The 50,503-nt window shown below is 38.2% G+C and carries 42 protein-coding genes and 3 pseudogenes (1 of these 45 running past the window's edge); 19 read left to right on the top strand and 26 right to left on the bottom strand.

The window, feature by feature from the left end; translation table 11 throughout:
• From ASU03_RS08265 to ASU03_RS08315, 11 genes are all read right to left on the bottom strand, one after another.
• A protein-coding gene (locus tag ASU03_RS08265; RefSeq protein ID WP_057831394.1) for an alkaline phosphatase family protein crosses the window boundary here: on the bottom strand, positions 1-637 show its 5' portion. The gene continues 221 nt to the left of window position 1, outside the view; 637 of the gene's 858 nt are visible here — the first part of the coding sequence; the start codon lies at positions 635-637; its stop codon lies beyond the left edge, outside the window.
• Positions 638-844: 207 nt separating this feature from the next.
• Complete coding sequence (locus ASU03_RS08270; RefSeq protein ID WP_057831395.1) at positions 845-1,063, bottom strand: DUF6500 family protein; 219 nt, start codon at positions 1,061-1,063, stop codon at positions 845-847.
• Between the two features lie 153 nt (positions 1,064-1,216).
• A complete protein-coding gene (locus tag ASU03_RS08275; protein WP_057831432.1) occupies positions 1,217-4,504 on the bottom strand; it encodes an amidohydrolase family protein in 3,288 nt (1,095 codons plus the stop codon).
• Between the two features lie 268 nt (positions 4,505-4,772).
• The gene (locus ASU03_RS08280) at positions 4,773-5,261 is read right to left on the bottom strand and encodes a GNAT family N-acetyltransferase (RefSeq protein WP_057831396.1); all 489 of its coding nucleotides are present in this window, start codon (positions 5,259-5,261) and stop codon (positions 4,773-4,775) included.
• A gap of 53 nt (positions 5,262-5,314) precedes the next feature.
• Complete coding sequence (locus tag ASU03_RS08285) at positions 5,315-5,497, bottom strand: hypothetical protein (RefSeq protein WP_057181025.1); 183 nt, start codon at positions 5,495-5,497, stop codon at positions 5,315-5,317.
• A gap of 378 nt (positions 5,498-5,875) precedes the next feature.
• On the bottom strand, positions 5,876-8,776 hold the full coding sequence (locus ASU03_RS08290; RefSeq protein WP_057831397.1) for a DUF349 domain-containing protein: 2,901 nt from the start codon (positions 8,774-8,776) through the stop codon (positions 5,876-5,878).
• A gap of 53 nt (positions 8,777-8,829) precedes the next feature.
• Positions 8,830-9,153, bottom strand: coding sequence for a YeaC family protein (locus ASU03_RS08295; protein ID WP_057831398.1), 324 nt, complete (start codon positions 9,151-9,153; stop codon positions 8,830-8,832).
• 77 nt (positions 9,154-9,230) lie between these two features.
• The gene (locus ASU03_RS08300; protein ID WP_057831399.1) at positions 9,231-9,560 is read right to left on the bottom strand and encodes a hypothetical protein; all 330 of its coding nucleotides are present in this window, start codon (positions 9,558-9,560) and stop codon (positions 9,231-9,233) included.
• A 539-nt stretch (positions 9,561-10,099) separates the two neighbouring features.
• The gene (locus tag ASU03_RS08305; RefSeq protein ID WP_057831400.1) at positions 10,100-11,659 is read right to left on the bottom strand and encodes an alanine/glycine:cation symporter family protein; all 1,560 of its coding nucleotides are present in this window, start codon (positions 11,657-11,659) and stop codon (positions 10,100-10,102) included.
• Between the two features lie 180 nt (positions 11,660-11,839).
• Positions 11,840-12,982 (bottom strand): M14 family metallopeptidase, encoded by a 1,143-nt coding sequence (locus tag ASU03_RS08310; protein WP_057831401.1) that lies wholly within the window; start codon positions 12,980-12,982, stop codon positions 11,840-11,842.
• 118 nt (positions 12,983-13,100) lie between these two features.
• Entirely contained in the window at positions 13,101-13,610 is a 510-nt protein-coding gene (locus ASU03_RS08315) for a TlpA family protein disulfide reductase (protein ID WP_057831402.1), read from the bottom strand.
• Between the two features lie 323 nt (positions 13,611-13,933).
• Between ASU03_RS08315 and ASU03_RS08320 the strand changes: the two genes are divergently transcribed.
• Positions 13,934-14,284 carry a hypothetical protein gene (locus ASU03_RS08320; RefSeq protein WP_057831403.1) on the top strand — a complete coding sequence of 117 codons (351 nt, stop codon included), beginning with the start codon at positions 13,934-13,936 and terminating at the stop codon, positions 14,282-14,284.
• 437 nt (positions 14,285-14,721) lie between these two features.
• On the top strand, positions 14,722-16,950 hold the full coding sequence (locus tag ASU03_RS08325; RefSeq protein WP_057831404.1) for a M4 family metallopeptidase: 2,229 nt from the start codon (positions 14,722-14,724) through the stop codon (positions 16,948-16,950).
• A gap of 181 nt (positions 16,951-17,131) precedes the next feature.
• Here ASU03_RS08325 and ASU03_RS08330 read toward each other — a convergent pair whose 3' ends face one another.
• From ASU03_RS08330 to ASU03_RS08360, 7 genes are all read right to left on the bottom strand, one after another.
• The gene (locus ASU03_RS08330; RefSeq protein WP_057831405.1) at positions 17,132-17,404 is read right to left on the bottom strand and encodes a hypothetical protein; all 273 of its coding nucleotides are present in this window, start codon (positions 17,402-17,404) and stop codon (positions 17,132-17,134) included.
• A gap of 238 nt (positions 17,405-17,642) precedes the next feature.
• Positions 17,643-17,942, bottom strand: a complete 300-nt coding sequence (locus ASU03_RS08335) for a DUF1330 domain-containing protein (RefSeq protein ID WP_057831406.1) — start codon at positions 17,940-17,942, stop codon at positions 17,643-17,645.
• A 93-nt stretch (positions 17,943-18,035) separates the two neighbouring features.
• On the bottom strand, positions 18,036-18,443 hold the full coding sequence (locus tag ASU03_RS08340; RefSeq protein ID WP_231731534.1) for a VOC family protein: 408 nt from the start codon (positions 18,441-18,443) through the stop codon (positions 18,036-18,038).
• 278 nt (positions 18,444-18,721) lie between these two features.
• Entirely contained in the window at positions 18,722-20,131 is a 1,410-nt protein-coding gene (locus ASU03_RS08345; RefSeq protein WP_057831407.1) for a M20/M25/M40 family metallo-hydrolase, read from the bottom strand.
• 87 nt (positions 20,132-20,218) lie between these two features.
• Entirely contained in the window at positions 20,219-20,533 is a 315-nt protein-coding gene (locus tag ASU03_RS08350; protein WP_057831408.1) for a hypothetical protein, read from the bottom strand.
• Between the two features lie 218 nt (positions 20,534-20,751).
• Positions 20,752-21,084 (bottom strand): hypothetical protein, encoded by a 333-nt coding sequence (locus ASU03_RS08355; protein WP_231731535.1) that lies wholly within the window; start codon positions 21,082-21,084, stop codon positions 20,752-20,754.
• 213 nt (positions 21,085-21,297) lie between these two features.
• On the bottom strand, positions 21,298-21,867 hold the full coding sequence (locus ASU03_RS08360; RefSeq protein WP_231731536.1) for a hypothetical protein: 570 nt from the start codon (positions 21,865-21,867) through the stop codon (positions 21,298-21,300).
• 472 nt (positions 21,868-22,339) lie between these two features.
• On the opposite strand from ASU03_RS08360, the gene ASU03_RS08365 reads away from it, so the two are divergent.
• The gene (locus tag ASU03_RS08365) at positions 22,340-24,202 is read left to right on the top strand and encodes a DEAD/DEAH box helicase (RefSeq protein WP_057831410.1); all 1,863 of its coding nucleotides are present in this window, start codon (positions 22,340-22,342) and stop codon (positions 24,200-24,202) included.
• A gap of 210 nt (positions 24,203-24,412) precedes the next feature.
• The gene (locus tag ASU03_RS08370; RefSeq protein WP_057831433.1) at positions 24,413-26,491 is read left to right on the top strand and encodes a S9 family peptidase; all 2,079 of its coding nucleotides are present in this window, start codon (positions 24,413-24,415) and stop codon (positions 26,489-26,491) included.
• 126 nt (positions 26,492-26,617) lie between these two features.
• On the opposite strand, the gene ASU03_RS08375 is transcribed toward ASU03_RS08370, so the two are convergent.
• Both ASU03_RS08375 and ASU03_RS08380 read right to left on the bottom strand, forming a co-directional pair.
• Positions 26,618-27,790, bottom strand: coding sequence for a vWA domain-containing protein (locus ASU03_RS08375; protein ID WP_057831411.1), 1,173 nt, complete (start codon positions 27,788-27,790; stop codon positions 26,618-26,620).
• Positions 27,791-27,796: 6 nt separating this feature from the next.
• Positions 27,797-28,630 carry an AAA family ATPase gene (locus ASU03_RS08380; protein ID WP_057831412.1) on the bottom strand — a complete coding sequence of 278 codons (834 nt, stop codon included), beginning with the start codon at positions 28,628-28,630 and terminating at the stop codon, positions 27,797-27,799.
• 435 nt (positions 28,631-29,065) lie between these two features.
• Between ASU03_RS08380 and ASU03_RS08385 the strand changes: the two genes are divergently transcribed.
• The 14 genes from ASU03_RS08385 (at position 29,066) to ASU03_RS08450 (ending at position 43,872) form a co-directional block, all read left to right on the top strand.
• A complete protein-coding gene (locus ASU03_RS08385) occupies positions 29,066-29,509 on the top strand; it encodes a hypothetical protein (protein ID WP_057831413.1) in 444 nt (147 codons plus the stop codon).
• The gene (locus ASU03_RS08390) at positions 29,506-30,312 is read left to right on the top strand and encodes a lytic transglycosylase domain-containing protein (protein ID WP_057831414.1); all 807 of its coding nucleotides are present in this window, start codon (positions 29,506-29,508) and stop codon (positions 30,310-30,312) included. Before ASU03_RS08385 ends, ASU03_RS08390 begins: the two co-directional genes overlap by 4 nt.
• A gap of 117 nt (positions 30,313-30,429) precedes the next feature.
• Positions 30,430-31,332 (top strand): hypothetical protein, encoded by a 903-nt coding sequence (locus ASU03_RS08395; protein ID WP_157465861.1) that lies wholly within the window; start codon positions 30,430-30,432, stop codon positions 31,330-31,332.
• 73 nt (positions 31,333-31,405) lie between these two features.
• Complete coding sequence (locus ASU03_RS08400; RefSeq protein WP_057831416.1) at positions 31,406-34,180, top strand: bifunctional serine/threonine-protein kinase/formylglycine-generating enzyme family protein; 2,775 nt, start codon at positions 31,406-31,408, stop codon at positions 34,178-34,180.
• A 147-nt stretch (positions 34,181-34,327) separates the two neighbouring features.
• On the top strand, positions 34,328-34,924 hold the full coding sequence (locus tag ASU03_RS08405; RefSeq protein ID WP_057831417.1) for a hypothetical protein: 597 nt from the start codon (positions 34,328-34,330) through the stop codon (positions 34,922-34,924).
• A 10-nt stretch (positions 34,925-34,934) separates the two neighbouring features.
• Positions 34,935-35,867, top strand: coding sequence for a hypothetical protein (locus tag ASU03_RS08410; RefSeq protein WP_197411224.1), 933 nt, complete (start codon positions 34,935-34,937; stop codon positions 35,865-35,867).
• A 3-nt stretch (positions 35,868-35,870) separates the two neighbouring features.
• On the top strand, positions 35,871-36,272 hold the full coding sequence (locus ASU03_RS08415) for a hypothetical protein (protein WP_057831418.1): 402 nt from the start codon (positions 35,871-35,873) through the stop codon (positions 36,270-36,272).
• A complete protein-coding gene (locus ASU03_RS08420; protein WP_057831419.1) occupies positions 36,272-36,814 on the top strand; it encodes a hypothetical protein in 543 nt (180 codons plus the stop codon). Before ASU03_RS08415 ends, ASU03_RS08420 begins: the two co-directional genes overlap by 1 nt.
• A gap of 224 nt (positions 36,815-37,038) precedes the next feature.
• Entirely contained in the window at positions 37,039-37,548 is a 510-nt protein-coding gene (locus tag ASU03_RS08425; RefSeq protein WP_057831420.1) for a hypothetical protein, read from the top strand.
• A 49-nt stretch (positions 37,549-37,597) separates the two neighbouring features.
• Positions 37,598-38,452, top strand: a complete 855-nt coding sequence (locus ASU03_RS08430; RefSeq protein WP_157465862.1) for a hypothetical protein — start codon at positions 37,598-37,600, stop codon at positions 38,450-38,452.
• 123 nt (positions 38,453-38,575) lie between these two features.
• A complete protein-coding gene (locus ASU03_RS08435; RefSeq protein WP_057831422.1) occupies positions 38,576-40,264 on the top strand; it encodes a hypothetical protein in 1,689 nt (562 codons plus the stop codon).
• Positions 40,254-40,829, top strand: a complete 576-nt coding sequence (locus ASU03_RS08440) for a hypothetical protein (RefSeq protein ID WP_057831423.1) — start codon at positions 40,254-40,256, stop codon at positions 40,827-40,829. Before ASU03_RS08435 ends, ASU03_RS08440 begins: the two co-directional genes overlap by 11 nt.
• Positions 40,830-40,942: 113 nt before the next feature.
• The gene (locus ASU03_RS08445; protein WP_057831424.1) at positions 40,943-43,348 is read left to right on the top strand and encodes an FHA domain-containing protein; all 2,406 of its coding nucleotides are present in this window, start codon (positions 40,943-40,945) and stop codon (positions 43,346-43,348) included.
• Positions 43,349-43,623: 275 nt separating this feature from the next.
• Positions 43,624-43,872 (top strand): DUF3297 family protein, encoded by a 249-nt coding sequence (locus ASU03_RS08450; protein ID WP_057181036.1) that lies wholly within the window; start codon positions 43,624-43,626, stop codon positions 43,870-43,872.
• Positions 43,873-44,028: 156 nt separating this feature from the next.
• Here the strand turns inward: ASU03_RS08450 and hflX are convergent, their stop codons facing one another.
• The 5 genes and pseudogenes from hflX to ASU03_RS21445 all read right to left on the bottom strand — a co-directional run.
• Entirely contained in the window at positions 44,029-45,384 is a 1,356-nt protein-coding gene (gene hflX, locus ASU03_RS08455) for a GTPase HflX (protein WP_057831425.1), read from the bottom strand.
• Positions 45,385-45,645: 261 nt separating this feature from the next.
• Positions 45,646-45,936 (bottom strand): hypothetical protein, encoded by a 291-nt coding sequence (locus tag ASU03_RS08460; RefSeq protein WP_057831426.1) that lies wholly within the window; start codon positions 45,934-45,936, stop codon positions 45,646-45,648.
• 597 nt (positions 45,937-46,533) lie between these two features.
• Positions 46,534-46,845, bottom strand: a complete 312-nt coding sequence (locus ASU03_RS08465) for a hypothetical protein (RefSeq protein WP_157465863.1) — start codon at positions 46,843-46,845, stop codon at positions 46,534-46,536.
• 356 nt (positions 46,846-47,201) lie between these two features.
• A pseudogene (locus ASU03_RS08470) lies at positions 47,202-47,595 on the bottom strand (VOC family protein); the annotation flags it as partial.
• Positions 47,596-47,786: 191 nt separating this feature from the next.
• A pseudogene (locus ASU03_RS21445) lies at positions 47,787-48,230 on the bottom strand (integrase core domain-containing protein); the annotation flags it as partial.
• On the opposite strand from ASU03_RS21445, the pseudogene ASU03_RS08475 reads away from it, so the two are divergent.
• Positions 48,223-48,957: pseudogene (locus ASU03_RS08475) on the top strand (IS30 family transposase); the annotation flags it as partial. The pseudogenes ASU03_RS21445 and ASU03_RS08475 sit on opposite strands and share 8 nt — an antisense overlap.
• Before the next feature lie 28 nt (positions 48,958-48,985).
• Here the strand turns inward: ASU03_RS08475 and ASU03_RS08480 are convergent.
• Positions 48,986-50,254, bottom strand: a complete 1,269-nt coding sequence (locus ASU03_RS08480) for an alpha/beta fold hydrolase (RefSeq protein ID WP_057831429.1) — start codon at positions 50,252-50,254, stop codon at positions 48,986-48,988.
• Positions 50,255-50,503 lie beyond the last annotated feature (249 nt).

The raw sequence follows: 50,503 nt of genomic DNA on the forward strand, positions 1-50,503 counted from the left end.
TTTTATCATTATTCATACCATGATCTGCGGTAATTATAATTTGGTAACCGGCTTCAATCCAAATTGGCAGGTATTCGGATAGCTCTTTGTCTGATTTGCGGGTGGTGTTGCGGTAATGAGAACTATCAAGTCCAGACCGATGACCCGCTTCATCAATACTCATCGGATGAATCAAGAGAAAGTCAGGGTTATAGCGGCGGCGTAATAATTCAGCATCCAGGTACAAGTGACCATCAGGGTATTGCCCATCATGATAAAAAGAACCATATTGAATGAGTTGTTCGGTATCTACGGTATGGCGGTCGCGTATCGCATTGTAAGGGCTTTGATTATACAGTTCGCTAAACCAATGAAAGGCAGCAGCAGCAGTTGACAACCCCGCTGCGCGAGCCAAGCTAAAAACACTTTTTTGGTTGGAATTCCGTATCACTTGGTTGTGCACTATGCCGCTAATTGCGGGTGTCACCCCCGTTAGGATAGTCTCGTATAGTGGACGAGACATTGAGGGTAATTCACATTGTACCTTGTAAAGTGTAGCCCGTTTTTGCTCCTTTAATGCCTGAATAAATCCCATGCATTGCTCGGCAACTTTAAACGCTAAACCATCAAGAACAATAAGTATCACTTTGTTTGTCATTATATATACTCCGAACACAGCGTTGAATTAAGACGTCATTTTTTCATGACTAACTGTGTAAAAAGAATACGCACGTTTTATGACGATAATATGACGCTAAAAGGGTATTTTGATGACAAGACTCATTTTAAGGTAATTGCTGCACTACTCTTTGCTAAAATGTCCCGTGACACGCAATTAAACCTAAGCCATGATTAGCAGCCTCAGCTAGCGCTCAGACATTACTAACGCTTTAATTTTTAATGCTTTTTCAAAGTGATCAAGCTTATGGGTGATAATCCACCAGGTTGCCGCTTCCATCAATAACTCAGCATCATCATTTTTGTTAGCAAAGAAGGCATAAAATGATAAACCGACATTAGTGCCTTTCTGGGCGATTTTTTTATCACATACGGCGATAATTTTTTCTTGTAAAGTATCTTTCACCCGTTAATTTCCTTTTAATGAGGGTAATGGTTAACTCTTTATGTTGATTAAAATAAAAAGCCAGCACATCTGTTTGCTGACTTTATTATTTTATCCCCAAGCTAGTTGAAGGTGCAGGTTTAAGTGTTAAATTCTACCAAATAAACAATCTCACTACTTATCTTCAAAATAGAATTTTTCACGCTTATTATCATAGTTACCTATTTCATTCATGGTTTCAGCGTTATATAAACGACCATTAATCATGGTATGGGTAACCTTATCACTTAAGCGAATGTCATTCCTGACATCGCCATCAATAACAATCATATCGGCAAGTTTACCCACGGTGAGTGAGCCTAAGTCTTTATCCAAACCAAGCGATTTTGCCGGTGAAATAGTTGCGGTACGAATGGCTTGCAGTGGGGTCATACCACCCTGTACCATCATCCACATTTCCCAGTGCATGGCTAAACCTTCACGTTGGCCGTGACCACCAGCGTTAACTTCAATGCCTAAGTCTTGCATTTCTTTCGCCACTTTAGCGACATTGAAATGATTATAATGATGAAGCGGCGCTTTTGGTCGACGCATAGCGCGTGGATCTAAAACTTCACTCGGCACATATTTACTTAAACGCGGATGCTGCCAAACATTGGTGGTATCGTACCAATAATGTTCACCGGAAATACCACCATAAGCAACCCCCATGGTTGGTGTATAAGCCATGTTTGATTGTGACCATAACTGCTTGATATCATCATAAATTTTAGCCGTAGCAATTGAATGTTCTAACGTAGTATGGCCATCAACTACCATGGTTAAGTTATGTTGTAATAATGAGCCACCTTCTGGCACAACCATCATTTCTAATTCACGTGCGGCTTGAATAAATTGTTGGCGTTGGTCACGGCGTGGTTGATTATAACTTTTGACACTAAAAGCCCCGGCCGCTTTTAACCGTTCAACGTGAAATTTAGCATCGTCAAGACTGTCCACATGGGAAGTATAGCCAGGAATAGTAGCTCCATATAAAATAGCGCCAGTAGAGAATAAACGTGGGGCGACTATCTTACCGGCTTTTTGCATTTCACTAGCGGCAAAGAACTCTGTGGTGTCGTTTGAAGGATCATGAATACTGGTTACCCCTAGCGCTAATCCGGCATAGTTTTTCCAGTTTTGCTGGGGAATAATTTCATTACTGCCTTGTGAGCCATGGGCATGGGCGTCGATTAACCCAGGCATAATCGTCTTGCCCGTTATATCAATGATATAAGCATCAGTGGGGATGTTAACTTGTGCTTTTGTACCCACCGCTTTAATTTTGTTGCCCTCGACCAGAACAACGCCATTTTCAATCACTTGCTCTCCGTCCATAGTGATAACAGTACCACCAACAAAGGCAACGCGACCTGATGGAATATCTACTTTTTGCTGATAACTTAAATGAGTGACTTTAACTTTGTTTTTAACTTGGCTAGCGGTCTTATCCGCCTGTTGATCTTTTTCTTGCTCACTAACCTTAGCACTGATATCAAATAAACCTTGCACTGAGCTTTGGTATAAATCAGCACCTAGACTCCAATAAATCTCGTTAGATTTACCATTCCAATTAATACCTTCACCAGCACGAATTGATAACTGCTCTACCGGTAAGTTTTTTGCTTTAGGACCAATATCTATAACATCACCAAGCTCTACCAAGGGGGTAACAAATACTTTAAAGCGCTCGGCAAAAGCAAGGTATTTACCGTCGGGTGAGACCCGGTATTCTGAAGAAAACTCACCTTGATATAACTTGGTATCATGCTGACCATCTAAATCAATACGAGCAATATGGGGTTTTTCTCCGTTACGCGTTACATAGATACGATCATTTCGTGCGCCAAAGTGTGGTTGTAAACCGCTTTCGGTGACAAGTTTAGCCTTACCACCCTTGGCTGATACTGCATAAATACCAGGGTTTAAGCCCCAAGTAGGATCGATAATATTGCCACCACTCACTTTACGATAAACAATGGTTTTACCGTCGGGTGAAAAGCTTGGCTCAACGTATTTTCCTGGCTCACGCGTAATGATTTTACCTTTACCACCCCGACTAGACACCACGCGTACTTGGCCAAGTTTTTTATCATCCCAACTGACATAAACAATTTTTCTGCCGTCACGTGAAAAACTTGGATTTAATTCAAACTGACTTTTTTGTTTAGTTAAACGCTTAGGTTTACCGTTTGGTAGGGTTTTTATATAAATATGCCCCATGGATTCAAAAACAACCTTTTTACCATTTGGCGATATTTTTACATCACGTAACATCTTGGTATCAAATATCTTTTTATCTAAGTCTTGAGTAAAACGTAGTGCTATTTGGATTTTCTTTTCTGTTTTTACATGAAATTCAATCACTTTAGCTTTTTTGCTCGCAAGTGATAGTTTATTTATTTTACCACCCGCCCAGAAAATTAAGGCATCACTTTCTGGGGTCCAAGCCATCGTTGGATAAACACCATGAATAGCCCATGTTTCTTGCATATCACGGTCTAAACCATCATAAATTTTAGTGTGTGCGCCACTTTTAAGATCATATAGGTATAAGTTTGATTGAAAATCATCACGACTAATAAAGGCTAGGTACTTACCATCCGGTGACAGCGTTGGTCTGATCGCGCCGCCTTTACCTGAAACGATGACTTTTATGTCACCGGTTTCAAGCTCTAGACGTTTAATTTTATAAATGCCCTTTTCCGAGTCTTTAGAATAATGGAAGGTTTTACCCGGGGTAGCATCTTGGGAGAAATAGACATATTTACCATCATGAGAGAACGCTGGCTCACCTAAATCTTTTTGCTCATTGGGGCGTTTGGTTAACATAACGCCATTACCACCCGACTTATGGTACATCCACACTTCACCTGCGCCCAAGGAACGTGTTCCGGTATAATGTTTACGGCCAACCAGGTAATTACCATCGGGTGACCATGCTGGACTGTTTAATAAACGAAATTTTTCTGTGCTTACCGCTTTAGCATTACTGCCATCGGCTTGCATTATCCATAAATTATCGCCACCATCTTCATCAGAAGTAAAGGCTATATATTTACCATCTGGGCTAAAGCGTGGTTGCATTTGCCAAGCAATATCAGTCATTAATGCTTTCGCTTCACCACCTGAGGCAGGCATAGTATAAATATCACCAAGTAAATCAAAAACTATGGTTTTGCCATCAGGGCTTAAATCAACATTCATCCAAGTCCCTGAGCGAACGTCGATTTTGGCGGTGGTAAACTCACCTTGTGGCTCATTAACAGACCATTTTTCTGGCGCTTCTTTGGCGCTAACGTCGGTAGTGCTCTGGTCGTTAATTTTAACCTCTGCTTGAGCAAAGACATTTGGCAGTGCTAATAATACACTGAGAGCGACGCCTGAGAGCAGTAGTTTTTTTGACGGTATGGTTTTCAACATCATGAGAAGTACCTTATACATTTTTATTGCTTGATTAGCTGAATTATCGATTAATTACCTGTACTTAATCGGTTCTTTTGTAGTTTAGTGTGGGTGAGTAAACAAGCGAGACGCATAAACCCATCCATGGGGCTCTGCACAAGCATCCATGCTTGTGAAGCTCGATTTTATCACATCACCAACACTCACTGTAAAATCAATAGGTTACGATGTTGGCAACAGCTAAATAAAACACAGCCACTTAATCACAGGTCACTAAAAGTGAAGACTAGAGTGTGCCCTGCCAATAACCAACATCTAACCACTGATTGAATTTAAAACCCTCGTCTTTAAAGTGAGCAACTTTTTTCATGGCAAACTTTTCATGCACAGCAACACTAACCGCATTGGGTAAAGTGATCCCCCCGATAACACTGTGGATGTTTTTGTCTTTTAGCTCATTAAATAAGGCTTGATACAATTGGCTACCCAAGCCTTTGCCCGCATGCTCTGGCGATAAATAGACAGTGACTTCAACTGAAAATCGATAGGAGTAACGATCCCGCCATTTACTGGCATAAGCATAACCCAAGACTTGCCCTGATTTATCTAGGCTAACAAGCCAAGGTAAATCAGCGGACTCAATTGTCCTCATACGGTTACTGATATCTTGTGAGCTAAGCGGCTCTTCTTCAAAGGTGATCACAGTATTTGTAATATAATGATTATAAATATCGCTAATGACTTGAGCATCTTGCTCTTGTACAGCCCTTATCATATAAACCCCTGGTAAATATTTTAAAACAATGTTTTTTATTATGTTATTAATGACTACTTAACTGTCTTAGCTATTTCACTATTAACCGCTTTTAATTCTGCTTTACATTGTGCATTTTGTTTACTTGAACCATTAGTACACGGTGCCGATGGGTCGCCACCAAAGTCTCGCTGCACGCCATAATAAACACAGGACGATAGTAAAAATAGGCAAAGTAAAGGATAGATTATTTTCATAAAACTTCCTTAAACAGTAGTTATGTCAAGTCGATTAAATTAGTGCGGACAAGGAACTGGCTTTATAAACAAATTTAATTTAGCACGGTATTTATCTTTTAAGAAGCTCGAAAACAACTTTATATTGGGGTACCTAGCTGTTTCTCCTACTATTATGATTAAAGTCAATAAATAGCTAGCCTAGGTGTTAGTCACAAAGACGGAAATGAATAACATTGATTTTACTGGGGATTATAACAAGTGAAGTTACTGCTATATCCTATCGGGATATAAATTGACTGTTAAAAAAACAGTGTTCCTCATTAATGAGTAACACTGATTTTTAATTTTATGCTTTGGCTTTCCCTTAGTTCAGCAACTTTCTGGGTTTATTGCCCATTATCCCAATTGGCAATAAATGGCTTTTAATCGTGCAATTAACGGTAAATCACCTTCCGTAAGGATACCCAACATCAACCAATCGACCAGTAATTTACTGAGGTCAATATCGCTACCAGAAAGCATTTGCTCTTGCATTAATTGTACTTGAACTTTCATACGCTGTTCGCTAAGTGCTGCTGGCGATTCACTTTTGCCAAGTATTTCAATTTCTAAAGTCTTATCAAAGCGATGACCACCTTTAACTTGCTCTGATAACTTAACATGCTCTTGCCAACGTTTTTGCCAAAAGCTACTTAGTTTATTAACCATAGCCGACGCAGTTAAAGCCTCAACATCTTGATTGCTTTGAGCCTGTAAAGACATTAACTCAAACAAGTTTAACCAACCTTGTTGTTTATTAACTTGTCTATTACTTTTAATTAATTGCGCAACTTGTTTGATGATTTTTTCAAGACGAGCCACCACGACTTTAATAACGGGTTTATTAGCTATAACTTCGGTAAGTAGCGCTTCGGCCTGTTGCTCAATGTCTTGTAGGCTTTGCTTATTGTCTGGCTCTACTTCTTTATTAGCTGCTTGATCAGTGAATGAAATAAGTGACTCTGCTATTGTTGACACTTTTTCATCATATGCTTGCTGTTGATTAGATAACACCGCTTGTTGCTCTGATTTTAATGCTTTTCTTTTAGCAAATAACTCATCGTTAACGTGACGGAATTGTTGCCACAGTTGACTCTCTTGGTGATTGCCAGCAAAGCCAACACAACGCCACTTTTGTTGTAGTTTTTTAGCCGATTCAATGGCAACAAGCACATCTTCACTAACCAGTAGCGTTTGCGCTGTAACGATCAGTGCTTTTTTTTCTGTAGCGTTAGCGGCATGAAAGTCACTTATCGCCGCTTTTATCGGTGATATCGCATCTTTAAATTGCTGTTGTAATTTTTTATACTGGTTACGGTCAACATCACCCGCGTTATTCCATAACTGTTGTAAGGAATTCAACTTACCGTCTACTTTCTTAAAATCGACAGTTTGGCTCGCTTGTGTTTCACTTAATTCAACGACGAGAAGATCTGCTTTTTTCAATATTTGTTGGCGTTGTGCTAAATGCTGCTGACGTATTTTATCTTGCTCAGCATAGAATAATCGACAAGGGGCAAAAGCTTGTTCACAATGTTGGTTAAACTGCTCATTCAATTGTTTATCAATATCTTCATCGGCATGACCCAACGAATTCCATGTGCTGCGGTAGGCTTTAACTTTTTTGGCTTGTTCATTTGGATTATCAAGCGGTGTATCAACCAGTGCTTGCACTGCTAGTAATAATTCTTGCTTACGTGGCGTGGCGATATAGTGTTCCCAATCGCTAAGCTCAGTCATTTTTTCGCTAACTTGGTCAAAATCACGTTGCAGTTGTTGCTTTTGCTGTGCGGTTAACTGGTCAATATTCTCTTTTACGCCCTTAAATAAACCAAAGCAAACCTTAAATTTACCATTGTTAAGTAGACGTTTTATATCTTGTAGTTTTTTCTTATGCACAAAAAACAATTCTTTTTGCTGACTTTGTAAGGGTTTTAACCCCCCTTGCCAAGTACTGACTATTTGTTTTTGCGCTTGCACAATAGACTCAGGCAAAATGCCCGCCGTTTTTTGTTCGATTAAACGCCATGTTTTTAGCCAGTCATGATAGGTTTCTTGACGAGAATTTAACTCTTGCAATGATGTCGGCAAAGTAAGTTGCGATATTTTAGAGATTAAATTCGTCGCTTGGCTAACCGACTCGGCAATCTCAGGTATTTGACCTAAACGTTTAGTTAATTGCTTAACTTGTAAGATAAAGACTTGTTGCTCGTCTTTATTCAGAGCCGAGGCTTCAATAGCTGTATTTATCTGACCGAGCGAGCCTAAAAATTGTTCTTCATCCAGATTATCACTTGAAAATACTGCCGTTGTTATCGCTTGGCTAATGTGATTAAGCTGTTGGGTAAAAGCTTTTTTGTCTCGCTGTTTATCATGGGCTAGTTTATCGATAATAATTTTTTGCTGATAACTTTCAGCTTTGGTGATAAACAATTTTTCCAGATGGCTTATTATACCTTGGTACTTATCATTAAAAATGGTGCGTTCTTCGGCACTAAAAACTTCATGTTCAGGCTCAAGTACTTGCCATTCATCGATTAACCGTGACTTACGCTTTTTATATTCACCATAGTCTGCAACATCTTTTAGCGCTTGTAATTTCGCTAACACAAGTTGTATTTGTTTGGATAACTTTTGTGGTTTTTCAACAGCAGTTTGGATAGCGGTTAGCTTATCTTGAATCTGTTGAGCTAAAAGCTCATTACAAGCTTTTTTACTCAGTTTCTCTAATACTTTGCTGTCATCAACTTGGCTAAGTAAGTAAGTTTGAAACTCAGGATTTTGTTTTTGACTAAAGCTATGACTTAATAAATGCGTAGATGTTTTACGGGCACTAATTTGTTGATAAAGCGTAATCATAATTGCACTGTCTTGTTCGTGGGCTAGCCATGCTTCTAATAGAGCGGTGCCAAGTATAGGACTTTGCGCTTGTTTAGCTAATATATTCTGTTTCATCTCAGCGCAAAGCACAATCTTGTGATCGCTCGCTAAAATATCATGAACTTGTTTACCGGCAAATTGTTTTACTTTCGCTTGAGAGTTATGATGGCTCGCTTCTAGGTAACAGTCAAAAGAAGCCACTTTAATCAAGGCTGCACGGCGCACTAAATCACTGATATCTTGTTGAATGAGATCGGTTAAAATAGCCAGTTGTTCGCTGTTTTCCACGGATAACTCACTATTAATGGCCGTGATACGTACCGCTGCATCTTTATGTTGCCAATTGGCTTTTGTTTTAAAAAAGGAGGAGAAAATCATAGTTTATTTGGTTTCATTTCGTTGGAGAATAACAATGAAATTTAAGTACATACTTAAAGCTCATGGTTACTGAAATAAGCGATGTCCGCTTGGGTTGGTTTACTACAGCTTTTAACTTTTTCTTCTGGCTTATAACCAGAGAATTCGGCTTTTAACTGGCGTTTGTTTTTTTCAACTATATGACCATCAGGACCTATGGTAAGCATTTGATCACTTTCTAGGTGCCTAGCTTGATAGGCCATACTTAATTGTAAAGCCGTAGCGCGCTGGGCTTTGTCAACCACAGTACCCTCAGGCCACTTGCCCGTTTCCGCAGCACATTTTAAGCGTAAATACATGTCATTTGACATAGCGTCTATGGTGTTAAGTAAGTCCATCAGAATTCCGAAATCTAAGTAGTATTAATAGATAATTATTTAGTTATTGTGCTTTATTCGTTCTGCCTTAGCACAGCCTAGTTTGTTTTATGCTTGGTGAAGAGCAACATACAGCGGATGATTATGTAGAGAACAAAACCGAGCATGGTACTGGCAATAGCTAAGTCATGTTGCCAGCTACCTAATTCAACACTTTCCCAAAACATAAATAAGAAACCACCACAAAATAACAGCATGGCGATAAATGAGTAGTTCATTAAGCGTTGGGTTTTATTAATCAAGTCAACTCGATTAAGATTGGCAATTTTACCGGCATCAAGACCGGATAAATCCATGTTACAGTGATTACAGGCTTTTGCTTTATCAGATATTTTTTTCGAACAACCCGGACAATTAATAACGGCCATTTAACTACTCATGCAATGTATATATCGATGACTGGCAAGTGCCTTTAGAAAAGGCCTTTACCAGAAATTCGCTGGAATGTTGCTTAGTATACCTGACCTGTTGTGCTATTTCACTACGCAGAGAACAAAAGGCTTGATGTAGAATAACTTATAACTACGCCTATTTTAATTGTTCTAATGTCGCCCATGCCGTCTTATACCCGTTACCATTCAAGAGGCATGTTTCAGAGTGCTTGAGCAATTTCAATTCAAGGCGCTGTGATGAAATAATGGTTGTTCAGGAGAATATGCTCAGGATAATTGCTCCTGCATTATCTAATCAGGGACTCCTGTACCGTCTGCATTCTCTAATCACTTCTTTATGCTAAATGGTATTATTAATTAAAATATGAGCGTGTACGCGTCTCGCTTGTTTACTCAGCAATACTAGACTACAACAGAGCCAAATCATCACACATAAAAAAGCCGCTCAATAAGGAGCGGCTTTTCTTTATTAATGAGTTGAGTTCGTCCAGTTCAGATGAGTCAACTCAGAGCAGTTAACTTTCACTTTCTTTACTTGAGACTTGCGCCTTGCTTTCACTTTGCGCTTTAGCAAAACGCTCTTCCCAAAAAGTAGCATTGGTAATGCCTAACTTTTTCGGATCGAAGGTAAAGTTTTTAACTCCTGCTTTTTGTTGTGCTTCATAATCCTTTAACGCCTTTATCGCCGGTTTTGCCATAAAGAAGATAATAAGAATACCAATAATATTAAGCCAAGCCATCAAACCAACACCAATATCACCCATGCCCCAAGCCGCACTTGGCTGAGCTACTGTGCCATAAAATACCGCCGACATAAGAATGACTTTTAATACAAACCGTAAGGCTGGGATTTTAATGGTTCTGTTGATATAAGAAACATTGTTTTCGGCAATAAAGTAATAAGCAAGTATGGTGGTAAAAGCAAAGAAAAATAACGCAATGGCAATAAAAGGTTTACCGAAACCGGTTAACACACTATCCACTGCAATCTGAGTAAATGCTGGGCCGCTAATCACTATATCGGCGGCAAGATGTTGCACGATAAAAGGACTACTACCTTCAGGCATCAGATTGTATATTTCTCCAGGGATCATTACATTATAAGACTGAGTAATTAAAATCATAAAAGCGGTTGCCGAACAAACAAATAAGGTGTCAATATAAACCGAAAATGCTTGTACTAAACCTTGTTGTGCCGGATGTTCAACTTCGGCAGCAGCGGCAGCATGTGGACCTGTGCCCTGACCTGCTTCATTTGAATAAACACCACGTTTAACGCCCCAACCAATTGCAGCACCAAAACCCGCCATAGGTGTGAAAGCATCAGTGATGATTGACATAAAAATACTCGGTAAAATATCAATGTGCATACCAATAACAACACAAGCAATAATGATATAAGCTAACGCCATAAATGGCACAACAATTTGAGTAAAGTTGGCGATGCGTTTAACACCACCAAAAATGATAAAACCTAGGATTAACACAATAAAGGTCGCGGCATAAACTTTAGTTAAGGCAATATCACCTAAAAATGAAGGTACTGTGCCGCCGGTACCAAAGACATTAACCAAGGCATCACCAATACCGTTAGATTGAACTACGGGTAATAACACCCCACACGCAACGATAGTTGAAATAGCAAATATCCACGCATACCATTTTTGTCCCATGGCTTTTTCAATATAATACGCTGGACCACCACGGTAGACCCCGTCTTCTTCTTCTTTATAAATTTGTGCGTTAGTTGATTCAATGTAAGCGGTGGCGGCGCCAAAAAAAGCTACTACCCACATCCAAAAAACGGCCCCCGGGCCACCAAAACCAATGGCAGCAGCAACACCGGCAATATTACCGGTACCAACACGACCCGATAACGATACGGCTAGCGCTTGAAATGATGAAATGCCCTTCTCTGAGCTTTTACCCGAAAGCAATAAGCGAATCATTTCTTTAAATTGACGTACTTGGACAAAACGGGTGATTATTGAGAAAAATAAACCTGTACCTAAACACAAGTATATAAGCGCTGGGCTCCAAATGATGGCATTGATACTATTGACAAGATCTTGCACAGTTAACTCCTTTGATTGTTATTATTTTATTTAGCGATTTCTTCATATTGTATATTATTATTTTTTTATTTATGACTAAACCCCTTAGTCATAAACTATTCCCTTGAATAAAGAAAAGGCGAAGACCTTAATAAACGTGGTATTAAGAAATTCGCCTATGGCTTTATCAGTTATTACAGATTAACGTAAGTCGTCTACCATGTGGTACACGCCTGTTAAGAAGTCTCGTCCTAACAAACTACTGCGTTCATCAGACCAACCGACGCTGTAATCAGGTAACAGGTCATTATCTTTAAATGGCATTTCAATGGTATAAGCTAAACACTTAAATTGATTACCAACCCAGTTAGTGCCTACCGTTGGTAATGCTTTACCTGGTTCATCTTTATCATAACCGCGCTCATCTTGGAACTCTGGCGTGAGAGCTACCATGAATTTTTTAAATTTATCTTCAAGTGCTTTATGGCGGGCATCGTAATTAACAACACCTTCACAGCCAGCAACAAAGTTTACTGGTAGGGCTTCATCACCATGAACGTCTAAGAACATATCAACACCGACTTCAAGCATCTTTTTACGAACGAGGAAAACTTCTGGGCTGCGTTCCATGGTTGGCTCTAACCATTCACGGTTAAGATTGGCGCCACAAGCATTGGTACGTAAATTACCACGGACACTGCCATCTGGATTCATATTAGGCACAATATAGAATACGGTTTTGTTTAATAAAGCACGACCAACACCGTCATCTTCATCAAGTAATCGCTCTAACATGCCTTCGACAAACCATTCAGCCATGGTTTCACCCGGATGTTGACGAGCAGTGATCCAAATCTTACGTTTGCCCTCACCCTCTTCACCGATTTTTAATAAGGTCATGTCACGACCATCAAGGGTTTGTCCGAGCACTTGTAACTGACAATCAAGGTGCATTTGCGCGTTATGAACCAAGTCTTGGTGGCGTTCATAACTATAGGGGGCAAAATAGGCGAAATATACTGAGTCATATTCAGGCGTTAAGGTGATAGTAAGTTTTTCACCATCATATTGCGTTGGTACACGAAACCAATGTTCACGGTCATAAGAGGCAACCGCTTGATAATCTTCCCAGCCTTCTGTATAAGCTGATTTACCGGCATTATTTAAATGCATAACATGCTCTAGACGTTCGCCATTAGCGTTTAAGTCGGTTTGCAGTTTAAAGTGAAACCATTGGTAAAAATCAGACTGGTTGTCTTTTTTTATTTCTAGTTGAATATTGCTCGCATCAGATGCATCAATAACACGGATGTTACCGCTGTCGAAATTGTCTGTAATTTGCATAATAATTATTTCTTAATTTGCTTGGCTTAATTTACACGGTCTAGCGCCAATGAATAATTGAATAAGACAGTGTACACAAACGGCTAGCAGATCACTATATAGATTCCGCCAAAATATTTTACAATGAACGTAAATAAAGCCCTAACTCTGAAGAATATCCCATAGATTTACCAATAATCACATTTTCTTCACTTAAAACGTAATAACTGGGATATCCGCTGATTTCAAAAATTTGTTTTATCGCTTCATTACCCAAAGCAATAGGGAAAGTTAAGTGATGTTTGCTCGTAAACGCCATAACCTCTTTATTACTGGTAAAGTCCATGGCAATGGCGATAACCTCAAGCTGCTCATTCTTTTCATACAAGGCTTGCAAATTACCTATGCTGGCATGGCAGACCTGACACCAAGGCGCAAAGAAATACAAAATGGTGGTCTTGCCTTGGGCATTTAATGACACTGTCTCGCCCATCAAAGTCGGTACCTTATCAATATTGATACTTTGATTAGAGCTGACCACTTCGCTTAGCGGCGTATCTGTCGCCAACATACTGGTTTCTCGTAAAAAAGAAATGAGTTGAAAGGCCACTAAAAAAATAATGGCTTGAATAGCAAAACTGCGTAGCAAGGGGCATTCCTGAACTAAATAAAAGGGTATAGCTTAATAGACCCGACAAACATTCATTTTCTTTTGTAAAAGTTGGCTGACTTGGTAATTAAAGGACCTGTTAGCCGCTAGCATGAGTTTATTGAATGATTCATTATCCTAAGATATATAATGCTTACTTATTAGCAAACTTGGCCGTGTTTTAAGCTAAAAATCATCGGCTAATTACCAACGGAGGTAAGTTTAATTAGACTGATAACCTTTTAATAAGCTATTAAAAGTAGATTTGTTAATTAAATGTTTCTATTGTGTATCATGTGGGAAACAAAGCGGCTGGAGCCATTATGAAACCTTTTATCATGTTATTACTGTTATTTTCTAATACCTTATTTGCTGAAGACATTGCGATTAATGCCGTCAAGATGCACCCTAGAATAATTGAATTTTTATCAAATAAACCTTTATCGCAAAACTGGGTGAAATACAACCAGATGGACTTGGGTGGTGTATGTGGCTTCGCCGGCTGTCAATGGCGAAAACTGGTCTCATTAATCGTGACTTCAAAAAATGCTAACGCTTCATCTATTACCATCATTGCTTTGGTGAGTGGACAAAACCCAAGTAATATCAGTAGCACTACCGTTGAATTTGTTGAATTGACAAAACTAGCTAAAAACACCTTACATAAATATTAATCAATAAAAGTGCAAAATATTTAGCCTTAAAAAGTAATATTTCAGCACTATTATTAATTATCCCATCAATTTATCTTCAATAAATCTTAATAGTTTTGGTCTAAAACCAGTTTAAATTAGTTTGTAAATTTATTTTTTATTTGTTATTTATGCATAAGCAGTCAATATGCAACATTATTTCCGCAGCACCATGTGATTGATTAATAATCACTTTATCTATGTATACAATAGTCAATACATTATCGTACATATTTATTTACAACAACGAAGAAGATCAAAAATTAACCATTAATTAACACTTTGTTAACTTGTGCCAATTGATGCTACTTTGAAATAGTCAGCAAAAACTGATGATTAAAAATTAAAGGAAATAACTATTTAAAAAAACTCGTTGAAATACATGACTTTCAATGAACAATAAACTTATGGAGTATCAAATGTATAAAAATAATAAAGTTACTAAGTTATCCATAATGGTCGGCGCAGCACTTATTGCCTCAACCATGAATGTCTCAGCAACGACAGTAACGTCGATGAATATCAAAAACCAAACAGCAAATGGCGTACCTTCATTTGTTACTGGTGATCTTGGTAACATGACCGCCAGCTCTGCAGTACAGGCATTAAAAGACATTATTACTAGCCAAAGTGTATTTGGCGCGCAAGGAAATGAGAATTTTAAAATACATAGGCAATGGATTGATGAACTTGGCACAAGTCACACTCATTTTGATCAGACCATTAATGGGCTTAAGGTTTATGGCACCAGTATGATTATTCATGCAACCCCGAATGTCAGTGCTTTTAGCAACGGTAATGCTAGCAGTACGATTTATGGCTTAACTGGGCGTTTAGCACATAATAGTGATAATAACACCATGTCTATAATGAGTAGCAATAGTAACAATACCGGTGCTAAAAAAGCCCTCGCGGCAGCAAAAATCATTGGTAATACCTCTGACACTGCAGAGTTAGCTTATATATATTTACCTTTAACGGAAGAAACCAAATTAGCTTATCGATTAGAAGTATCTTGGGATTATGGTAATGATGACTTTGGTCGTGACTTTATCTATTTTGATGCCAATTCATTTGAAGTGTTAACTCGTGAACCACAGATACATTCAGCAAAGAATTGGCGCACTTATACCCTTAATGGCGGCTCAGCGAATTCGGCACCTGGAACTTTGTTATGCACAAATAATCAAAGTTGTGGCGGTAATGCTGCAGCGCAACGAGCACATGATGGCGCGGCAATAGTTTATGATTACTACCAGAGTAAATTTGGCAGAGACTCATTAGATAATAACGGCATGACCATGATTTCGAGTGTTGATATGGGCGTTGCTAATGCCTATTGGACCGGTACTCAAATGATGTATGGCCAAGCATCAAATGGTATGAACGACTTTACCGCTGATTTTGACATTATCGGTCATGAATTAACGCATGGTGTGACAGGTAATACTGCTAGATTAGTTTACGCAAACGCCTCAGGTGCACTTAATGAAGCATGGTCTGATATTTTAGGTCTTTCCGCTGAAGCGTATAAAAATGGCATTACCACTTCTACTTGGTTGTTAGGTGATGACCTTTATAATAACCAACCGGGGAAGGCTTTTCGCTATATGAATAACCCGACAAAAGATGGCTATTCAAAAGATTGGTGGCCTGAGCGTATCCCCTATGTAAGTAACCCAAACAATGGTAATGACCAAGGTGGTGTCCATGGTAATTCTGGTATAGCTAACTTAGCATATGTACTCTTAGTCGATGGTGGTACTCATCCTCGTAATAAATCAACAGCGCAAGTTCCTAGTATAGGTATGGCTAAATCGGAAAATATTTTCTATCGCGCATTAACTACGTACATGAACCAAAATACTAACTTTTCTGGAGCAAGAACTGCAACTGCACAGGCAGCACAAGATCTTTACGGCGCAACGGAAAAAGCAGCGGTAGAATGTGCTTGGGGCGCTGTAGGTGTGGGCAATACGGATGCCTGTTCAGGTGATACGACAAAGCCAGCGTATGAGTTACAAAATGGAGTTGCTAAAACAGGTATAGTTGGTACCGCCAAACAACAAATATTTTATACACTAGAAGTACCAGCCGGAGCAACAGAACTTAGCTTTAACACTTCAGGCGGTACCGGTGATGCGGATTTATTTGTTAAATTCGAGGCAAAACCTAGCTTATCAGTACAAGATTGTAAGAGTACTTCCAGCGGTAATACTGAAACGTGTACCATTACTAATGTGCAAACGGGCACTTACCATGTCATGGTTGAAGCATGGAGTGCTATTAGTGGCGTTAGTTTAACCGGCAGTTATACCAATGGTGACACAACAGGTGGTAATGAGCCTATCAATGATATACACCATAATATCTCGCTATCTCAGGGGCAATGGCAACATTATACCCAAGTATTACCTGCAGGTTATGCAAATATGACCATTAACATTTCTGGCGGTACTGGTGATGCAGATTTGTACATTCGACATGGCGCGCAATCAACGTCGACTCTTCATGATTGTCGTCCTTATCTAGATGGTAATACTGAAAGTTGTAGTTTCACCGCTCCAGCAGCAGGGACTTGGTATCTTGATGTTTATGGTTACCAAGCAGTTTCTGCTTTAACGCTAACATTACAAGCTAACCCATAACTGAACCCTTCCCTAAAACAATAACAGCAGCAATAAAACCGAGGGCCAATAATCGCTCTCGGTTTTTATATATTTTTAAGGTACTGCTCTACTTGTTGTTGAAAAAGTCGACTTACCACTACAACTAGCTCCAATAACGACGATACGTTGCATCTAGTTGCCTTAATAATATTCCATTTCACTATGATTTAGCTTTGATTTTAAAAACCTTTCTTATTAAGTTTGAAACTAAGAATGACACGACAAAGCCAACAACAAAATAAAGTACAACGGCTATAGTTGCGAGAGTTGATTCAACTGTTTGACCATTTTCAAGTAAACATTTAGCGGTAGCGTAATCAAACGAGCCGCCATTATCTAAACAATCGTCAACGATTAAAAAAGTATGTAACGCCCAAATGGCAAATAAACTGGTGAAAACCCCGACAAGTGTCGGCAGAACATTTCGATTCATATAGGTATAAAGACCTTAGCAAGGATTAAAAGACAATAAAGATGAACTGCGCATAGAATAACAGATAAAACTTAGCGGAGCCGTACTCGCGTGACATGTTACTCGTTATTTCATGTTGCGATTAGGTTTATAAAAGCTATTTATTTATCGCCAAATAGCCAAGGTAACGATGATTCTAATAATTGAGCGCTGTGTTTTATGCCCTTCACTTCACTGCCAAACTGCATTGTCTTCAGCACTATTTTTCATAGCTAGAGATTATAGTTGCGCTACCGACGGACTTTATAAAGAACTTTTCTTTAACGAGTAGATATTGAGGATCAGAGAAAAATCCGTCCATTTTTTCTTTGTTAGTAAAGTTTAGGGTAAAAACTCTGTTGATATCTGTATTTCCTTCTGAAATCAATACTTGAGAAACTTTAAAGTCATAACCGAAACGACCTTGATAATCTGCAAGCATAGGCTTCATTGCGGTTCGATAATCTTCATAGATAAGATCATCGAGAACATTCAAGCCGACTAAAATCTCATGTGACATATAAACTCCAAAAGTAGCAGTTAAGTGCTTATTCAAAACGGCTTTAACAATAATCCACTTTGTTTATGCAAGTAATATTTAAATTGATTACCCTTAGTGTTCCATATTTACTTTGTGTGCTGTATGCCATTCTTCAGCAGCCAAGAAACCAGCCATGTTTTTTATTTTGTCTAGGGTATATTGCATTAAAGCTTCATCCGTTTGCTCAAGATTAATGTCGAATTTACAAGGCTGATTAACATACCAAGGAGTATCAGTGAATATTTCAAAACGATTTCCTTCAGGATCTCTAAAATAAATTGACCATGCAGAGTCATGAGAAACCGTTTGAATACTAATATTTGTTGCTTGATTTAACGCAGAATTAAAGCCTATTAAAGCTGAAATAGACTCAACTCTAAAAGGTATATGATCTATAGGACTCTCAATGGAACGATGAGACTGTCTTGGATTTAAAACAATTTGATGATGTTCTTTAGGGCTGCGGCTTAAAAAGACCATAGCTTTTGCTCCAATACCTCTGTCAGTGACAACAAACCCTAAATGTTCAGTATAAAATTTTCCATCAAGTTAATCTCTTTTACATACAATTCCACATGACTTAAAAGCATATTTGAGAACTTTGTTTCATCTGCTGTTAACATAAATACCTTAATTTCCTAAGGCCTTAACAAAGGCTTTACCGGGGATGAATTAATATTAAGCGTAGTGAGACTCTGCCACGTTATTCACTGTCAATAGTCTAAGTGATTTCGTGGCATACTTTTTATTAAGCCTAACTACTTACCAAGAATACGCGTTTTAGCGTTAGCTGCCATATAGGCAAATACCGCATAAACTGCCACATTTTGACGTAACTTTTTCGGATCTATTTTATCCAGCGTATCATCAGCGGTGTGATGATAATCAAAATAGTCGCTACCATCTTGCGATAAACTAAAGGCTGGAATGTTAAACGGGCGAAATGGGATTAAATCTGGACCGCCACGTGCTGAGTTTTTAGCGAGGTACTCAACATCAAGAGATTTCATCATAGCGGCAATATCACTAACCAAGGGCAAGACACTGACGTGAACATTGGCATCAAATGCCCATATTTTACCGGCACCAAAGTCTGACTCTGCTGCCGCAACTATATTGGCTAGGCTTGCTTTATTCGCTTTAACATAAGCTTTCGCGCCCCATAAGCCAAATTCTTCTGCGGCAAACAATACCACACGAATACTGCGTTTAGGTTTACCTTTTGATACGGCTAGTTTTGCCGCAGCCATAGTTATAGCAACACCGGCGCCATCATCTAATGCGCCTGTGCCGAGATCCCAAGAGTCTAAGTGACCACCAATAAGTACATGCTGTTCAGGGTATTCACTGCCAGTAAATTCAGCAATAACATTATAAGATGTGCCCTCACCCATCGATTTTGCTTGTACCTTAATATTGATAATAACGGGTTTATCTAAAGCAATTAAACGATGTAATTGATCCGCATCGGCATTTGAAATGGCAGTAGTAACAATTTTGGTAACGCCTGCTTTATAATGACTGCCACCCGTATGAGCAAAGCGGTGATTAGCCGTGCTTACTGAGCGCATGACATAACCGACAGCACCTTTTTGTGCTGCGACAACAGCGCCATCTCTACGTGCCTGTACCGCTGGGCCGTAACCATTGCCATCGCGATTACGGTTCATGCGATAATTTATAAAAACAATTTTACCTTTTGCCGCATTGTCCGGCGCATTTTCTAATTCGGCTAAGGATTGAAATTCAATGACTTGTGCTTGAATACCGGCTTTAGGTGTACTTATACTATTACCTAGCGCTGTTATATGAAGCGCTTGCGGTGCTGGGCTAACAATAGCGGCTGACTCTGAGTAGCGAAGCCATTTAGGAAAAGTAGCCGGCTCTGTCCATACTTTGTCAAAACCCATGGCTTTAAACTTGGCTACTGCCCAAGCAACCGCAGCTTTATCTCCTGGGGTACCTGGCATTCTCGGGCCTACTTCAGTCGTTAACGACTCAACTAAACGCCAGGCAAGATCACTTTCTAAAGCCTGCAACTTTATCTGTTCAACTTGTGCTAATTGTTGCACAGAAAAGTTATCTGATTGAGCATAAGCTTGGCTAATATTAAAGCTTAATGTAGCAAAAAAGAGCCCGGATAACACAGAGATAAAACGATTATTCATAGAGTAAAGCCTACCGGTAGGTGAGTAAATATTCATCAAAATTTGATTGTTGATTTTATTGCTGAATCGGTTGTTGATAAACTCCGCTTAGCGTTTTTTCTTTTTCATATACATTACATCACGCGCTATAACCAGTAACTCCGGTGAAATATCGTCAGCACCACTTTTAATTAGCTTGCTGACATCACCCGAGGAAAATAGCGAACCACGCTCAGATTTCACCCCTAATGATCTAACAAAATCTTTAGTTTTACCTGTACTAGCGGTATCAATATACTTAAAGATAACTTGTTCATTAAAGCTTTTCGGCTCTTGCTTTAAGGTGGCAATGGTATTGCTAAGTGCTTTTATTTCTGACTCTAAGGTTACAATTAATTCGGCGGTATCTGTATATGGATTCATGAAATTATTCGACTCTTTTAGGATTAGCTGACCGTGTAAAATACAGCAAGTTTAAGATAGATGAGTATTAACCCGTTTGGTTTAATACCATTGTACAGTGAAAAAAACCGTGTAAATAGTGTAGTTTGCTTCAAATGGCATATTTATTGAAAACCAAAAGGATGCCATTAAGGAAAGAAATCTGAACAGCATGGCTTTTGGGCAAGTTAAGGGCTGAACTATGCAAGTGAACTTAGTGCCAGCTTGATCTCATATCTAACAGAATCTATAGCCTCTACAATTTTATCTACTGACAGCTGGTTAGTTGGCATTTCCTGCCAATGAGCTGACCAAACATTATAGAGTGTTTTTGCTTTATTTTTAACTTCATCATTAGTAAGCACAGCAAAAGCGCCTATTAGCCCGACGGTAATCCGCCCTTTTCTAGGGTTACCTGCTTTCATGTCATTATCATAATAAGCGGCATAAACTATCTGTTCTAAAGAGAATAGATTTAGCAAAATATGAAAACTAGCAGTCCTAATATTATTATTATTTTCAGAGACTTCCATACGCCAAACATTGTATGAAAAACCTATTAACGTAAATAATACGCTAAAGCCTACAGTCAGCAGATATAAATAATCTTTCTATAAATTTGATTATCCATAGTACATGTCCGTTTGATTGTCTTGTGTATGCCCAATATGGGCATGTTGTTTATTGAGATATATCAGCCTGAAAATCTTCAGTTTCAAAATATAATGGCGTTATCGTGCCACAATTTATAAATTTATAAATTTATATTGCAGTTCAATTTCTTTTGGTACTGGTGATGAGGTGTTAAAACAGCCAGCTTCTAGATCAATAGCCAATATATGAGCAAAACTTGGTGCCTGCTGAATTTTATGAATATACAGTTTATAGTTTTGTGATAATGAAACAACATCATATTGTTGATTTTTACTTGCCGGCTTAAGGTCATGCAAAGTACGAACATACAGTTTCTTATCAAAAGACAATGAAATATTTTCATACACTAACATGCCACCACGCTCAAAATGTCCTTCATATAAGTCAGCTTGTATAACCATCTTCTCGCCACGCATTAAGCGTTGTAAATTAAATGGTTTGGGCTTAATGGTAATGAATTGACTATCTCTGATCGTCTGTAATATCGCCAAATCTTTGTTAGCTAATTTATACAGTAATTGCACATTATGAGGTTTTCTATAAAGCGGTAAATGAGACGCATAAATAGTAGAGCCCCGATTCACTAAGACCATACCATGAACGCCCATATAAGCAGGATCTAATGGCGGTAATTCTTTAACGTCTTCCTCAGCAAAACTCATTTGATTTGACTTAACAGAACTAAAATAGTCAACAACATTTTTTTCATCAATAAATTCTCAGTATATATTTCGTTTGCATAGGAGTGAGAGATTAACACTAGAGTCAGCGAATGAATATTTAACCAAAGCTATTGCTAAAGCGCGCTACATAAAGCTAAAAGCTATCACTGCATCATATATCTTGGTCGAGATCATGGTAATAATTAGGCTATGTTGTAGTTTGGTGTTGTTGAGTAAACGAGCGAGACGCATAAACCCATCTATGGGGCTCCACACAAGCATTCATGCTTGTGAAGCTCGCTCTTATCACATCAGCAACACCTTCATTTAATCAGTGTGTTACATTATTGACACCAGTGTTCTACGACAGAGCCAATAATTAATGAAAATTAAAAATTGCCTTTAATTTTAGACTTAGCCACTATTTTGCTATTATATCGACTTTGCATTTACGATAAGGCAGCACCACTACGTGGCAGTTTTTCAACTTAGAGATTACCAAGAAGAAGCCGTTGCTGCGGTGCTCAAACACTTCCGAAAAACCAATGAATCTGCGGTGATTGTTTTACCTACGGGATCGGGTAAGAGTTTAGTGATTGCCGAGCTTGCTCGTTTAGCAAAACGAAAAATACTGGTGCTAACTCACGTTAAAGAATTGGTAGAGCAGAATCATCAAAAATACCAAACATATGGTGTAACTGCCGGTATTTATTCAGCGGGTTTAAAACTCAAAGAAACTCAACACCAGGTCACATTCGCCAGCATACAATCGGCAGCCCGAAACCTAAATGATTTCAGTGAGCCCTATTCATTAATTATTATTGACGAATGTCATCGAGTTAATCTGGCCAACCCAGAGACATCAAAAGCCGAATTAAATGCAGAGTTGAAAGGCAAGTCAAAAGACGAATCTAAAGACAAGTCAAACAGTAACCAATATCAACAAATCATCGAGAAATTGATGCAGGTTAATCCCGAGGTGAAATTATTGGGTTTAACCGCAACCCCTTATCGTTTAGGTACGGGCTGGATTTATCGAAAGCATTATCGAGGTTTCATCCGCAGTGAACAAAAACGGCCCTTTGAACACTGTATTTATGAACTACCTCTGCGCTACTTAATTAAACGCAAGTATTTAACCGAACCCAACTTAGTCGATGCCACCATCGAACACTATGACTTTAGTAGTCTTCGAGAAAATACCTCGGGCGAATATAGTCCTACAGAGATGAATAATTTATTAAATAAAAATCACCGGGTGACTAAAAGTATTATTGAACAGGTCATTGAGTTAGGCGATAAACGTCAAGGCATTATGATATTTGCGGCAACGGTTGATCATGCAAAAGAAATTTTTAGTTACTTACCCGCTAAACTGAGTGCCTTAATCACCGGCGCCACCGATAGCACTGAGCGCGATCGTTTAATTAAGGCATTCAAACGAAAAGAGATTAAATACCTGGTCAATGTTTCAGTATTAACCACTGGTTTTGATGCGCCCCATGTGGATATGATCGCGATATTACGGCCAACACAATCGGTTAGTCTCTATCAGCAAATTATCGGTCGTGGGCTGCGTTTGAGTGATAACAAAAAAGATTGTTTGGTCATTGACTATACCGGCAATGATTTTGACCTCTATCACCCCGAAGTGGGTGAGAAAAAGCCGAATAGCAAAAGCCAGCCGGTACAAGTCGTTTGCCCGAGTTGTCAATTTCCCAATATATTTTGGGGCATCTGTGATGATGACGGTTATTTAGTTGAGCATTACGGCCGACGATGCCAAGGACTTATAGATGATCTCTGTAACGCCCAAGCAAAAGAGAGCCAATGTGACTATCGCTTTGTCTTTAAAGAATGCCCGCACTGTGGTGGTGAAAATGATATTGCCGCGCGAACCTGTTTGCAGTGCTTCGAGCTATTAGTTGACCCCGATGACATGTTAAAAAAGGCACTGCAACTTAAAGATTCTAAAATTATACGCTGTGCCGGTCTTAGTTTAACCGAGGTCGCTGACAAAGGGGCTGGCAAATTAAAAATCACTTACCATGATGAAGAAGGTGCCGAGCTCAGTGAATCTTTTGACTTTGCTAAAGCTAATCAAATTAAAGCGTTCAATGATATTTTTTCTAAACGTCTGAGTATTAAAATTGGTGTGCAACTGGGTTCAACCGAGTCATTCGAAGTAAACAACCTACAACAAGCATTAAAGCTAGCTAACATCTTGCCTTGTCCTGACTTTGTCATTGCCAGAAAACAAAAATATTACTGGCGCATTAAAAGCAGAATTTTTGACTATCAAGGCCGCTACCGAAAAGCCAATGAACTTAAATAAGCTCAAATAATCAAGAAGAACTTACCCTGATTATTTTAAATTATTGCAAAAATTAACTTACTACATTGATAAAATATCGATAGAATTATCCATCGATATTTTTCTTCCATTAATAAATTTATCTAGGAGCACTGAGTGCCAACATCTTTACTTACGACTTCATCTAAGCCTTCACTTAAACAAGAATCAGACAAAAAAACCAATGCTCCCATAGCTAAAAAAATCCCCCATAAAATGGCAATGCATAATCATCAGCGGGTGGATAATTATTATTGGATGCGTGATGACAAGCGTTGCGATGAAGACATATTGGCACACCTTAAGGATGAAAATAGCTATGCTGATGCCATGTTAGCCGAGCAAAAACCGTTACAAGAACATCTTTTTGAAGAGCTTAAAGCACGTATCGTAAAAGACGATAATACCGTGCCGGCAAAAGACGGTAAGTATTGGTATCACAGTGAAATTAATGGCGAACAAGAGTATTCAAATTATTTCCGCACAACCAGCTTTGCTGGTGACGACAAAACTCTGTTGTTAGATGTTAATGCGCGAGCCAAAGACCATGAATTTTATGACTTAGGTGATATATCAATAAGTCCTAATGATCAAATAATGACAATAGCTGAAGACACTGACAGCCGCCGTATTTACACCATTAATTTTAAAGACTTAAACAAGTTAAGCAACGAAACTGACGCACAAGACGCTTATTTAACCGATGTTTTACTTGCAACGGAAGGACAGATTGTTTGGGCTAATGACAATCAAACGGTATTTTATGTAAAAAAAGACCTAGAAACCTTGTTAGGTACACAAGTTTATCGCCATAAACTGGGTACACCACAAGCTGATGATGTTTTGGTATATGAAGAAGACGATCACAGCTTTTATATGAGTTTAGATAAAAGCAGAGATGAGTCACAAATTTATATTTGCTTACATGCCACTGAATCAACACATACTTTAACCCTTAGTGCCGATGAGCCTGAGGGCGAGTTTATTGAGCTACTGCCTTATCAAGAACAACACGAATATCACGCTGATAAAATGGGCGAACACTTTTATATTGTCAGCAACTATCAAGCTAAAAACTTTCGCTTAATGAAAGTCGCTGTCGATAAAGTTGATGATATAAGTAACTGGCAAGAAGTGATCCCACACAGAAAAGAGGTGCTACTTGAGGGCATTGAATTATTTCATAACTTCATTGTGGTGACCGAACGTGAAAATGGCCAAATTCGTTTTATTGTGCACACCACAAGAGGTAAAAATTCTGGTCACCAGTATCCATTGTCTTTTGATGATCCGTGCTACTTTGCTTGTCTTGGCGATAACCCAGAGCCAAATAGTACTACGGCAAGATTATATTATTCGAGCTTAACCACACCCGGCTCTTTATTTGAATTTGACTTAGCTACGGGTGAGCGCACGCTGCTTAAACAGCAAAAAGTATTAGGTGACTTTAACAAAGAAGATTATCAATCAGAGCGGTTATTTATTACTGCGCGTGATGGTGTTGAAGTACCGGTATCCCTTGTTTATCGTAGCGATATGTTTAAAAAGGATGGCACTAACCCTCTTTTACAGTACGGTTATGGTGCGTATGGCATTACCATCGACCCTGATTTTTCCAGTCAAACATTAAGTCTGCTCGACCGAGGTTTTGTTTACGTTATCGCCCATATTCGGGGCTCAGAAATGTTAGGTAGAGAATGGTATGAAACCGGTAAAAAAGAGCATAAACAAAATACCTTTAATGACTTTATTGATGTCACTAAGGCCTTGGTTGCCCAAGGTTATGGCGCAAAAGATAAAATATTCGCCTCTGGCGGTAGCGCCGGCGGTTTATTAATGGGCGCTGTGGTAAACCAAGCACCTGAGCTGTATTTAGGCATTGGTGCACATGTACCCTTTTTAGATGTGTTAACCACTATGCTCGATGAAACCATACCGCTAACCACCAATGAATATGACGAATGGGGCAACCCGAACGAAGCCGAGGCTTACCATAGTATTTTAGCGTATTCGCCCATTGATAATATCAGTGCGCAACACTACCCCAATATACTGGTTACTACCGGACTGCACGACTCACAAGTGCAGTACTTTGAACCGATGAAGTGGGTAGCAAAAATGCGAGAGCTGAAAACCGATGATAACTTATTGTTATTTAAAACTGATATGGAAGCGGGCCATGGCGGCGCATCAGGACGTTTTAAAAGTTTAAGAGAAAAAGCCTTGGAAATGAGCTTTTTCATCTCATTGTTACCCGGTAAAGCTAGCTAAATAAAATTAGCGGAGTAAAAGTTAGCGGAGTAATCTGCTAACTTTGTTATTCGCAAGCTTGCTCAGCCATTTATAAAAACTTCATAGTTTTCCCTTTAGGCTCAAAAACTATTTTACTCTCAAACGTTAGCTTATTGCTTTTATAGCTCGCCCGATGCCATCAACGGTTAACGGAAACATTTTGTTGTCAATCAACTCATTGATCAGCCCTATAGAGTGATAATAGGACCATTGCGCTTCAGGTTGCGGATTTAACCAGGCAATTTTACTAAAATGACTGGTAAGTCTATTCATATGGTCAGCGCCAGGTTTTTCATTCCAGTGTTCAACACTGCCGCCTGGGTAGGTGATTTCGTATGGCCCCATAGTGGCATCACCGACAAAAATCACTTTATAATCTGAGCCAAAGGTTCTGATGATTTCTTCAATATCGACAGTTTCGCTGCGACGTCTTTGGTTATCTCGCCACACTTTTTCGTAAACGCAGTTATGAAAATAAAAGAATTCTAAATGTTTAAATTCGCTGTGCGCCGCTGAAAACAACTCTTCGCAGGTATGAATGTATTCATCCATAGAGCCGCCAATATCAAAGAACATCAATACTTTTACCGCGTTATGACGTTCTGGCTCCATGTGTACGTCAAGCATACCGCCATTTTTTGCCGTGGCGTGTATGGTGGTATTGATATCCAGCTTTTCACTGGCGCCAGTACGGGCAAATTTCCTTAACTTTTTCAGCGCTAGTTTGATATTTCTAGAGCCCAATTCACGGTCTTGGTCGAAGTTTTTAAACTCACGTTTGTCCCACACTTTTACCGCACTGTTATTACGGTTTTTATCCTGCCCTACCCTAATACCTTCGGGGTTATAACCATAAGCACCAAAGGGCGATGTGCCACCGGTACCAACCCATTTACTGCCGCCAGCATGACGTTTTTTCTGCTCTTCAAGTCGCTCTTTTAACGCCTTCATTAATTGGTCGAGGCCACCTAACGACTTAAGCTTTGCTTTTTCTTCATCACTTAAGTGCTTTTCAAACTCTTTTCTTAACCAATCTTCCGGTAGAAGCTGGTCAAAGATATCAATTTGTTCAATACCTTGGAAATATTCAGCAAAAGCACGATCATACTTATCGTAGTGAATTTCATCTTTAACCATGACTATTTTGGCAAGGTTATAAAAATCATCGACATTAGCAAAAATCACACCTTTTTTTAATACCGCGATTAAATCTAACAGTTCACGCAAACTACAGGGCACTTTGTGCTTTTTTAAGGCGAGGAAAAAATCAATAAACACGGCTAGTTACCTGTTTCTACGGGTCATAAAGGCAAGTCTTTCCATTAAAGAAACGTCTTGCTCATTTTTTAATAAGGCGCCAAATAAAGGAATAATGTCAGATTTTTTATCCATTAAAACCTCTTGGGCAATATCATCAGCCATCAGCAGTTTTAGCCAATCAATTAATTCTGACGTTGACGGTTTTTTCTTCATGCCTTTTAATTCTCTTAACTCAAAAAACACGTCTAATGTTTGCTTTAATAAGTCTTGTTTAACATGAGGATGGTGAACGTCGATAATTTGCTGCATTTCAGTTTTTGTTGGGAATTTAATGTAGTGAAAAAAGCAGCGTCTTAAAAAGGCATCAGGTAATTCTTTTTCATTATTTGAAGTGATAATGATAATTGGACGTTGTTTCGCTTTGATAACCTGTTGAGTTTCATAAACAAAAAACTCCATTTTATCAAGCTCTTGTAATAAATCGTTCGGAAATTCAATGTCAGCTTTATCTATTTCATCAATGAGCAATATACAACGTTCGTCTTCTTCGAACGCCTGCCATAACTTACCTTTAATAATATAGTTACCGATATCATTTACCCGTTCATCGCCAAGTTGACTGTCACGCAAGCGCGATACCGCGTCATATTCGTATAAACCTTGTTGCGCTTTTGTCGTTGATTTGATGTGCCATTGGTACAACTTACAATTGAGTGACTTAGCCAATTCTTCCGCTAATTGTGTTTTACCTGTGCCGGGCTCCCCTTTAATCAATAAAGGTTTTTCTAGGGTGATGGCGGCATTCACGGCTAAGCGAAGATCGTCTGATGCTATGTAATTTTCAGTACTGTTAAACATGTTATTACTACCTATTGAGAGCCTATTGATAAGCTATTCAGAACTTAATCAGCTGACAATTCATAGCAAGTGATTTTTTATAAAATGTCATTGAAATTGTCATTGTAAATTAACTGATGATTTATTTGGCCCTGAAATAGAAACAGTAGCTGTTTGTTACTGTTCTTTATTTTCAGGACATTTCTGGGCGAAATGATAACACCATAAATACCCGTAAAAATAGCAAAATAAAACAATCGTTTTAATTAGCTGTTTTTATTTTTATAATTTCGTATTTTTAATCTGCAAGTGGCATCTGAAGGCTCTATTGTTGTTACTTGTTGGCGACGATATTTCTTTATTGGTGAGCATTTCAGAGTGGCATGGTGAAAAAATCGCTCAAAGAATTTTATAACTAAATTTAATCATTAACGATAACCATTAATTGAGTTAACTATGCAAGATACGACCTCAACTGCCATGACTGAAGTTGCCTTAGGACTTTCTATGGCGTTTTTTACTTTACTCATTGTCGCTTTGTTATCAATGAGTGTCCCTAAAGAAAGAACTACGACAGAAAAGCTTAAACCGACAACTAACATACCTGATGACCTAAAAGACAATAAAGTTATTGATATTCAAATGAAAAATAATCATAGCGGCAATAGCACTATGCAATTCGCCTTTTACTTCAAGCAAAAATTCTATGACAGTGCTTTAGTTTTACGCACTATTGATAGCTTTTCTAAAGAGCAAACGTTGATTATTGCCGTAGATCCCACGTTAGCTTTTGCTGAAGTATTTGCTTTAAGACAACAAATAAACCACCCAAAGCTTGCTATTACCACATCAAATAATGCTTGGCGTACACGCTTACAACAAATTGGCATCAACTTATGAATCAAATAAAATGGCTTACTCTCTTCGTTGCAATTTTTGCCACGCTAATGCGGTCGCCAGTGGCTATTGCTATTAACTCTGCTAGTAACTCGGCTAATAACATGGCCATACAACAACTATTGGTTGATGAAGCAAATCGACAAGGCATTGATCCCGCTTTAGCCTTAGCAATGGCAGAAGTTGAGTCGAATTTCAATCCAAAGGCATTAAGTAAAGCAGGAGCGAAAGGTGTTATGCAGATTATGCCAGCAACAGCACAAAAAGTTTTTGGCATTTCATCAGAGCAGCTTTATGATGAAAAAATTAATATTCATTTAGGCATTCGTTTTATAAAGCAGTTATTAACGCGTTATAACCAACGCCTTGATATTGCACTTTCACATTATAATGGTGGCTCAGCGGTACAAGATAAATGGGGCCGGTTACGGGTCATTCCGGCCACTAAGAGATACGTCAATAAAGTATTATCTGCTCGAGAAAAGTATAACTATAAGGCTTATCAGTTATCAATTGGCGACTATCACAGCGCACTAACCACAACTAACCACATAACTAAGCCTAAAAAACATTATTTAGCAGCAACAGCTGAGCAATCACTTTATCAAAAAGTTGAGAAATTGCGTACTTTACGTTTGCACAACATCATGCGTAATACTCAAGGTAAATCATCCGCAGTAAATAAAACACCTCATGTATATACAAGTATTACTCAAAAAAATAAAGTGAAAAATATACAGAAAACACTGTTCCCCTTGTCAGAAAAACGAAAAAAAGTACTCAGTTGGGAAGCTATATATAACTAATCACTTTAAACCATCTTGTTAAATAATTCATTACTGCAAATAAAGACCTTTAAAAATCACCAAAGGCTTTTATAACCCAGTTTATACAATTTTATCGCCAATCAATGGAGAAAAGGCATGCAACGATTAATAACTATAATGCTTAGCTCATTATTCCTAATTACAGTATTACCTGCTCATTCTGCCAATAATACCAATATATTAGTTATTGGCAATGATGCTAATAAAGGCAGTGTTTCACGTAATAATCCTATTTTTACTCGTGTTATCGGCGCATTAGCAAATAATATGCATGATAATAACTTTGATGTTTATGATGAAACCGCCATCACTTTAGAGGGTTTTGCTCAAGACAGAGTTAATCGAAGTGATGCTGAAATTATTGATATTGCCCGCTCTATTAAACGTCCTCCTATTGATATTGCTGTGATATTCTCAATTTATGTTAATCAACAAAATAATGGCTACACCACAAAAGTGACCGCCCGAATTGAAGGGCGACTGCTTAATGTGCAAACAGGTAGACGGTTGGGTAACTTTGAAATAGACAGTGGCAGACCATGGAATGTGCCAAGTCAATGTCACCTTGATTGCATATTAGAAAACTCAAGTGATAAATCAAGACTGATGGCAAATGATTTAGGCGCGGTATTAGCGGAAAAACTGGCTTGGTTAACAGATGGTGGTAATAGTCATTTAGGTTTAGATCGCCCTGGAACGAATAATCTTAATACTGGCTATAGCTTGATTTTTGATGGTTTCAGTGGTGAAATTTTTGCTGAAATAGAAGAGTATCTAGTGAATTTTTCAGGTTATGACTCCTATCGCCCAGTGGAGATCCGCTATACCCGCACAGAAATATGGTATAAATCGTCAATAGGCACGGCAAAATTAAATCGTAACCTTAAAAAAATGTTAACTGAGATGAACTTAACAGCAACAATTAATTTTTCAGGCAATACATTTACCGTGAAAAAAATCACACTTAGGGGTAAGATTAATAATCAAATGAGTGGATAAGCGATTTATTAATAAAGCTTTCACTATTTAACCTAAATCTCGGCAGCCGCTGGTAATGAGCAAATTAAACTAAATGCAGCATATTGGTAAATACAAGGTTATTAAAAAGATTGGCTCAGGCAGCTTTGGCTGCGTTTATTTAGCGGAAGACGCCAAGTTAGCTGTACAAGTAGCCATTAAGGTATTTAAAATCAAAGATGCCGCTTTGATTAGTCAAGTAACCTCTGCCGTGGCAGATCCAGAGCATATTATAAAACAACGTTTTATTGAAGAAGCTCGAATTTTACGAAAACTAAGTGCAAACCCTTACATTGTAGAAATGTATGAATTTGATGAGCTTGCCGACGGTACACCTTATTATGTAATGCCTTATATTGCTCGCACTTTAGTCGATGAAATTGGCAAAGATTATTTTAGTCCAGCCAGTTTAGACGATATACCTAAAACGCACTATCCTAGACGAATGCCAACAATAGCAGCGATACGTTATTTAACACAACTTAGCCAAGCGCTCGCTGCCGTACATGAACATGGGCTTGTTCACCGAGACATTAAACCCGAAAATATCTTAATTAATGACCAAGACCAAGTGCAATTGAGTGATTTTGGCATCGCGAAGTTACCCTTAAGTGAGCACAGCCAAACAGGGTTTGGCATGGGCAGTAAAAATTACCTTAGCCCAGAGCAGCAAGAAAGTGCTAAACATGTACAAGCTGCCAGTGATATTTATAGTTTGGCGGTGATTGCGTATCGAATGTTCACTGGACAGTTACCCGTAGGACGTTTTCAAGATCCTATCGATTATGCACCCGATATACCTCAAGCGTTGAACGATTTAATTATTCTTGCCCTGTCTCAGTCAGCATTACAGCGCCCTAGTGATGGCAGTGAATTTTTAGTTGCGCTTAAGCAAGCGCTTGAAGAGAGCATGCCAGCGGAGGAAATAAATACTGAGCACGATACCAAAACTTGGATAGGACAAAGTAGCAATCCGATAAAAGACGAACTCAAACCCTTAGCAAATAAAATTATTGAGTTATTAACTGAACAAGGTGAAATAAAAACTGACGATTTAATTTTTCTGCAAGCCTTTGCCGATATTGCTGATTTGGATAACCTGGCTCTACAAGCATTTATTGCTCATATTACTCAGCAACAAATAGCTCAGCAGCAAATGGCTCAGCATAAAAGTATAATACCAAGTGACTTACCTTGTGACATACCTAGTAAATTAGCCGATGAAACACTGCCTAATAACTCGAACAACTTATCGGCATTCATCTTATGGATGGAGACAGTAAATAAACACTTTCACACCCATCAGCAATTTTTATCTGCTGCACAAGTTAATAGCTTAATTGCCGCGGGGCTCAGTACCACCAATAAAACTGCTGAGCAATTAACGCTATTAATAGCGTTAAAACAGCAAAAGCCGAGTGCCGTAAAACGCATAAAAACCTTGGCTTATCCTTATTTTAGTTTGTTAAATAAACGTCGTAGGCTAATATCATTTTTACTCTTTATCACGGCTGCAATTGTTATCTACGGAAAATATCAAAGCCATAAAAAACAATATATAGCCAATGATTATGCTTGGAGTCAAGCCCAAAGTAGCAATACAGTTAGCGCTTATAATTTGTATTTAGCAGAGCACCCTGAGGGAGGTTATCTCAATGAAGCAAAACAGGCTTTAGCTGATTTATTACGTCAAAGAAACCTTTCACAAACAAATGAAAGTCTACTGCGACAGCAACAAATAACCACAGTTCAACAGCAACTGATCAAACTAGGTTATCAAATAAGTAAAAGCGGCAAATTAGATAAACGTAGCCAGCATGCGATAAAAGCCTTTGAAGACAGTGAAAACTTATTAATTACCGGTAACGTAGATGAATTATTACTACAGAAATTAACACAGGTTTATCAACAAAAAGATGAAACACTTTGGCTTGCAGTCCAAGATGAACATGCTATCCACGCTTACCAACAATATAAAGACGCTTTTCCACAAGGTCAGCATTTTATCCAAGCGACTCAGTTAATCAATCAACTCTCACTTGAAAAAAGTGCCAACGACGAGAAAAAACAACAAGCGAAAGCAAAACATCGTCAACAAATAATTCAACGTGCCACCAACGAGTTACTCAATAATATGGTTACCCTACCGGCTGGTCATCTTGTCATGGGTTGCGGCAATGAAGAGCATTGTAAAAGTAAAGAAATGCCACAGCATAGTGTTACCATTAATACCTTTAGCATTATGGTAACGGAAGTGACCTTTGCCCAATGGGATGCATGCATAATAGCTGGCGCTTGTAATGTACAGCCTGATGATGAAAACTGGGGTCGAGGCAGCCGCCCTGTTATTAATATCAGTTATGACGATATTGTTGCAGAGTTTATTCCCTGGTTAAATAAAACCACAGGCGAAAGCTTCGTTTTACCTTCAGAATCTCAATGGGAATATGCAGCAAAGGCAGCAAGCATAACAAAATATGCTTGGGGTGATGAACTCGATTGCTTAACAGCACGTTATAGCCAATTTAGCGGACTATGTGGCAATGAACGAAAGACCTCAGTAGTAAAAAGTTTTCAGCAAAATGCTTTTGGCTTATATGATATGCATGGCAATGTTTGGGAATGGACGCAGGATTGCTGGAACGAAGATTATTATGCCGCGCCTTCGGATGGTAGTGCATGGCAGGTCGGCGATTGCAGTGCGGGAATCATTAGAGGTGGTTCATGGCTGAACGAAGCCAACGTGTTGCGTTCAACTTTTCGACGTGGTTATAGCCGCTCAGCTAAAACAAATGTTACCGGATTCCGACTGGTGATTAATACTCACTAAAAACGACTCACCTAGCTGACATTTCAACATTTTCTGCTTTTTAAATTATAGTCTTTCAACAAAAATATTTAATTTACCCTAAAAAACGCTCAAAGATTTTTATAACCCTAATTAATTAAATAATTACCTTTTTAAAGGCAGCGGGTTATGACTACAAAACCACACTTTTATACCAAGAAAGCAACACGTAAATTAACCTTGTCGTTATGCTTAGTTTTTGCTTTATCAGCATGCACAACGACAAGCAATCCATTAACAAAGCCAACTGTTTCCATCGACAAAATCAATACCTCGCATGACACTGATACTTATGCGCCTAGTGACGCTGCGATAAGGTGTCAGAGTCATGCCAGAAACATTGCCATGCACGCAGAAACCGTTGCTTCTACGGCACAATACTTAGCCGCGGCTAAAGCAATGAATAGCTGTATTAGTAGTGCCCTGCAAAATAGCGCTTATAGTAATAACCAGGCACAGCAAGAGGCCATTATGAAAATGATGGCGGTAGCGACATTGAACTTTATTAAAGCCGGTGACGTTATTACCGCGACAAGAGCAGTAAACAGGTTTAAACGTATTTATCCACATCAAGATCTTTACTTCGAAGATTACACTTCATTTTTAGATACCGCGACAGCACTGCTCTCGACAGAGCCCTTAGGCGCATCACAAATGAGTTCATTAAACATCAGCCGAGCTTTACGCGATGAAATTGAACGTAAACATTATTGGTTAAACCACTAAGGATCACATCATGACGACTGATCAAAATAATCATTTGAAAAATAACGGCCTAAAGAAGTTTTCTGTTAAGAAAGGTTTGCTGTTAGCAACAGCACTCATGTTAGCAAACAGCCAATTGGTTTATGCTCTGCCCATTTCATTAGGCACAGCATCACCCGATTGGAATCCGGTAGCAAGTGATAAGTTGGTAAAACTACCGGCTAATATTATTGAAAAACGTATTCAAAAAGATTTTCAAGCCTCAGCAATGGCGACACGCATGGTTGAGCTTGATGTCGATATGCAGGATAACGTGACTGTAATCAAATCAATGTTACAAATAATACCGGAGCTTGAAGGTGAAGCAGCGCAAAATAAACGTTTTGAATTATTACAGTATAAATCTGAGTATTTAGATCTATTACAAGAAAGCCATGGTTTACATCAAAGTGCGTTAGAGAAAAAACAAGATTTATACAGCAGTGTCCTCGATAAAATGCGTTTGCAATCGGGAAAAATTAACAACAATGAATCCTATCAAATTCAGCAAGCACAAATTGCTGCAAGACAGCGAATGGAAAAAGTCATTCACCAAGTTGATCAATCCTTAATGCATCTAGGTTTAGAAAAAAAATCACCTTATACCGATGAATACAGTAAGAATCTGAATCAAATTGAAAAACTAAAAATGGCCATTAATCAACATCAAACCAATGAATCACCACAAGTTAATGGCATTGATATCAGCTCAGAAGAATATTTACGTCAGCTATTAATGGCGGTATCTACCGAACAATCGTTATTGGATCAAGAAGCTCTTATGCTCAGTTACATGGCAAAATTGGTGGCATTAGATGCACAAGCACTAGAATACGAAATGGCTTATGGCGACGAAGAAAGCTCGGGATTTATCACTGAAGCAAGTAAAGCAGCAAGTGTCACCACCCTATTTTACCAGGAGTAAACCATGCACAATTTAAGCAAAATCATTATCACTCTTTGCCTTTTGGCCATCACTATGACGAGTGTTTACGCAAAACCTAATCCACTCTTTACCTTAGAAAATTTAGAAAGAGAACGCGCAGTATTTCTCAATAATTTAACAACAACAAAGTTAACTGCTTATCAACGTGATCAGCAAGGAAATCATATAATTAAACGTCTAATTGATATGGAACGCATGGTATTACGTGATGACCGTATTTCCCTGAGCAATAGCGTTATGGCAAAAAAAGCCTTTCAAAATTACGAGTTAACCTTTTTAGTCCATGCGAGCAGTGAAAGTAAAAAAGCCCCTATGGCACACTGGCTACATGCGTTAAATATCACCGATGAAAAAATTTATAAGAGTCAATCAGGAGCACGCTAATGCCGTTTTCAGCCGATTTAGACATTAACCAAAATATATCAGCCAATATAAAAAATATAAGCAGAGTGACAACGTTAATTATGCCAACCATCATGCCATTAGTTGGCCTGATCATCATCTCATTAGCGTTAGTCAGTTATTTCACCGAGTTGCCATTAAGTGGCATCTTCTCATGGTTTGAGCGATTTTTTAGCAGCGCTTTTATTGTTATTTATAGCTTACTGGTGGCATCAGGGATTTATGCTATCGTGCAATTAAAACAGCACAAAGACGCTAATTATTGGCAAGAAGTTGGGCAACAGGCGGGCAATGCTATCGCAACCCTTGCTTTGACCTTTACCTTACTTGGCATCAGTTTAGGCATTGGCACATTAGCAGAGCAACCACTGAACCCTGAAAATGTGCAAGAGATAATTGCCAGCCTTACCAAACAGTTCTCTATGGCTTTTATGACCACTGTTATCGGTTTGCCAACAGCGACGGTTATTCGCGCATTAATTAGCATTAAATACCAAAAAATCGTTGCTAAGAGTGATGGTTAGGTCGATTAGCCATTTAACAATGCCAATCAATATAAGAGACTCGGTTGTAATTTAGTGTGGGTGAGTAAACAAGCGTGACGCATAAACCCATCCATGGGGCTCTGCACAAGCATCCATGCTTGTGAAGCTCGCTTTTATCACATCACCAACACTCATCGTAAATCAATAGGTTACGATGTTGACAACACCTAACTACAACACAGCCATATAAGAGGATTAAACACATGAAAATTTTATTTACCATCACCGTACTCATCGCAGGAATTTACTTATTTATTCAACAAAAAGGCTTGGAGAAATTAAATAAATTTTTACCGCAACATCAAATAGAGCAAGCGACTGAAACCCTACTAGCGAATGTAAGTAAAAATGTAGATCAGCAACTTGAGCAGTTTAAAAACAAGGTGTTAAATAAAAAAGATGAACGCATTAATGAATTAGAAAATCAACTGCAAAACTTACAAACACAGTTTTTAGCAAAAGCAGGCAAAGAAAAAACACAGCTTATTCAACAAAAAGAACGGCCACAAGACTTTCCACCAGAGCAAACTTTCTCAGCAACACAATACCTTGCAGCTGAATCATCAATGCATCTACCATCGACACTCAGTTCACCAACAGCTCAGCCTAGTGATAAAGAGTTCTATAAACAAAGAGCGATTAAACGCCAAGCTAATTTACAAGATATCGCTGAGCGTATGAATAAAACATCACTACTGGCATTAACTAACTAAGATGTTAAACCTGAGCCCTTATAAGCTAACTACCCTGCTGATATTATTATTGATATCACTGATAATCATTATTGGGGCAATAAACCTTTGGCAAGCAAAAACTTGGCAGCAAACAATAGCGAAAAAACTAGCCATTAAGGATAAAAATACCGAGGAACAAAAAAACGATAATAAAAGCGAACCTAATAGCCAAATAAATAAAACCACTAACAATAAAGTTAAACCCTTACTATTCATACAGATAGACTTGCCTACATTGCCTGTTACGTTAACAAAAAAGCGCTCAGCATCCCCAACAGCAGCGCTTAACCTTAACCTTAACAAAACAATTCGACCCGAGCAAAAACAGCAAGCGGCAAAAGATAAAACTAATGTTAATGCTAAAACTAAGCAGAGTAAACAAACGACAACAATAAAAACTGTCTCGGCTATGTATCAGCAACTAATTTCTGATGACTCGATAAACATTGAAATTGCTTGGCCTGATAAAAGTACTGAGAGGGAAAGTATTTTTTCATATTTATATCAATGTATTGGCATGCAATTTGGGGTATTAAAGAATCAAAAAGTAACACTAATACAAAATAATTATCAAAATATTACTGATAATCACAGCAATCAAGCCAGTGACTGGCTACGTATCGCTCAAGGGCAGTTAGCCCGTCAAGAGTATCATTGGCTAGAACAATATTATTTATCTGGTACACCCGTGCGTTTATTTCCTAAAGCAGTGGATTGGCAACTAGCACGTTTACTGACAAGTCATTTAAAAAAAGAGCGATTACAAAGCCTTAGAGCACGTTATATGCAGTTGGGCAACCAATTTATGTTAACAAATATCACACTAAATGGTCGGTTATTAACCAATGACTGGACATTAATCACTAAAAATTGTCCAAGTTAAAGTAAATACTAATTGTCATAACGACTAACTTATTGAAGAACCTTGAAAAATATTGATTAACTGACAAAAAATGCTTAAATTAGGGCATGATTTATAATAAAAATAAAATGTCTCTTAATTAATATGATCACTAATTTCAGCTCTCAAATTACCCGTTATGGCGTCAGTGAGTCTTTTAATGCATTTATTGATGGTCTTAGGGAGACACCGGGAATATTCGATAAAAAATTTCGTTTAGCTGATGTTAATAAAATGACTCAATATCTGGTTTGCCGTAATTACGGAAAAGCCTGTTTAGAGCTAAGTTATTTGGCTTGGGCTATCGTAAACTATCCTACTAATTATTCAGCTAACGCCGCTGTTGGCACCTCAGTAAAAACCCTAGCAAATGCACCGTTATTAGAGTTTTTCTGGCTTAATGAAAGCATTACGCCATCACGATTTAGACATGCCTTTAAAAGCCCTTATAAAAATAACAATATCGAGATTGCGCTAAATAAAGCTGGTTTACAATTAACAGTTTCCCAGCAATCGTTTGTGATATCACCGACACGTGTTGGCTTGTTAGCCGTTTTATTTGAAATAATAATTAGCCTTGCCCCTGAACAATTAACGGTTATCGAGCAAACATTAAAACAGAGCTCAGATGCTAAACCTGATGTAACAGCGATTAAAAAGTTATCCTCGGTTTTACAAAAACAAATATATCAATTTCTTGCCGAACATCTGGTGCCAGCGCAACAACAAAGGCGTTTTCGTTATATCAGCCAATGGTTAACATCAAAAAAACAAAATTCCGCGCACATTTATGCTTTAACAGATGACACCATCTTATCTTTTTGGCAGCACGCTGGGCTTGATGATTTATCACCCGGTTACAAACTTTATGCTTCCGCATTTAATGATATGGTTGCAACACATCAAGCAATGCAGCACGCCAAAGAGGCACTTGCTTTAGCTAACGCCAGCACTATTGGTTTTAATATTGAAGCGGGGGAATATTCACCCGATATTATCGAAGAGATTTTATTTAATAAGTCATCAGACAGCCAAGACTATGCTTGGTTATGCCAAACACCTAAGTTTTTAACCAAAGCACAATGGCGTTTCCTCGAGCCACTTATGCAAAAACAAGCTTATGTAAAAAAATTACCCTTGTCTTTTGCCCGTTTAGCCATTTTTGGCCAATGGCAGGCAAGTATAGTACAGGCAAAAAGAAAATCACCCCTGATTTTACAAGAAAAACTGACAGAGATTCCTGAGAAAAATTACCTGTTATATCAACAACAGTTAAGCAAACAAACTGAGCTATTAACACAAGTAATACTGGCCATAGCGCATATATTTTATAATCACCAAGATAGCCGTTATTTAGGCTGTATTCTAGATTTTATACCTAAAGCAACAACACAAAAAATTAAAAGTCATCTTGATGAAAAAATTGATTTTATCGGACATGAACAAAACCCACAGGCATTAACAACCGAAGTATTAAATAAAGCGCTGTTCAGTCAAAGCCAAACATTGCTAAGGCAATCACTTGAGTTAAGCCGTATTATGCAAGCGGCTAAAAGTGCTTTTAATAGCAATAACAAAGAGGGTTTTCAGCATTTACCACCTCTTGAGCTATTAGATATTTATCAAGATGGTTATGATGCGATAGCTAGGTGTCAGCATATTATTCAAATATACCTTAGCCAATTATCAAAATATTGGTTAACTACAGACGATTGTCAGCTAAATTATGGCTCTGATGTTTCCATATTTAAAGATATGTTTGATCGACTTTATGGAGAAGTAAATGACCAATAACAATTCCCCCAAAGAGCAACAGCAGCTGGCTCAGCAATTATTTTGTGCAAACGACGCTTATACCTCGCTTACCAAAATGTCACGGGTGACTAGAGGCACGGCTAATTTCACCATAGTATTTAATGACATTATTCAATTGGTAAAAAATAATAGCCAAGCAGATTTTATCAAACGAACACCCTTAATTATTAAAAAAATAAACACTGATCTCCGTTTGCGTAAAATATATCTGCAATTAATTAAACAACTAAGGTTTGCCGAGTCTGGCTTACAAGCAGCAGCAAGTTCGGCTAACATATTACCGGGACGTATTACCGAAAATTTTTCCTTGAAATTTAAACGAGATCATATTCACCTCAGCCAAATTTATGTTATTTTAACAATTAACCACCCTGCTGAGCATCATTTTAATCACGCCATTGCCCTGCATATCACCATAGGTGAACAGGTAAATTGTCTATATTTCCCCATACTAACGGATGGTAGCAGCCAATTACTGATGGAAGATAGCGATAGTCTCTTTAAATTAATCACCAACAGTAATAGCCATTTGTATTTAATGTAATAAACCAGGTTGATATATAAATGAATCTGCTTGGTAAATTAGGCATCTAACATGCCTATATAAAATGGGTAAATAACGGGTATAAATAACACTTCACAGATGAAAGAAAGCCAATGAAATTGCATATTTTTGTTGCCACTACGCAAGGGCTAGTCGCTATACAAAATATAACCGCTATAGATGATGCCGATATTAGCTCCATTGTTTCCATAAATGGCACCTCCACAACAGCAAATATTAGTAGTGCCTACCATAACTTTGTCAAAAAAGGCGCGGGTATAATTCAACAAGATTTTGGCGCCTGCAGTTACCGTATCAATATAAGTGATCGTATTGATCATGGTAATAGTTGGCAATTAGCTTTTTATTTAGCTCATGCGGCAAAAAATGACAATATTTTAGGCGATGGACAAGTCAGCGCTGGTGATCAGGTGATCTGTGCTACCGGTGAAGTGAATACCAGCAATAGAAATATTCAAGGTATTAGCGAAATTAGCCTCAAACAACAGTTAGCTGCTAAACAAATAAAACAATGGCATAAAAACAATAACAAAGTATGCTTTTTAGTCCCTGAGGCCAATAGACAAGATCTTGATAAACAACTACCGCTCAATATCAAACTGGTCAGTAGTTTAGCGCAAGCTCTTTGCTATTTACCTTTAACAGCTTCAGCTAACACAAGCAATGTCGAACTTGAAAACACAAGTGCTTCTTTAATAAAAACAGTAAGTAACAGTTATTGGTATCAGAAGAAATTAACACTGATAATAAGTGCTCTGCTGATGTCGTTTTTTATGTTATTGCTTTTTTCAATGAACGTTTGGTTTTCAACTGATAATAAACCGACTAGGGACTCAAAAAATAGTATCAATCACAACTATGCCCAGCAAACATGGCAAGTAATATTATTAAAGAAACCAGAACATGAAATTAATGAAACGCTACGGCCTGCTTACGCTTTAATTGAAAAAACAATAACCGAACAACTTATCGCTGAAAATTTTGATGTCGCTGATATAACACTGTTAACTGGCACTAAACAGCTGACAGAACAAACATTATTTCAACTAAGCAAAGAGCAGGTAAATTTAGCCATTCGTTTCAACCTAACAGTCCATAAGCTGAATCAGTTAACCAACACCAGCGCTGATACGTGGCGGTTTGAACTCTCAGCTGATTTAATTGACTTGGCAACCAAGAAAATAATTGAAAATCATAGCGAGTACAGTGAATACTCAAATAACTTCAGGCACTGTGATAAACAATGTATTGGCCACTGGTTCGCCAATAATGCTAAAAAATTAGCTCAGGATATGGGGGCTATTCTTGTGGTAAAACTAAAAAACTTACCACGCCAGTATCAATTCGAATTAATATTCCAAGACTTTTTAGCCAAAGAGCTGGTCTTAATACATAAGCAGTTAAAAAGTATCAATGGTTTTTTATCAAGCAAGTTATTACAGCAGTTTGATAATAAAAGTGAGTTATTTCATCAAACTAGTAGCCGAAAATATTTATATAATACTTATTTACCAACCGGCGAACTTGATATTGAATTACACCAGGTCTTTGCGCAATTAGGACTGCCGGTAGCTAACGTCAAACATAATACCAAAACACTGATTTTTATTCGAGCTAACATGCCCTACTCATTTTATTATGTTGTTGCTAGTATCATATTAATAACCTTCTTAATTTTTATGGTTTTTCTGCAACGTAAAGGCCATTTTACCTTCGCTCAGCATAACGATGTCAAAAAGTTAGCCGTTAACTTAAATACAGAGGGTGCAAAGCTCACTAACAGCATAGCTTTTGATGAAAATATCACGCCAATACAAGGCGCGGTGATCGGTCAAGGTGCTTTAGCAAATTGTTATATTTTCACCGCAGGTACATTAGCGTTAGGCCGGTTAGCCATAGAGCCAAGTACGTCATTTTCCATTGGTTATCAACAGATATCACGCGTAGGTAAACAGTGTCTATTTAGTTACCAAAACAATAACTTTTATTTGGAAGAACAAGGTAGCACTAACGGCAGCATTTTTAATGGTATTAAACTGGCTGCACAGCAAAAGGTCAATATTAACCAAGCTTCTCAATTAATTTTAGGTGGCGCAAATAAAGGCGAAATTGCGCTATGCCAATTAGACATAAAGGTTACAGTAAAAGAGTGCTCGGCCCTTATTATGCAATTAAATAACAAAGGCCATGAATTTATCAACCTTGATAAGACTAAACTTGCGTGGCCGTCAATGGCCAAAGACTTATCTTCTCGTTGGGTTTTATTAGCAAAAGAATTGTCTTTAAGTATTGATAACGGCCAAATAATACTAGGCAGTGACAAAAAAGACACCATCGCTTATTTAGTTTATCAAAACGGTTTTTATATAAGACCGGCGCAGCCCGCTAGAGGAAATGTGCAAATAATGATTAACCAAAAAGTCATCGACAATATAATGCCCATAACTGAAAATGCCGTTATTAGCCTCAATGGCTATGAGTTTAGTTTGCAGGGTTAGCACATCTTACTAGCTTCAGCAGTTACGTTGGTGTGTCTCTTAAGGTGAGGATGATAAGGATTTGTTCCATAATACAAAACCATAACGGTTAACGTTACTGGTTCGCAGCTCATTTAGTCTCACCTTTGTCTTACATTAAGTAAACTCGGTCAAAAAAGAGTTTAAACGTGCGGCACAGTACGTGTTGTTTTAGCAACATTTATTACGGCAACACTTGAGCGGTAAGCCTATATTGCCTACAATAGCGCACTATTTATTTATCACAGGTCACGAACATGAACGACACTACATCGAAACCAGCTTTACCGGATCACCTTTCTGGTAATCCCCGTAGCCCTCACCATGATGAGCAAGTTTTCGAGCACGAAATTGGTATTACGCTTAATGGCAAAGAACGTTTCGATGTTGAGGAATATTGCATCAGTGAAGGTTGGGTAAAAGTGCCATCGAAAAAAGCGTTAGACCGTCGTGGACAACCGCTTATGATGACAATAAAAGGCACTGTTGAAGCATTTTATCGTTAAAAACTATCTAAGAATAACCTAAAGATTAGCAATGAAAACCGATTAAACTTTTCTAAAACAGTTTAATCGGTCATTCGTTGGTATTAGTCAGGGTCAGATGAGCTTTATTTACCGGCATGCTGACCCTGTTAAATTAGCTATTGCTTGCGCTTAGCTTTATAAGCTCTGCATCCGCTTTTTCAATCGTGCTAAATCAATCGCATTTGACCTAACCGTAATCTTGATATGATCACTTTCATACTCTTCCTTGGTGACACTCATTTTTGAGCGAATTTCACCTATGATACCGTTAGCAGTGTAAGGAACAATAATCTCTTCTTCAACCATCTCATCCTGCGCAATTGCAACGATATATTTATGCAATTTACTGATATCAGCCGGATCACGAGCCGATGTCATCATGGCTTCAGGAAACTCATCCATCAATGCTTGTTGTTGCTCACGGCTAAGTTGATCAGATTTATTCAGTATCAGTAATTTTTTACTGTCCTCAACACCGACTTCTTCCAATACGCCGTGCACTACATCGAGTTGCGCACGAAAAGAAGGATCTGAAGCATCTACGACATATAACAATAATGAAGCATCATGTGCTTCTGCTAAGGTTGAATGGAATGAGGCGACTAAATCGTGCGGTAATTTTTTAATAAAGCCAACCGTATCTGATACTAATATTCGAGGTTGAGTGATTGGAAACAAGGCCCGAACCGTAGTATCAAGGGTGGCAAAAAGTTTGTTTTCACCTTCGACATCACTACCGGTAATCGCTCGCATCAATGATGACTTACCGGCATTGGTATAACCCACCAAAGCAACACAAAAAAGTTCAGCACGTTGGCTACGCCTGCCCTTCATTTCATCTTGCACACTCACCAACTCGCGCTTGAGTTCAGCTAATTGGTCACGAACTTTCCGGCGGTTTAGCTCTAACGTAGTTTCGCCAGCGCCTTTACCCATTTGACGTTCTTTATCACCACATGATGTCTCACGAAGCCGTGGCGCGACATAATTTAAGCGAGCAATTTCAACTTGTAATTTTGCTGTTTTGGTACGGGCATGGCGACTAAATATTTCAATAATAATGCCGGTACGGTCAAACACCTCTACGCCTAATTGATTCTCGACATTACGCAACTGCGATGGGCTTAAATCACAATCAAATACTACTACATCCGCACAAGCAAACGGCAGGTTGTCCGAGGGAATATCACTAAATGGCGTTTCATCAACTTCTTCTTCCGGTAAAACCTCGCCCGCTTCTACTTCGGTGTTAACTTCACCTTTGTTGCCAGTGAGGTGCGCTATTTCAGCCAGTTTCCCTAAACCCAATACATTAATTTTTTTAGTCGAACTCTGCTTTTGCGACTGACTACCAACCACTTTAAAGCCTAACGTCGTCACTAAACGCGCCAACTCTGCCAGTGATTCAGTTGCCTCATCACCTTTAAAATCCGGTGTGCAAATTGAAATAAGTAAAGCGTTAGTACGTGATGCTTTTGCTGTTAGTTGCATATTTTTATGTATACCATTTTGATTAAGTTGGTATTAGTGCACCTATTAGCCAATTGCTATAAGTGCAAACCTAATTTTTATCGAAAGTAATTTGATCCTACGCTGTTATAGCCGAGCTTTATAGAGCAATAGCAGACTAATGTAGATTTTATTTTAGTTGCCGGCAAAAAATAAAAAACCCATTACTTAGGTAATGGGCTTTTTTAATGTAGCAATCGGCTAGTTTTGTACAACAAGCCCTAACAGTAGCTTAGTCTGCTTTTATACCGCTGTAGAGGTGGCTTTTTTCATATTCGCTTTAATTTCTTTAATATCACAATCATCAAGTAACAATAGTACATCGGCTAGTGCGCTTCGAAGTTCCGTACTTTCTTTAAGTGTTTTTTTATTTTGCATATGTGATACAGATTCTCGATTCATCACGGTATTAAGTAAATTTTTCAGGACCTCAGCATCATCAATGTCTAAGGGTGCTAGTGACTTAGTTGCTGCGTCATTATAAGCGTTATAAATAAGAGTTAACGCCTGTTGAGATTCTCTTAATCTTTGCATTATTTATTCTTATTAAATTGAATAGTAATTTTAGATTACATCAATAAAACACTTTGTCTATAAGATAATAACTATATTGATATAACCTTCTTTACTCGCAGGATATAGCCACTGGAAATTTTCTTCCGGTTTAATGCTACAGACCCTTTGGTTTACCATTACTTCATTCAAAACGAAAAAAAACCGCAACTCGTTAAAGTTGCGGTTTCTTCAAATGTGGCGGGGAGAATGAGACGAGTATGGGCACTGCTTTTATTCAATAAAATTGCCATTAAAGTAATATAGTAGCAAAATAACGTTCTTACCCTAAAATCTACACGTAGGATATATCAGTATCCTTACGTAATATGTGGAGGTGTCATTAATAATGAGAAACGGTTCTTCTGCCACAAAGGCAACATTAGCAATTGTACCAGTAAAATGTTTTTGGGTTCTGTGCACTATTCAATATCAGATCCCAGAGTTTCGATTTATCAACATCCTATCCAGGTGATAAATAATAAGGGCAAGCTATACCGTGCTTGCTCATCAACAACTCAATAAAAACTAGAAAATTCTCCTCTCACTTATAATTTTCACTCCAAGGGGGATTATTTATTACTTAACAAGCGATCGCTTTAATACGTTTTTGTCGTATGGTACTTTTTGTGCATCGGAAAGAATTGCACGCATTTCGATCAGGTGCTCATATCTTAGGCGCATAATCTGTGTTTTTGCCGCCATAAGTTCATCAATCTTGACATCGATATTTTCAAGTTTAACATCATCAATAATGGTCATTTCATTAAGTTCTTTAAGTGCCTGCACTTCTTGTAGTTTAAAGGGAGCCTGATCAATATGCAGTTTGTGATGCATTTTATCTATTGAGGCTTTTTGGGATGCATCCGGATCCGAAATTTGTGCTGCCAAAAGAGACGTACTGATAAGACAGTACATAATGACGAGTGGAAACAAGCTAGACACTGATCTGTTTTCATACAAATTCATAAGTTCCTCCGGTGAATTTATATACATATTAGACCATGTTTTACATATTATCTTTACGTTCAACCCACCTTAAACATTCTGTAAATTCATTAATACTGATTTTAGGATCGTTCTGCATCGGTTGAACTCAAGGCACTAACAATTCCTTAGCGTGACCTGTTTTTAGTTGGTCATTGATTACGAGCTATTGCTCACTTTTACCACAAAGCGGCTGTTCCTCCGATAATTAAGCCACTTTGATAAGGGGAAGTACCCCCCTATTTCGCTATACTTATTTATTATTCATAATCAACAGCGTAAATTTCTTCATACGTATGGGAGTAAAGTTCAAATAAATTGCCGAATGGGTCTTCTAGGTAAACCATTTTAGAAGGCTTATTATCATCTTCTGGGTGGCATCTCATGATGTCCATTCGCACTTTTCCACCGAACTTTTCTGTACGCTCAATCACGCTATTAAAATCATCCGTTTGAACACAAAAATGGAAAATACCAATTCGAGAAAAATCCACTTTGTGGCACTCTTGTCTCTCTTTCATTTTAAAATAGTTCAACACCAAGACCATCAGTTGTAACAAGGTGAGCAATATTAAAGCCTTTAAAACCCTCGCCAAAAACAGCGATACACATTCTACCTATAGCACACTCTCGGTCCTCGACAACTTTAGTATTTACCCTAAGTTATTAAGCATACGAAGCTTGTTGTTCAAGTCAAAGCTGCTCCTAATCATCAAATATTGCATGAAATACAAAACGGAATAATTGATTTAGGTATTGTTACCGAGATAGCAAATAATAGTGCATTTGATGTACAAGAGATTCGGTGTTTTTCAAGATAGTTGGCACTGTTTACCCTAATTTTGTTAAGCGACTTCCTTTTGTGCGTTTTTTATACTTTCCTTTTCTGGGTTCAATGATACTGAGCCTGCTGGTTCGCAATTCCTAATATCACGAGACCAACGTATTGGGTTTGCCTCTCTTGCCTTTTTTAGTACTAACGCTCTATTAGCTAAAATTACTTTGTCTTCGCCACGATGACGCTATGCTGGAGTAACGAAGTTTATTTGACTGTGTCTATGTTTGTTGTTGTACCAATCGACAAAATTTCGAACCCAATCCCTCGCTACTTCAAGGCTAGCAAACCCTGATGATGGCCATTCAGGACGATATTTTAAGGTTCTAAACAATGCCTCTGAATAAGGGTTATCATCGCTATCCCTTGGTCTGCTGTATGATGGCAATACGCCAAGCTATTCCATCTTAGCCTTCATCGTTTGGGCTTTCATCGGTGCCCCATTGTCTGAATATGACTTTCTACTCGTGTGTAAGTTGTTAAGAAAAAAATATTCACCCGAACAAATAGTCGGACATATTCACCGGTTTAAATTAACGGCGAAATGCATGAGTCATGAAACCATTTATCAATATATTTGGCGTGATAAAGCGAAAGGAGGTAATTTATGGACTCACCTTCGCCAATCACCAAAGCAACGTCGAAAACGCTATAAAGCCTATGACAGTCGCGGTCGTCTAGCAGATAAACGAAATATAAGTGAACGCCCAGCAAGTGTAGAAACTCGTCAGGAAATGGGACACTGGGAGGTAGATACCGTTCATGGCCGAGGTAGCCTCCATTGCATAGTGACGTTATTAGAACGAAAAACAGGCTATGTGATGATTGGAAAGCTTCCTAATAAAACTGCCATCTCACTGAATAATAAGACGATAACGTTGATGAAGAGAATGCCACAAGCATTCAAAACTATTACGTCAGACAATGGTACCGAATTTCATCAATACAAGAAAATCGAGAAATGCGGTCAAACTACGTTCTACTTTGCCAATCCTTACCACTCTTGGGAAAGGGAAAGTAATGAACACGTTAATGGCCTTATTCGCCAGTATCTTCCTAAGACAAAAAGCATGAAAATGATCACACAACGACAATGCGATCAAATTGCTAAAAAGTTAAATCAACGACCAAGAAAGCGTCACAACTATAAAACACCAGAGGAGATGTACTATGGAATATAATCGTTATTGTTGCACTTTAAACTTGATACTAGGCCTGATTATCCAGTAACTTAGCCTTTATAATATTTATTTGCCACTGATTACTTTTATATGATTTTGCTAATTTAAATACTTTTTCATAATAATTTAAGGCAAGTTTTTTATCCCCTAGCTGCTCATAAGTTAAAGCTATACTTTTTAAATACTCTACAGAGTAATTAAAGTCAACTTCAGATTTTAGCAAAATTTTTAATGCAGCCTCAGGAGATTCGAAATGTCCAACGTAACGAGCCAGCATAATAATAAAGCCTTGCTCCGAGGCAGGGAGTTCATTTTTCACCCTAGCCATAAACGCAGGTATTTCATCTGTCTTTTTTTGCCTATAAAAATATCGAATAGCAGATTTAATACTTGGCGTTGGTATTGGCTGGTTAATAGTTAAGGAAAGAGATAGCTCCTTGTAATGCGCAAGCAAGCGTTCTGCTGACATAGAAGATAATTTTTTATTCGCTATAAACCATCCATTAAATATAGCTTTTAAATCACTACGTAATGAAACTAGCCCAACCGAATTGTGATTTTCATTTGGGTAATGCGAAAACTGCCACTGAATATTCTTAGGTTGATTTTCATCTAATAATTGTAAAACCCCATATACCCCTTGCCTAGTTTCATCTCCTAATGATAAATACAAAGATACTTGGTCATGTTTACTCATTCCAATAAATTTTTTAGCTTTTGCCATAATGGCATGATCATTTAGCCAAACAGATGGACTCATGGATACAAAATGCTCAAAAGCATTTGGTGATTCAAATAATGCATTTAATACAAACAATCCCCCCATAGAATGACCAACGAGTATAGAGTTATTTGCGACTCTGTAATTGTTACTTATATAAGGCTTAACCTCTTGTTCTAAAAAATTTAAAAATTGCTTTGCTTTACCAGAATCATCTTTTTCAAAAGGTGCGGTTAATCCCGCTGGTGTCATATATTGGCGATACTTATCAGTTCCCTTATCTGCGATACCCACCAAAATAACATCTGGAATCAATTGCCCTTTATTTGCCATAAAATCCAACATTCCTGATACTCCCTGAAAAGTAAAATCACCATCTAAAAGGTAAATAACGGGATAAGTTGCTTTCGTGTTACTACGGTAAGATTCTGGCAGTAAGATCTGAATTTCACGTTCTTCATTTAAATGAGTTGAGCTTATATTTACTCGTTTCCCGGTGTTAAACTCGGCAGAAAATATAAATCTAGAGGTAATCAAAAAGATTATTGTTAAAACGAAAGATAGTTTTTTTATCATTATAATCATCCATAGATATGATATTTATTAAAAGGGCTAACGCCCAAATAATGGGCAAATGATAGTTGGTTAAAATAGCGACGCAGGAGCAAAACCAACTGTTATTTGTCCTGATTAATTTGCTTGTATGGATAATACATCCATCTTTATTATTCTTTTTAAACCAGTTTAGGTAAAGTGAGGCCCAAGCTTTAGCAGCAACTAAAGCCTTTTTATACGGTAGTTCGATTGATTGCAGGCTCCTCTATT

This window comes from Colwellia sp. TT2012, assembly GCF_001440345.1.
Classification (GTDB): Bacteria; Pseudomonadota; Gammaproteobacteria; order Enterobacterales; family Alteromonadaceae; genus Colwellia.

Coding starts and splice junctions, on each gene's coding strand:
- ASU03_RS08275 (WP_057831432.1), bottom strand. CDS start 4,504: ATGTTGAAAACCATACCGTCAAAAAAACTACTGCTCTCAGGCGTCGCT.
- ASU03_RS08280 (WP_057831396.1), bottom strand. CDS start 5,261: ATGATAAGGGCTGTACAAGAGCAAGATGCTCAAGTCATTAGCGATATT.
- ASU03_RS08285 (WP_057181025.1), bottom strand. CDS start 5,497: ATGAAAATAATCTATCCTTTACTTTGCCTATTTTTACTATCGTCCTGT.
- ASU03_RS08290 (WP_057831397.1), bottom strand. CDS start 8,776: ATGATTTTCTCCTCCTTTTTTAAAACAAAAGCCAATTGGCAACATAAA.
- ASU03_RS08295 (WP_057831398.1), bottom strand. CDS start 9,153: ATGGACTTACTTAACACCATAGACGCTATGTCAAATGACATGTATTTA.
- ASU03_RS08300 (WP_057831399.1), bottom strand. CDS start 9,560: ATGGCCGTTATTAATTGTCCGGGTTGTTCGAAAAAAATATCTGATAAA.
- ASU03_RS08310 (WP_057831401.1), bottom strand. CDS start 12,982: ATGCAAATTACAGACAATTTCGACAGCGGTAACATCCGTGTTATTGAT.
- ASU03_RS08320 (WP_057831403.1), top strand. CDS start 13,934: ATGAAACCTTTTATCATGTTATTACTGTTATTTTCTAATACCTTATTT.
- ASU03_RS08325 (WP_057831404.1), top strand. CDS start 14,722: ATGTATAAAAATAATAAAGTTACTAAGTTATCCATAATGGTCGGCGCA.
- ASU03_RS08330 (WP_057831405.1), bottom strand. CDS start 17,404: ATGAATCGAAATGTTCTGCCGACACTTGTCGGGGTTTTCACCAGTTTA.
- ASU03_RS08335 (WP_057831406.1), bottom strand. CDS start 17,942: ATGTCACATGAGATTTTAGTCGGCTTGAATGTTCTCGATGATCTTATC.
- ASU03_RS08340 (WP_231731534.1), bottom strand. CDS start 18,443: ATGGTCTTTTTAAGCCGCAGCCCTAAAGAACATCATCAAATTGTTTTA.
- ASU03_RS08345 (WP_057831407.1), bottom strand. CDS start 20,131: ATGAATAATCGTTTTATCTCTGTGTTATCCGGGCTCTTTTTTGCTACA.
- ASU03_RS08350 (WP_057831408.1), bottom strand. CDS start 20,533: ATGAATCCATATACAGATACCGCCGAATTAATTGTAACCTTAGAGTCA.
- ASU03_RS08355 (WP_231731535.1), bottom strand. CDS start 21,084: ATGGAAGTCTCTGAAAATAATAATAATATTAGGACTGCTAGTTTTCAT.
- ASU03_RS08360 (WP_231731536.1), bottom strand. CDS start 21,867: ATGAGTTTTGCTGAGGAAGACGTTAAAGAATTACCGCCATTAGATCCT.
- ASU03_RS08380 (WP_057831412.1), bottom strand. CDS start 28,630: ATGTTTAACAGTACTGAAAATTACATAGCATCAGACGATCTTCGCTTA.
- ASU03_RS08385 (WP_057831413.1), top strand. CDS start 29,066: ATGCAAGATACGACCTCAACTGCCATGACTGAAGTTGCCTTAGGACTT.
- ASU03_RS08390 (WP_057831414.1), top strand. CDS start 29,506: ATGAATCAAATAAAATGGCTTACTCTCTTCGTTGCAATTTTTGCCACG.
- ASU03_RS08395 (WP_157465861.1), top strand. CDS start 30,430: ATGCAACGATTAATAACTATAATGCTTAGCTCATTATTCCTAATTACA.
- ASU03_RS08400 (WP_057831416.1), top strand. CDS start 31,406: ATGCAGCATATTGGTAAATACAAGGTTATTAAAAAGATTGGCTCAGGC.
- ASU03_RS08405 (WP_057831417.1), top strand. CDS start 34,328: ATGACTACAAAACCACACTTTTATACCAAGAAAGCAACACGTAAATTA.
- ASU03_RS08410 (WP_197411224.1), top strand. CDS start 34,935: ATGACGACTGATCAAAATAATCATTTGAAAAATAACGGCCTAAAGAAG.
- ASU03_RS08415 (WP_057831418.1), top strand. CDS start 35,871: ATGCACAATTTAAGCAAAATCATTATCACTCTTTGCCTTTTGGCCATC.
- ASU03_RS08420 (WP_057831419.1), top strand. CDS start 36,272: ATGCCGTTTTCAGCCGATTTAGACATTAACCAAAATATATCAGCCAAT.
- ASU03_RS08425 (WP_057831420.1), top strand. CDS start 37,039: ATGAAAATTTTATTTACCATCACCGTACTCATCGCAGGAATTTACTTA.
- ASU03_RS08435 (WP_057831422.1), top strand. CDS start 38,576: ATGATCACTAATTTCAGCTCTCAAATTACCCGTTATGGCGTCAGTGAG.
- ASU03_RS08440 (WP_057831423.1), top strand. CDS start 40,254: ATGACCAATAACAATTCCCCCAAAGAGCAACAGCAGCTGGCTCAGCAA.
- ASU03_RS08445 (WP_057831424.1), top strand. CDS start 40,943: ATGAAATTGCATATTTTTGTTGCCACTACGCAAGGGCTAGTCGCTATA.
- ASU03_RS08450 (WP_057181036.1), top strand. CDS start 43,624: ATGAACGACACTACATCGAAACCAGCTTTACCGGATCACCTTTCTGGT.
- hflX (WP_057831425.1), bottom strand. CDS start 45,384: ATGCAACTAACAGCAAAAGCATCACGTACTAACGCTTTACTTATTTCA.
- ASU03_RS08460 (WP_057831426.1), bottom strand. CDS start 45,936: ATGCAAAGATTAAGAGAATCTCAACAGGCGTTAACTCTTATTTATAAC.
- ASU03_RS08480 (WP_057831429.1), bottom strand. CDS start 50,254: ATGATAAAAAAACTATCTTTCGTTTTAACAATAATCTTTTTGATTACC.